51 protein-coding genes, 3 tRNA genes and 1 riboswitch (2 of these 55 cut by a window edge) are annotated in these 56,569 nt (G+C 58.5%); of the genes, 31 read left to right on the top strand and 23 right to left on the bottom strand.

All coding sequences use genetic code 11. The features are described 5' to 3' along the window. Positions 1-608: the 5' portion of a LysR family transcriptional regulator gene (locus LOY55_RS23475; RefSeq protein WP_046031991.1), read on the bottom strand. Its footprint begins 247 nt before the window's first position; 608 of the gene's 855 nt are visible here — the first part of the coding sequence; the start codon lies at positions 606-608; the stop codon falls past the left edge of the window. 90 nt (positions 609-698) lie between these two features. Here LOY55_RS23475 and LOY55_RS23470 point away from each other — a divergent pair, with 90 nt between their 5' ends. Continuing rightward, positions 699-1,145 carry a multidrug/biocide efflux PACE transporter gene (locus tag LOY55_RS23470; RefSeq protein ID WP_223525658.1) on the top strand — a complete coding sequence of 149 codons (447 nt, stop codon included), beginning with the start codon at positions 699-701 and terminating at the stop codon, positions 1,143-1,145. 143 nt (positions 1,146-1,288) lie between these two features. Here the strand turns inward: LOY55_RS23470 and LOY55_RS23465 are convergent, their stop codons facing one another. From LOY55_RS23465 to LOY55_RS23450, 4 genes are all read right to left on the bottom strand, one after another. Further along, on the bottom strand, positions 1,289-2,011 hold the full coding sequence (locus LOY55_RS23465) for a TylF/MycF/NovP-related O-methyltransferase (RefSeq protein ID WP_046031989.1): 723 nt from the start codon (positions 2,009-2,011) through the stop codon (positions 1,289-1,291). Further along, on the bottom strand, positions 2,008-2,874 hold the full coding sequence (locus LOY55_RS23460) for a hypothetical protein (protein ID WP_258666935.1): 867 nt from the start codon (positions 2,872-2,874) through the stop codon (positions 2,008-2,010). The genes LOY55_RS23465 and LOY55_RS23460 overlap by 4 nt, the downstream gene beginning before the upstream one ends. Positions 2,875-3,163: 289 nt before the next feature. Further along, positions 3,164-4,780 (bottom strand): inorganic phosphate transporter, encoded by a 1,617-nt coding sequence (locus tag LOY55_RS23455; protein WP_046031987.1) that lies wholly within the window; start codon positions 4,778-4,780, stop codon positions 3,164-3,166. A 270-nt stretch (positions 4,781-5,050) separates the two neighbouring features. Then, positions 5,051-6,073 carry a transporter gene (locus tag LOY55_RS23450; RefSeq protein WP_077431402.1) on the bottom strand — a complete coding sequence of 341 codons (1,023 nt, stop codon included), beginning with the start codon at positions 6,071-6,073 and terminating at the stop codon, positions 5,051-5,053. A 422-nt stretch (positions 6,074-6,495) separates the two neighbouring features. Here LOY55_RS23450 and LOY55_RS23445 point away from each other — a divergent pair, with 422 nt between their 5' ends. Together LOY55_RS23445 and LOY55_RS23440 are read left to right on the top strand one after the other, a co-directional pair. Next, the gene (locus LOY55_RS23445; protein ID WP_046031985.1) at positions 6,496-8,121 is read left to right on the top strand and encodes a methyl-accepting chemotaxis protein; all 1,626 of its coding nucleotides are present in this window, start codon (positions 6,496-6,498) and stop codon (positions 8,119-8,121) included. Positions 8,122-8,232: 111 nt separating this feature from the next. Next, the gene (locus LOY55_RS23440; protein WP_258666933.1) at positions 8,233-8,661 is read left to right on the top strand and encodes a hypothetical protein; all 429 of its coding nucleotides are present in this window, start codon (positions 8,233-8,235) and stop codon (positions 8,659-8,661) included. Here LOY55_RS23440 and LOY55_RS23435 read toward each other — a convergent pair. The 3 genes from LOY55_RS23435 to LOY55_RS23425 form a co-directional block, all read right to left on the bottom strand. After that, on the bottom strand, positions 8,658-9,830 hold the full coding sequence (locus LOY55_RS23435; RefSeq protein WP_223525656.1) for a GAF domain-containing sensor histidine kinase: 1,173 nt from the start codon (positions 9,828-9,830) through the stop codon (positions 8,658-8,660). The two genes, LOY55_RS23440 and LOY55_RS23435, sit on opposite strands and share 4 nt — an antisense overlap. Positions 9,831-9,956: 126 nt before the next feature. After that, positions 9,957-10,262, bottom strand: coding sequence for a PepSY domain-containing protein (locus tag LOY55_RS23430; RefSeq protein WP_258666931.1), 306 nt, complete (start codon positions 10,260-10,262; stop codon positions 9,957-9,959). A gap of 213 nt (positions 10,263-10,475) precedes the next feature. Further along, positions 10,476-11,603 (bottom strand): glycerophosphodiester phosphodiesterase, encoded by a 1,128-nt coding sequence (locus LOY55_RS23425; protein WP_223525655.1) that lies wholly within the window; start codon positions 11,601-11,603, stop codon positions 10,476-10,478. Positions 11,604-11,841: 238 nt separating this feature from the next. On the opposite strand from LOY55_RS23425, the gene LOY55_RS23420 reads away from it, so the two are divergent. Further along, the gene (locus LOY55_RS23420) at positions 11,842-12,168 is read left to right on the top strand and encodes a DUF2025 family protein (protein WP_258666928.1); all 327 of its coding nucleotides are present in this window, start codon (positions 11,842-11,844) and stop codon (positions 12,166-12,168) included. Positions 12,169-12,227: 59 nt separating this feature from the next. Here the strand turns inward: LOY55_RS23420 and LOY55_RS23415 are convergent, their stop codons facing one another. Next, a complete protein-coding gene (locus tag LOY55_RS23415; RefSeq protein WP_223525654.1) occupies positions 12,228-12,539 on the bottom strand; it encodes an antibiotic biosynthesis monooxygenase in 312 nt (103 codons plus the stop codon). Between the two features lie 5 nt (positions 12,540-12,544). Next, entirely contained in the window at positions 12,545-13,243 is a 699-nt protein-coding gene (locus LOY55_RS23410) for a CTP synthase (RefSeq protein ID WP_258666926.1), read from the bottom strand. A gap of 15 nt (positions 13,244-13,258) precedes the next feature. On the opposite strand from LOY55_RS23410, the gene LOY55_RS23405 reads away from it, so the two are divergent. Beyond that, a complete protein-coding gene (locus LOY55_RS23405; protein ID WP_258666925.1) occupies positions 13,259-14,200 on the top strand; it encodes a LysR family transcriptional regulator in 942 nt (313 codons plus the stop codon). Positions 14,201-14,207: 7 nt separating this feature from the next. On the opposite strand, the gene LOY55_RS23400 is transcribed toward LOY55_RS23405, so the two are convergent. Both LOY55_RS23400 and LOY55_RS23395 read right to left on the bottom strand, forming a co-directional pair. Then, the gene (locus LOY55_RS23400; protein WP_046031977.1) at positions 14,208-14,741 is read right to left on the bottom strand and encodes a DUF1003 domain-containing protein; all 534 of its coding nucleotides are present in this window, start codon (positions 14,739-14,741) and stop codon (positions 14,208-14,210) included. 139 nt (positions 14,742-14,880) lie between these two features. Then, the gene (locus LOY55_RS23395; protein ID WP_109785117.1) at positions 14,881-15,489 is read right to left on the bottom strand and encodes a TetR/AcrR family transcriptional regulator; all 609 of its coding nucleotides are present in this window, start codon (positions 15,487-15,489) and stop codon (positions 14,881-14,883) included. Positions 15,490-15,704: 215 nt separating this feature from the next. Here LOY55_RS23395 and LOY55_RS23390 point away from each other — a divergent pair, with 215 nt between their 5' ends. Then, entirely contained in the window at positions 15,705-16,763 is a 1,059-nt protein-coding gene (locus LOY55_RS23390) for an MBL fold metallo-hydrolase (RefSeq protein ID WP_258666924.1), read from the top strand. A gap of 49 nt (positions 16,764-16,812) precedes the next feature. On the opposite strand, the gene LOY55_RS23385 is transcribed toward LOY55_RS23390, so the two are convergent. Together LOY55_RS23385 and LOY55_RS23380 are read right to left on the bottom strand one after the other, a co-directional pair. Then, positions 16,813-17,130, bottom strand: a complete 318-nt coding sequence (locus LOY55_RS23385; RefSeq protein WP_258666922.1) for an XRE family transcriptional regulator — start codon at positions 17,128-17,130, stop codon at positions 16,813-16,815. Between the two features lie 93 nt (positions 17,131-17,223). Further along, positions 17,224-17,991, bottom strand: coding sequence for a helix-turn-helix domain-containing protein (locus LOY55_RS23380; protein ID WP_258666920.1), 768 nt, complete (start codon positions 17,989-17,991; stop codon positions 17,224-17,226). A 112-nt stretch (positions 17,992-18,103) separates the two neighbouring features. On the opposite strand from LOY55_RS23380, the gene LOY55_RS23375 reads away from it, so the two are divergent. Then, entirely contained in the window at positions 18,104-18,919 is an 816-nt protein-coding gene (locus LOY55_RS23375; RefSeq protein ID WP_258666918.1) for a sulfite exporter TauE/SafE family protein, read from the top strand. 6 nt (positions 18,920-18,925) lie between these two features. Here LOY55_RS23375 and LOY55_RS23370 read toward each other — a convergent pair whose 3' ends face one another. Further along, positions 18,926-19,915: a hypothetical protein gene (locus tag LOY55_RS23370; RefSeq protein ID WP_258666916.1), complete on the bottom strand. Its 990-nt coding sequence runs from the start codon at positions 19,913-19,915 to the stop codon at positions 18,926-18,928. Between the two features lie 186 nt (positions 19,916-20,101). Here LOY55_RS23370 and LOY55_RS23365 point away from each other — a divergent pair, with 186 nt between their 5' ends. Further along, a complete protein-coding gene (locus tag LOY55_RS23365) occupies positions 20,102-20,407 on the top strand; it encodes an IS3 family transposase (protein ID WP_046033372.1) in 306 nt (101 codons plus the stop codon). After that, on the top strand, positions 20,404-21,240 hold the full coding sequence (locus tag LOY55_RS23360) for an IS3 family transposase (protein ID WP_223525384.1): 837 nt from the start codon (positions 20,404-20,406) through the stop codon (positions 21,238-21,240). The genes LOY55_RS23365 and LOY55_RS23360 overlap by 4 nt, the downstream gene beginning before the upstream one ends. 257 nt (positions 21,241-21,497) lie before the next feature. On the opposite strand, the gene LOY55_RS23355 is transcribed toward LOY55_RS23360, so the two are convergent. The 5 genes from LOY55_RS23355 to LOY55_RS23335 all read right to left on the bottom strand — a co-directional run bounded on the left by LOY55_RS23355 (position 21,498) and on the right by LOY55_RS23335 (position 25,763). Next, positions 21,498-22,214, bottom strand: coding sequence for an HNH endonuclease (locus LOY55_RS23355; protein ID WP_258666914.1), 717 nt, complete (start codon positions 22,212-22,214; stop codon positions 21,498-21,500). Positions 22,215-22,327: 113 nt separating this feature from the next. After that, on the bottom strand, positions 22,328-22,861 hold the full coding sequence (locus LOY55_RS23350) for a Bro-N domain-containing protein (protein ID WP_258668367.1): 534 nt from the start codon (positions 22,859-22,861) through the stop codon (positions 22,328-22,330). Between the two features lie 365 nt (positions 22,862-23,226). Beyond that, positions 23,227-24,477, bottom strand: coding sequence for a ribonucleotide-diphosphate reductase subunit beta (locus LOY55_RS23345; RefSeq protein WP_007943877.1), 1,251 nt, complete (start codon positions 24,475-24,477; stop codon positions 23,227-23,229). A 516-nt stretch (positions 24,478-24,993) separates the two neighbouring features. Further along, a complete protein-coding gene (locus tag LOY55_RS23340; protein WP_223525645.1) occupies positions 24,994-25,308 on the bottom strand; it encodes a hypothetical protein in 315 nt (104 codons plus the stop codon). A 191-nt stretch (positions 25,309-25,499) separates the two neighbouring features. Then, complete coding sequence (locus LOY55_RS23335) at positions 25,500-25,763, bottom strand: DUF2790 domain-containing protein (RefSeq protein ID WP_046031965.1); 264 nt, start codon at positions 25,761-25,763, stop codon at positions 25,500-25,502. 562 nt (positions 25,764-26,325) lie between these two features. On the opposite strand from LOY55_RS23335, the gene acs reads away from it, so the two are divergent. The 7 genes from acs (at position 26,326) to argR (ending at position 34,347) form a co-directional block, all read left to right on the top strand. Further along, on the top strand, positions 26,326-28,281 hold the full coding sequence (gene acs, locus LOY55_RS23330) for an acetate--CoA ligase (protein ID WP_109785133.1): 1,956 nt from the start codon (positions 26,326-26,328) through the stop codon (positions 28,279-28,281). A gap of 680 nt (positions 28,282-28,961) precedes the next feature. Continuing rightward, a complete protein-coding gene (locus LOY55_RS23325; RefSeq protein ID WP_077431435.1) occupies positions 28,962-29,738 on the top strand; it encodes an ABC transporter substrate-binding protein in 777 nt (258 codons plus the stop codon). Between the two features lie 91 nt (positions 29,739-29,829). Beyond that, the gene (locus LOY55_RS23320) at positions 29,830-30,519 is read left to right on the top strand and encodes an ABC transporter permease (RefSeq protein ID WP_077431437.1); all 690 of its coding nucleotides are present in this window, start codon (positions 29,830-29,832) and stop codon (positions 30,517-30,519) included. Continuing rightward, positions 30,516-31,214 (top strand): ABC transporter permease, encoded by a 699-nt coding sequence (locus LOY55_RS23315; RefSeq protein ID WP_258666910.1) that lies wholly within the window; start codon positions 30,516-30,518, stop codon positions 31,212-31,214. Before LOY55_RS23320 ends, LOY55_RS23315 begins: the two co-directional genes overlap by 4 nt. Position 31,215: 1 nt before the next feature. Further along, a complete protein-coding gene (locus LOY55_RS23310; RefSeq protein WP_258666908.1) occupies positions 31,216-32,328 on the top strand; it encodes a succinylglutamate desuccinylase/aspartoacylase family protein in 1,113 nt (370 codons plus the stop codon). Between the two features lie 27 nt (positions 32,329-32,355). Next, a complete protein-coding gene (locus LOY55_RS23305; protein WP_046031526.1) occupies positions 32,356-33,120 on the top strand; it encodes an ABC transporter ATP-binding protein in 765 nt (254 codons plus the stop codon). A 246-nt stretch (positions 33,121-33,366) separates the two neighbouring features. Continuing rightward, on the top strand, positions 33,367-34,347 hold the full coding sequence (gene argR / locus LOY55_RS23300; protein WP_109785135.1) for a transcriptional regulator ArgR: 981 nt from the start codon (positions 33,367-33,369) through the stop codon (positions 34,345-34,347). A 33-nt stretch (positions 34,348-34,380) separates the two neighbouring features. On the opposite strand, the gene LOY55_RS23295 is transcribed toward argR, so the two are convergent. Next, positions 34,381-39,084: a dermonecrotic toxin domain-containing protein gene (locus tag LOY55_RS23295; protein WP_258666906.1), complete on the bottom strand. Its 4,704-nt coding sequence runs from the start codon at positions 39,082-39,084 to the stop codon at positions 34,381-34,383. Between the two features lie 286 nt (positions 39,085-39,370). Between LOY55_RS23295 and LOY55_RS23290 the strand changes: the two genes are divergently transcribed. The 7 genes from LOY55_RS23290 to astE all read left to right on the top strand — a co-directional run bounded on the left by LOY55_RS23290 (position 39,371) and on the right by astE (position 47,272). Continuing rightward, a complete protein-coding gene (locus tag LOY55_RS23290; protein ID WP_046031529.1) occupies positions 39,371-40,591 on the top strand; it encodes an aspartate aminotransferase family protein in 1,221 nt (406 codons plus the stop codon). Positions 40,592-40,792: 201 nt separating this feature from the next. Next, the gene (gene aruF / locus LOY55_RS23285) at positions 40,793-41,812 is read left to right on the top strand and encodes an arginine/ornithine succinyltransferase subunit alpha (RefSeq protein WP_046031530.1); all 1,020 of its coding nucleotides are present in this window, start codon (positions 40,793-40,795) and stop codon (positions 41,810-41,812) included. An 84-nt stretch (positions 41,813-41,896) separates the two neighbouring features. Beyond that, the gene (gene astA, locus LOY55_RS23280; RefSeq protein ID WP_258666904.1) at positions 41,897-42,922 is read left to right on the top strand and encodes an arginine N-succinyltransferase; all 1,026 of its coding nucleotides are present in this window, start codon (positions 41,897-41,899) and stop codon (positions 42,920-42,922) included. After that, positions 42,922-44,388, top strand: a complete 1,467-nt coding sequence (gene astD, locus LOY55_RS23275) for a succinylglutamate-semialdehyde dehydrogenase (RefSeq protein WP_258666902.1) — start codon at positions 42,922-42,924, stop codon at positions 44,386-44,388. Before astA ends, astD begins: the two co-directional genes overlap by 1 nt. Positions 44,389-44,589: 201 nt before the next feature. After that, positions 44,590-45,936 (top strand): N-succinylarginine dihydrolase, encoded by a 1,347-nt coding sequence (gene astB, locus LOY55_RS23270; protein WP_077431445.1) that lies wholly within the window; start codon positions 44,590-44,592, stop codon positions 45,934-45,936. Between the two features lie 26 nt (positions 45,937-45,962). Further along, positions 45,963-46,250 (top strand): hypothetical protein, encoded by a 288-nt coding sequence (locus tag LOY55_RS23265; protein ID WP_046031534.1) that lies wholly within the window; start codon positions 45,963-45,965, stop codon positions 46,248-46,250. A gap of 11 nt (positions 46,251-46,261) precedes the next feature. Beyond that, positions 46,262-47,272 (top strand): succinylglutamate desuccinylase, encoded by a 1,011-nt coding sequence (gene astE / locus LOY55_RS23260; RefSeq protein WP_046031535.1) that lies wholly within the window; start codon positions 46,262-46,264, stop codon positions 47,270-47,272. 104 nt (positions 47,273-47,376) lie between these two features. On the opposite strand, the gene LOY55_RS23255 is transcribed toward astE, so the two are convergent. Continuing rightward, entirely contained in the window at positions 47,377-47,886 is a 510-nt protein-coding gene (locus tag LOY55_RS23255; RefSeq protein WP_109785138.1) for a 6,7-dimethyl-8-ribityllumazine synthase, read from the bottom strand. A gap of 102 nt (positions 47,887-47,988) precedes the next feature. Continuing rightward, a riboswitch (FMN riboswitch) is annotated at positions 47,989-48,160 on the bottom strand. Positions 48,161-48,356: 196 nt separating this feature from the next. Here LOY55_RS23255 and ltaE point away from each other — a divergent pair. The 7 genes from ltaE to LOY55_RS23220 all read left to right on the top strand — a co-directional run bounded on the left by ltaE (position 48,357) and on the right by LOY55_RS23220 (position 54,322). Then, a complete protein-coding gene (ltaE, locus tag LOY55_RS23250) occupies positions 48,357-49,361 on the top strand; it encodes a low-specificity L-threonine aldolase (protein ID WP_109785139.1) in 1,005 nt (334 codons plus the stop codon). 146 nt (positions 49,362-49,507) lie between these two features. Then, a complete protein-coding gene (alaS, locus tag LOY55_RS23245) occupies positions 49,508-52,126 on the top strand; it encodes an alanine--tRNA ligase (RefSeq protein WP_046031538.1) in 2,619 nt (872 codons plus the stop codon). A 91-nt stretch (positions 52,127-52,217) separates the two neighbouring features. Then, on the top strand, positions 52,218-53,459 hold the full coding sequence (locus LOY55_RS23240; RefSeq protein WP_046031539.1) for an aspartate kinase: 1,242 nt from the start codon (positions 52,218-52,220) through the stop codon (positions 53,457-53,459). Between the two features lie 188 nt (positions 53,460-53,647). Beyond that, positions 53,648-53,836, top strand: coding sequence for a carbon storage regulator CsrA (gene csrA, locus LOY55_RS23235; RefSeq protein WP_002554426.1), 189 nt, complete (start codon positions 53,648-53,650; stop codon positions 53,834-53,836). Positions 53,837-53,898: 62 nt separating this feature from the next. Further along, positions 53,899-53,989 (top strand) — tRNA-Ser (locus LOY55_RS23230). A gap of 108 nt (positions 53,990-54,097) precedes the next feature. Then, positions 54,098-54,174 (top strand) — tRNA-Arg (locus LOY55_RS23225). 71 nt (positions 54,175-54,245) lie between these two features. Further along, a tRNA-Arg gene (locus LOY55_RS23220) sits at positions 54,246-54,322 on the top strand. A 19-nt stretch (positions 54,323-54,341) separates the two neighbouring features. On the opposite strand, the gene LOY55_RS23215 is transcribed toward LOY55_RS23220, so the two are convergent. Then, positions 54,342-54,860, bottom strand: coding sequence for a cell envelope protein SmpA (locus tag LOY55_RS23215; protein ID WP_223522225.1), 519 nt, complete (start codon positions 54,858-54,860; stop codon positions 54,342-54,344). A gap of 319 nt (positions 54,861-55,179) precedes the next feature. On the opposite strand from LOY55_RS23215, the gene mgtE reads away from it, so the two are divergent. Next, positions 55,180-56,569 carry the 5' portion of a magnesium transporter gene (gene mgtE, locus LOY55_RS23210; RefSeq protein WP_109785140.1) on the top strand. It continues 53 nt past the right edge of the window, so the window shows 1,390 of its 1,443 coding nt (coding positions 1-1,390); its start codon is at positions 55,180-55,182; the stop codon falls past the right edge of the window.

Here is a 56,569-nt window from a genome sequence, read left to right as displayed (position 1 = left end):
GGATTGACGATGGTGGCCAGGCGCAGCTCCCGGTGCTGTTGCAATACATGCTGGTCGATATGATCGAGCGCCGCCAAGGGATGCGCAGGGGAGACGAACAGTGCGATTTCCGTGCGCTCTTCGACGGTAGAGCTGACCAGGCTCGGAGGGTAGCTGTCCTTCATTTCCGCGAACGCCACGTGCGCCCGTCCCCGTTGCACCAGCGCTATCAGGTCATCGCATTCGGCAATCAGGCATTCGAGCTCCAGGTCCGGATAGCGTTGCTCGAACGCACTGAGCACCGCTTCGAACCGGTCGGATTGATAAGTGTCGGAAATCGCCACGGTCAGTTTTGCCTCAATGCCTTCAGACAATTGGCTGGCCGTCATTTCCAGCCGGCTGGTAGCAGCCAGGATCTCCTCGGCGCGTTGCAGCATCACGTGCCCGGCCGGGGTCAGGCTGGGTTTGCGGCTGCTGCGGTCGAAGAGAACCAGGTTCAAATCGATTTCCAGGCTGGCCACTGCTGCGCTGATGGTCGACTGGCTGCGCCCCAGTTTGCGCGCCGCTGCGGAAAACGAGCCTTGGGTCGCCGCCTGGACAAAGGCGAGCAACACTTCATGAGAGGCCATGAACTATCGCCTTGATCGATGGTTATTGGTTATGAAGTATCGGCTTGATGCCGGATCATGGCAACCACAGTCACTCAGAGGAGTCAGGCCATGAGCCCCAACAAATCCATCACAGAGCGTGTTTTCCAGGCCATTGGTTTCGAACTGCTGGCCATCCTGATCTGTACCCCGTTGCTGGCCTGGATCATGAACAAACCGTTGCTCGACATGGGCATGGTCACCATGCTCATCGCGGCGCTGGCCCTGGCCTGGAACGTGGTGTTCAACGGGATGTTTGACCGTGTTCTCAACCACTACAACGTGGTACGCACGACATGGGTCCGGGTGGTCCATGCGCTGCTGTTTGAAGGCGGACTGGTCGCCTTCGGTGTGCCGCTGATTGCCTGGTGGCTGAAGACCAGCCTGTGGGAGGCGTTCTTGCTCGATATCGGCGTGCTGCTGTTTTTCCTGCCGTACACCTACATTTACCACTGGGTGTATGACGTGGTGCGGGAGCGGGTGATGGTGGGTCGGGCGACGTTGCAAAAAGCCAGCTGAGACAGGGGCTGCAACACATAACAAATGTGGGAGCGGGCTTGCCCGCGATGGCGACCTGACAGTCAACGATGATGTTGAATGTGCCGGCCTCATCGCGAGCAAGCTCGCTCCCACAGGTTTTGTATCAGCTGTACGGTTATGCGTTAGACGTGGAAGTAACCCACGCACGAATCAAACGGCAGACGCTTGAGTTCGATTTTGTTCAGGTCCAGCACTTCGCGCAGGGCCTTGGTTTCGCCCGGGAAGTTGCGGTAAGCGACTTCGTCCAGAACCACGATGGCGCCTTTAGGCATGTACGGCAGGAAGGTTTCCAGCGCGACTTTGGTCGATTCGTACAGGTCGGTGTCGAGGATCAGCATGGCCACGACCAGGTCCGGACGGGTCTTGACCCACTCAGGCACGGTCTTGACGATGTCGCCCTTGACCAGCTCGCAACGCGGGATGCGGTTGACCGGGCGCAGCAGGTCGTTGGCGTCGATCATGTCCTGGATCAGCGACTGGTCGGTGTCGGAGAACATGGTCTCGTTGACGTCGGCCGGGTCTTCTTTCTTGTCGATGCTCTGGAAGCCTTCGAAGGTGTCGAAGCCTACGATCGAACGGTTGATCGCGTACGGTTCCAGAATCATCGACAAGTGCATGTACAGCATCAGCGAGTTGCCCTTGTACACGCCGCACTCGATGATCGCGCCCGGTACTTCAGCCACTTTCTTGAACAGTTCCATGCGCGACAGTGCAGCGGTTACGCCGATGCGGTTGGCGAACACGAACGGCGCGTCGGCCACGTACTCGGCATCAACGCGCTTCAGAACGTTGGCACGGGTTTCGTTGTACTGGGCCTCTGCAGGCGTGATGCGACGCTTGGTCATTGCTGGATTCCTTGGAAATTCGAGAAGTCGTGGGCGTGGAAATAGTCTTTGAAACCGGCGCCGACGTCAGGGCAGGCGCTGTCGACGTTGATCGCGCCGCGCTTGTGCTTGAGGTCATCGAGGTGCATCAGGCGGAAATCCACGCTGAAGCGGGTTTGTTCGGTGTGGTTGGCGACTGTGCCGTGCAGGTGCGAGCCGGAGAAAATCAGCATCTCACCGGTGTTGCCGGCAATGCGCACTTCAGAGGACGTGTTGATTGCCTCCAGTGGTACCGGGTGCACGCGGACTTCCTCCTTGAGGTTGTCCTTGGCCTTGTGCCGCTGGTTGTTGATCCAGTCGTTGAGGCTCCATTCGCTGGAGGTGTTCTTCACCGGCACATCGAAGTAACCGGCGTTGATCATCATGGTCTGGTCGGGGCGAATGGTGTGCACCGGCATCCAGGTGTTGATCTGGCAATCGACGCTGCCGTACCACGTGTCGCGATGCGGCTTGTAGGCGTAGCTGACACCGGCGTGCAGGTAGTCATAGTTCGGGACCACGCGAATGCGCGGCACGTCGAAAATGTACTCGCGCGGGTAGACGCCGATCTCGTCGATGAACGACAGGATCAAATCCTTGGCGCGCTGGCTGTTGGTGAACTGGCCCTTGAGGCGAGTCACCAGCACTACGAATTCTTCCACCGGCATCAGCGTGTGCAGGGCCTGGTGGTTGGTCTCGCCGTCGAACGCGGCGGTGATGCTTTCCTGAGCAAACGCACACAGCTCTTTGGCAGCGCGCAGCTGAGTGTTCAGGAAGATGTCGCCAGCGTAGATGGCTTCTTTGAAGTCAGCTTTTTGCTGAAGCTGATTGATATACAGATTCACGATTCCACTCCTGAATACATCGAGTCTCTTATGAGTCGGCCACACGTTAGCAAACTGAAGTGCAAACCGGCGGGTGGTGGATCAATAAAAGCGTAATCGCCTGAATTTGCGACGAAATGCTTTCGCCCAGACAAAAAAATCCCCTGTAGCAGCTGGCGCAGCCTGCGTCCGATTGCGCAGCAGTCGTAAAACCATAACGCGCGGTCCATCAGACATACCGCATGCACAGGACTTACGACTGCTGCGCAGCCGGACGCAGGCTGCGCCAGCTGCTACAGGGGTTTGTCGATCAGAACAGTTGGGTGAACAACCAGTACAGGCTGCCCGACAACAGGATCGCTGCCGGCAAGGTCAGTACCCAGGCCATCAGCAGGTTGCGGATGGTCTTCATCTGCAAGCCTCCGCCGTTGGCGACCATGGTCCCGGCGACGCCAGAAGACAACACATGGGTGGTCGACACCGGCAGACCGAACATATCCGCCGCGCCAATCGTCAACATAGCCACGGTTTCCGCCGAGGCGCCCTGGGCGTAAGTCAGGTGGGTTTTGCCGATCTTCTCGCCGACCGTCACCACAATGCGTTTCCAGCCGACCATGGTGCCCAGCCCGAGTGCAATCGCCACGGCGATCTTGACCCATAGCGGAATAAACCGCGTGGAGTTGTCGATCTGCTGCTTGAACAGCTGCAGCTTGCTGCTGGTGTCGGCGTCGAAGTTGCCGACCTTGTTCTTGTCCATCAGGCGAATGGTTTCGCTGGTCAGGTACATGTCGTTCCGCACGTTGCCCACAGCCTCGGCCGGCACTTTGGACAGCGCGCCATACCCCTTGACCTCGGCGCCGATGCGGCCGGTGAGGGCGGCGAGCGCCGGCACCAGTTGCGGCGTGGCTTCCTTGCTGCGCACGTAGTCGGACAGCACCAGGCGCGGATCGGCCGGGGCCGGTTGCGGCGCGGCCTTGGCCAGCGCTTGCTGCGTCACCTCGGCCACTGCCGCGAACTGCAACGCCTGGTCGGCCGGCATGGCGCGGTTCAGCGCGTAGGCCATTGGCAAGGTGCCGACCAGAATCAACATGATCAGGCCCATGCCTTTCTGGCCATCGTTGGAGCCGTGGGCAAACGAGACGCCGGTGCAGGTCACGATCAACATGCCGCGAATCCACCACGGTGGCGGGGTGTTGCCTTTGGGGGCCTTGTACAGCGAGCGATTCTTGACGAACGCGCGCAGGGCCAGCAACAGCAACGCGGCGAAACCAAAACCGACCAGTGGTGAAAGCAGCAACGCGTAACCGATCTTGGTCGCCTGGGCCCAGTCCACGCCGCTGGTGCCGTCACGGCCGTGCATCAGGGCATTGGCCACGCCCACGCCGATGATCGAACCGATCAGCGTGTGCGAGGACGAAGCCGGTAAACCCAGCCACCACGTGCCGAGGTTCCACAGGATGGCGGCGATCAACAGGGCGAAGATCATGGCGAAACCGGCGGAAGAGCCGACTTGCAGAATCAACTCCACCGGCAGCAAGGCAATGATGCCGAACGCCACCGCGCCGCTGGACAGCAGCACACCGAGGAAGTTGAAGAACCCGGACCACGCCACTGCGAAGTTGGGCGGCATCGAGTTGGTGTAAATCACCGTCGCCACCGCGTTGGCGGTGTCGTGGAAACCGTTGACGAATTCAAAGCCGAGGGCAATCAGTAGCGCCACACCCAACAGCAGAAACGGGGTCCAGGTGGTCACCACGGTGCCGAGTTCGTTCATGTCGCGCATCAGGCTGTAGGCAGTAAACAGCAGCCCGATGGCCAACACGCCGAAAAAAATCACCAGCGTGAACGCACTGGGCTTTTTGTCGAGTTGGGGTTTACCGCTGCTGGCGGAAGCCTGGGCATCGGTGGGGTAGGAAGGAGTAGCCATGACTGACAATCCTGAGGAGGGAGGTGTGTCAGTGATAGTCGTTGCTAATTGTTACAGGGAGACTGCTTCAGGTCAGGGTTTGGGGTTTTTGCGTATCCGTTAATCAGAATTCACCGCGCTACCCTGTAGCAGCTGGCGAAGCCTGCGTCCGGCTGCGCAGCAGTCGTAAATCCTGAGCACACGTTTTACCTGAAAGACCGCAGTGACTGATTTTACGACTGCTGCGCAGCCGGACGCCGGCTTCGCCAGCTGCTACAGGGTAGCGGGGGCTCAGTAATCCTGGCGCTTGCGAAAGGCCCAACGCCCGGCGATCACGGTAAATGTCGCCACCAGCGCCACCAGAATCCAGAACCCTTCGGGGTCACCCGACAGCGGCACTCCGCCGACGTTCATGCCAAAGAAACCGGCAATGATGTTGATCGGCAACGCGAGCACCGTGACCACGGTCAGGGTAAACAGGGTGCGGTTGCTCTGTTCGTTGAGGTTGGCGGCGATTTCTTCCTGCAACAGCTTGATCCGCTCACCCAGCGCCGTGAGGTCGTTGATGATCAGGGCGAACTCTTCGGTGGACTTGCGCAGCTCCTTGACGTCCTCCTTCTGCAACCATTGCGGCGGCCGATTGAGCAGGCGCAACAGCGAACCCGGTTCCAGCGCCAGCAGACGTTGCAAACGCACCAGCACCCGGCGGTTGGCACCCAGTTCAGCGCGGTTGGTCGACAGGCGTGAAGAGAGCAACTCATCTTCGATCTGATCGACACTCTGGCTGGTCTTGCGCACGATTTGCGTCAGCACTTCGCCTTGATCGCGCAGCAAATGCACGAGCAGTTCCAGCGGCGAGCGAAAACATTCACCGGCCTTCACCGAGGACCGCAACTTATCCACCGAGTGCAGCGGTTGCAGGCGCGCGCTGATGATCAGCCGGCTGCGGGCACACACCCACAGCGTCGAGACATCCGAGGAAACCATGCTGCTGAGGTTGAACACCACATCGTTGACCACCGCCAGCAAGGCCGAGTCCACATGCTCGATGCGGGTCGACCGGGAGCCTTCATGCAAGGCTTCGAAAAACTCCTCCGGCAGCTCCAGATGGCTTTTCATCCAGCGCTCGCACGCGGCGTGGGCCAGGTTCAAGTGCAACCAGAGAAACTGCTCGTCGTCTTCGGGGTGTTGCAGGTAGTGCAGCGCCTTGGCCGAATCAATCTCCCGACCTCGTTCACCGGGACGAAAGCTGAAACCGTAGAGCAGGCCGAACAGATCGGTGTCGCGATGGCTGTGGTCGATGCTGTGGTTCATGAGTGCTCGCAAGGGGTATGCCGCTCCATGTAGCAGCTGGCGAAGCCTGCGTTCGGCTGCGAAGCAGTCGTCAAACCTGAGCACTCGGGCTTGCTGACACAACGCATTGCCTGATTACACGACTGCTTCGCAGCCGAACGCAGGCTTCGCCAGCGGCTACAGGATCGCGTTACGGCTGGTTTTACAGGTTCACTTGAGCCGCATCATCGCAAGGATTTTTGACGGTTTTGTGACAGGGCGGTGAAGGCGAAATAGTGGCTCTGCCAACGGTCGGATTTGATTAAAGAACCGCTCTGGCACGCCGATTACGCTTGGGTTAAGTTGCGCGCCTTCGGCCGTCAGCCGACGTCGCAGACAAGGAAGTCCGGACGCCTTTCACGCCTTACCGGGGCGTGCCTAATTCCTGTCATGAGTACCCTTCGATGCTTTTGCAAAAGTCCTTGAGAGCGCAAATTCTCGCCCTGTTGAGCGGCAGCCTCTTTGCGATGCTGTTGATCGCCCTGGCGTGCTTTCATTTCCTTTCCAGCGGCGTTCAGCGCTACGCGAACCTGATCGACGGCCCGTTGCACACTTCCCAGTTGATCGATGAAGCCAACCTGCAATTCAAGGTGCAGGTCCAGGAATGGAAAAACGTCTTGCTGCGTGGCAAGCAACCGGCGGACCTGGACAAATACTGGAAGCAATTCGAAGACCGTCAGCGCGATGTGCAAAGCATCCTCGGCGAACTGGCCGGGCAGAAGGGCATCGAACCGCAGCTCAAGACTCGCATCGAACGCCTGCGTGACGAACACCGCCTGCTCGGGGCCGCCTATCAAAAGGGTCGTGATGCCTATGTGGCCGCCGGTGCCGACCCCACCGCTGGCGACACCGCGGTGAAAGGTGTGGACCGCGCGGCCAGTGACCAGATGAGCGAACTGGTCGCCGAGTTGCGCAAGCAGGGCAGCGAACAGTCGAAGCAGATCAGTGCCGAGGCTGAGCGCACCGTGTTGCTGGGGATCATCGTGATGCTCGTCTCGGGCCTGTTGATCGGTCTGTTGAGCCTGTGGCTGGTCAACCGCAACCTGGTCGAACCGATTCGCAAACTGATCGAATACGTGGCGCAACTCAGCCGGGGAAAAATTGCCGAGCGTGTGGCCAGCACCCGCCAGGACGAGTTGGGCAAACTGGCGGTCGCGGCCAACACCCTGCGCGATTTCCTCGCCGAAACCTTCAGCCATTTGCAGCGCAGCGCCAAGGATCTGGACAGTGCCAGCGGTGAACTGAATTCGATTGCCGGCCTCATGGCGGGCGGCACCAACGAGCAGTTCAACCGCACCGATCAGGTGGCCACGGCAATGAACGAAATGTCCGCCACCGCGCAAGAAGTCGCCCGTCACGCCGCCGATGCCGCACGGGCTGCCGACGACGCTGACCAGTCCGCGCAGCAGGGCGAAAAAGTCATGCAGGGCACCATCCGCACCATCACTCAAATGCGTGGCGAAATCGCCAATACCGCTACGGTCATTCGTCAGCTGGAAACCGACAGCGGCCGCATCGGCAAGGTGCTGGAAGTGATTCGCGGCATCGCCGAACAGACCAACCTGCTGGCGCTCAACGCCGCCATTGAAGCGGCCCGTGCCGGTGAAGCCGGGCGTGGTTTTGCGGTGGTCGCCGATGAGGTGCGCAGCCTGGCCCAGCGCACGGCAGCGTCGATCATCGAGATCAACCAAATCATTCAGACCGTGCAAACCGGCGCGGTGGACGCGGCGCAGGCGATTGAAAGCGGCCAGTCACGCAGTGAGGAAAGCGTGCAGCAAGTGACCGAAGCCGGCGCGATGCTGGAGCGGATCACCCAAGCCGTCGAAGCGATTCGCGACATGAACCGCCAGATCGCCACCGCCGCCGAAGAACAGACGTCGGTTGCCGAGGACATCTCGCGCAACCTCACGGAAATCACCAGCATCGCCAGTACCAATCTGGACAACGTGCAACGCACCGAGGCGGCCAGCCACAACCTGAACAGCGTGTCGTCGCAGTTGAATGAAGTGACGGCGCGGTTGAGCGCGTAGCGGCACTGACGGTGTACCGGCTCGCTTACCGAGTCGGTACACAGTCGATCTCAAATCCGGCCTGAACTTGTCGATGAGGGAGATACCCAGCACCCACATTGGATAATTCCCATGGTCAGCATCACCTCTGTATCCATCAACCCGACCCTCTCCACCTCCACCAGCAAAACCTCGATCAGCGCTCCCGCCGCAGACACCTCCGTCACCGCCACGCCTTCCGACGACACTAAACTGGCCGCCGGCGGCGCTCCCGCGTCGAGCGACAGCAGTTCCAGCAGCAGCGAAGAATCCGATGCGGTGAAAACCTTGCGCAAGCAAATCGCCGAGCTGCAAAAGCAGATGCAGGAACAACAGCAACAGCTGCAAGCGGCCCAGGCGAAACAGGAGGATGCAGACGCCAAAGCCGCTGATGTCGCGGCGGCTCAGTCGCAGGTGGCGACCACGGCGGGTTCATTGCAGGCGGCGACGGCGGCGTTATTGCAGGCGTTACAGGATGCCGATTCCAGCACGTCGGGTTCGCTGGTCAGTACCAGCGCCTAAACAGGCAGGCTGAAGGTAAACGTCGTGCCCTGTATCGCGGTCGAGACCACGTCCAGTTTTCCACCGTGGGACTGCGCAATCTGACTGGCAATGTATAAGCCCAACCCGAGGCCGGTCTGCGGAGTATCGCTGGCCGGTCGCGAGTAGGGGCGGAACAGATACGCCAATGCGTCCTCGGCAATCAGTCCCTGATTTTTTACGCTCAGTACGAAGTGTCCATCGTTGGTCTGCGCATTGACCTCGACCGGACCTTGGGGATCGCCGTGGACTACTGCGTTCGCCACCAGATTGGACAGCAACTGGGCGACCCGCTCGCGATCGCACGGGACGTTGTGTAAATCGCCGATGGAAGAATTTATGACGCGGTTCGGGTGAACACTCTGAACCTCGGAAATCACATGCCGTAAAGCCGCATCCAGATCCGCGCACGGTGCGATGTTCACCGGAATGCCCAGGCCAAAGGAACCGCGAGCGAAATCCAGCACGTCATCGACCAGTCGGGTTGCGCGTTGGGCACTGGTCAGGATGTGCTGGACCCGTTGCTGGTTCGCCGGGTCAGGCAGTTTGCGCAGGAGCATTTCGGCACCGACACTGATGGCGAACAGCGGGTTGCGCAAGTCATGGCCGAGCACGGCGATAAACCGATCGCGCTGTTGCGAGTTTTCACGCTCCTGCTTCAGCGCCAACTCGGTGTGTTGCTGGTTTTCTTCGACCTCGATTTGCAGTGCCAGCATGCGCGCGAAGGATTCCATGGTGCTTTGGCTCGTGCTGGATTTGAGCTGGGCGGGCAGAGGATCAAGTGCGCAGAGGGTGCCGAAAAAGCGTCCGTCGGTACGGAAGATCGGCACGGAGATGTAGCTTTCGAACTGATAAATACGCGGCGTGTGGTGATCGCGGTAGCGCGGGTCTTCGCTGGCCTTGTCGATCACCACCGACTGGCGGGCCTGACGAATTTCGTGGCACAGGGTCGTGGTGACCTCCAGTTCACCGCCGACCTGCAAACCGAAGTTCAGTTGGTCGAGCACGGCGCACGCCGTCCAGGAGTCCTCCGTCACGCGCGCCACCGCGGCGAAGCGCAGGCCGGTCAACTCGCGGACCACTTGAAGGATGGCCGGTACGGCGCTGATCCTGCCGATCAAGGCGATGTCTGCTGCCGCTGTTTGACCCATTTCAGTCAATCTCTGTTTGAACACCGTGGACAGATTCTAGCGGGCCGACGATGTGTTGGCGTAGTCTGAATTGCAGACGCAAAAAAGCCGCACGATTGGTAAATCGTGCGGCTTTTCATGTGCGCATCAGGTGTCTTGTTTGTTGCTCAGAACTTTGCCTGTGGTGGCATCGAAATCTACGTCAAATTCTTTGCCGTCAGCGGTTTTCAGTTCAACTTCGTATTCGTAGCCGTTGAAGTGGTTGTCCAGATCCGTGTCGGTGATGGTCGCGCCCGGGTGCAGTTTCAGCGCTGCCTGGTTCATTTCTTCCAGTGGCTTGATCTTGCCGCTCTTGACCAGTTCAGGGATCTGGTCGACGCGGACATCGGCCTGGGCCAGGCCAGCGTTGAGGGTCAGGGCAGCGGCGGTGAACAGGGCAGTCAGGGTTTTCATGAAGTTCTTTCCTTGGGTTGAGCTGTTTAAGTGGCGCCAGATTAACGGTGGCAACTTAACTCATCCTTAATTCCCGAGACGTTGAGGGATCGTTGAGGGATCGTTCCCACGCTCTGCGTGGGAACGCCTCAGGGGACGCTCCGCGTTCCAAGTGGGACGCAGAGCGTCCAGGGCTGCATTCCCACGCGGAGCGTGGGAACGATCTTTTTGGGTTTAATAGCCGTTGTTCTGCAGCAACTGCGCAACAGTCCCCGCAGCCGGCCGTTTGTAGAAGTTCAGCAACTCGCTGGCGCGGTTGGTGAAAATCCCGTCAACCCCGGCATCCATCACCTTCTGGTAATCCAGCGCATCATCAATGGTGTACACGTGCACCAGCATGCCCTGATCGTGGGTGTATTGGTTCATCCACGGTTTCACCAGGTCCGAGTAGCTCTGGTCGCCCCCTTGGGTCAGCGCGGCGGAAGGGCCGGTGCCGATAGCGCCCTGAGCCTTGGCGTACTCGACCCATTGCTGGAATTCGGCTTTATCCTTCGGCTCTTGTCTGGCGTAGTAAGTGGCTTTGTCCTTGTCGCCGGATTCGGCGAACGTCACCTTGGATTTGGGCTCGATACTGCCTTCGCCGACCCACAACAGCAGAATTTTCGGCACCTTCGGCATTTCCTTTTGCAGCAGTTCGAGGCTGCTCTTCTCGAAGGTCTGCAGCACGACTTTGCCTTTGCCCTGGCCGACGGCCAGATCACTTTTCGCCAGTTTCGAACCGGCCGGGCTCAGCCAGCCACGGTCCTGCAATTTGTCCTTGAGGTCGCGCTCAATACCGGGGAATTGCTTTGGCTCTTTGGTCTCGATATACAGGCCGGGTTTGTGCAGCGGGTTGCCCTGGGCAATATCGATGATTTCGTCCAGCGTCAGAATTTTCAGACCCGCGTAGGAAGGACGCGCGCGATCCGGGTAAGCGCTGTTGAACCAGCTGCCGGCGTCGAGGGTTTTCAACTCGGCCATGGTGAACGCGTTGGCGGGGCTGTCCTTGCGATCCGGGAACTTGCTGGCAACGTCGGTGGTGCGTTGCAGATTGTTGTCGTGCAGCACAAACAGCACGCCGTCCTTGCTGCGTTGCAGGTCCATCTCCAGATAATCGGCCCCCAGGTCGCGCGCCAGTTTGTAGGCGGCGGCGGTGGATTCCGGCGCATCGAAAGACGCGCCGCGGTGGGCGATCACCGCCGGGTGCGGAATGCCCAAACGGCTTGCCAGCGCTGTCGGGGTTGGCTCGCTGGCGGCTTGTGCCTGGCCGAGACCGAGCATCAGGCTCAGCAGCAGGGCGCTTTTGGTGAAGGTAACCGGCATGGTCGAGATCCTTTCGCAATGAGTATTCAAAGACGTCCCTTTTAACAACTGAGCGTTGCCGGCGCTATCGCCAGACCGACATAAACGTGTTCAAAGCAGAATTTTTCAGCGCAACTGTGCACTTCTTTGCAGTACTCTTGGCCGCGGCAATTTCCCCGGCAGAGGGAAAACCGTGTCGTTTCCCTTGCGTGTAAACCATTGATCACCGGTCGTTGAAACGACTTTTTGTGAGGTTTATATGCGCATCACTTCCGAGCTTATCTGCCAGGCCGCCGACCAACTCAAAGGCTTTGTCGGCCTCAACCGCAAGACCGGCCACTACATTGTGCGATTCAGCGAAGACTCGTTCGGCATGGACGTGGCCGATGACGGCATTATTCCCACCAGTGAGTTTGTCTGGGCACCGGGCCCGGAGCAGGCCATGACGCTCAAGCGTGAGTTGATTCAGTTGCTGCTGGATCAGAACATTGATGACCGGATCAACATCACCGAGCCGTTGCGGGTGTACATGAATCGGCAGGAAGTGCCGGAGATAGCGGCGGTCAGGAGTCTTGTACAGGGCTGATGTTTTGCGGTGTCTTGGCTGGCCCCTTCGCGAGCAGGCTTGATGGGCACCGCAAATCATTACGGCTGAAACTGATAATCGCGCTCAATCCGGCACACCCGCGTATGACACGACGAGTACCAGGTCGAGCGCCCACGTTCACGAATCGCGCTGTGCTCGGGATGATGTTTCCACGCCAGGATCGCCGCTTCACTGGCCCAATACGAAACCGTAATCCCGAGCCCATCTTCGCCCCGGGCCGATTCCACGCCCAGAAAACCGGGCTGCTCACGGGCCAGCTCCACCATGCGTTCGGCAGCCTCGGCGTAGCCGTGATCACCTTCAGTGCGCCGGGATGTGAAAATCACCGCGTAGTAAGGCGTCGTCGTCATGATTTCTACCTCACACAAGCCTTGATGAAAGCGCGGACCAGCGGCGGCAGAATGCCCTTGAGCGCTGCACGTTCCGGCTGGAACAGCGTGGCGACAAAGAACGGATGCCCGGTGAGCTCAACGGCCCGCAAATCCCCCTGCGAATCATGGCCAACGGCGTGTAGCTGCTGGATCATTAGTTCACGTTCGAACTCAGGATTCACACCGAAGCGGCAGTGATATCCCTCGCGTATTTCAGTCGTTTCGTACGCGTTGGCGATCAACGAACCTTCAACCAGATGAATGCTGTCCACCGCTTCCACCAGCGAACAGGTCAGCGGCGTCAGAAGCGCCCGCGCGGCGTCAGGATGCGTCTCGCCGTGTTCGGCATCTTCCCAACCCAACACATCGCGGGCGTACTCCAACACCGCATGTTGAAACCCGCCACAGGTGCCGAGGAACGGTCGCTGCTGCTCCCGGGCAAACCGGATCGCCCGCAACGCCCCGTCCATGTTTCGATAAGGACTTCCGGGCACGCACCAGAAACCATCGAAATCTTGCAGCGGTGTGTTGGTGCGGATCTGGTCGGTGGCCAACCACCGGAATTGCACGTCCAGCTGCAACGCTTCGGCGGCCATGCCAAGGGCAATGGGAATGGCTTGGTGGGCAGTGACTTGAGGGGCGTAGTCACCGATCAGGGCGATGCGGATTGCAGTGGTTTCCATGAGTGCTCTCTCGGCTTGTTGATTCCTGGTACCCACTATAGATTGGCGTTCACGCATTCAATATTGGCGTTATCCCAAGTGATCAATGCAGCGACGCACTATCGACTGGACTATCCCGACCTGGCCCTGATCCTCGCTCTGGTGCGCGGCGGTTCTCTGGCCCGGGCTTCGGGCCTGCTGAAAGTCGACGTTTCAACGGTGTTTCGCGCCGTCCGCCGACTGGAAACGGCATTGGGTCAGCAACTGTTCGAAAAGAGCCGCGCCGGGTATTTGCCAACCACGCTCGCGCAAACTCTGGCCGAGCAGGCCGAGCGCGCAGAACAAGCGCTGGAGGCGGCGCGAATCGGGGTGGAGCAGGGCGGCGAAGTCATCAGCGGCACGGTGCGGCTGACGTGTACGGACTCGGTCCTGCAAGGCTTGCTGCTACCCGCACTGGCGCAGTTCATGCCGTCCTACCCGGCACTGACCATCGAGTTGAGCACCTCCAACGACTTCGCTAACCTCAGCCGCCGCGATGCCGACATCGCCTTGCGCCTGACGCGTACACCACCCGAGCATTTGGTTGGTCGACGTCTGGCGGATATTTCCTACCGGGTCTGCGCCAGTGCGCAGTATCTGAAGTCCGTCGATCCTGAAGACCTGGCTTCGCTGACCTGGATCGCGCCCGACGATTTTCTACCCGACCATCCCACTGTTGCCTGGCGGTGCCAGCATTTGCCGGGTGTCACCCCGAGCTATCGCTGCAACAGCATGCTGTCGGTGACCGAACTGGTGCGGGCCGGGTTGGGCGTTGCGGCATTGCCGGATTTTTTGATCGGCGACACGCTGCAGCCGTTGACCGGCCCATTGCACGGCTACGACACCGCACTCTGGCTGCTGACCCGTCCGGATTGCCGTGCATTGCGTTCGGTGGTGACACTGTTTGATGAATTGGGGCGGGCACTGCGATTGCCTTGAGCGAGCGCTAAACCGTTGGCGGCACCTTGCGCACGAAGTGCTGATGCATTTCCGAGGTCAGGTTTTCGATGCGTTCGGTCAGGGTCTTGGTCATCTCTGTGAGCCGGGTGTTTTGCTCGAGCAATGCCAGCAGTTGCGCGGTGTTGTGCGCGGCCTGGGCCTGACGTTCGCTGTTGGCCACGGCGAGGGCTTCACGGTGCTGTGCATCAGCGTCGGACTGCGCTTTATCACGCGCCGCCTGACGGGTCTGGGCCAGCAGAATCAGTGGGGCGGCGTACGCCGATTGCAGGCTGAAGGCCAGGTTGAGCAGGATGAACGGGTACAGGTCGAAGTGGGCCACGCCGAACAAGTTGAGGCACACCCACAGCACGACGATCAGCGTCTGCGCCCCGAGAAAGGTCGGCGTGCCAAAGAACCGCGCAAAGGCTTCGGCACGCAGGGCAAACTTGTCGTTGCCGAAAGTTGGCGCCAGATGGGCGTGAGGGCGGTGAAAGCGTAAATGATCAACGACAGGTTTTGTGTCAGTGGTCGGGGTGGTCATGATGCTCTCCGCCTGGGGCTGGGACTGAGGGTCACTATAGCCCCAGCTTCATTTTCATTCTGAAACACATTGCGCTGTTTGGTTTTGCGCAGCTCCATCAGCAACATCGTGCCGAACATGTCATTTTTCGCAGCTCGTTTCAGACCTGATAGCAGGCCAGGAACATATCCAGCGCTGACTCCACCACGGTGGTCTGCATTTCGGCTGACAGGCCCGGCAGCCCCATGGAAATCTGCGGCCAGAACGCAAAGGATTTGAGCATTCCCTGGATCTGTTGCGCCGCAAACGCGGGGTCGACGGGTTTCAACCGACCATCCGCCTGCGCAGAGCGAATCCAGATAGTCAGGTCTTCTTCGCGCTCACCCATTCTGGCGACCATGTTCTGCGCACGTTCAGGGGAGTGGATGGTGGCGGCGATGGCTACCCGCGCCAGATCAAGAAAATTGTCATCGCCCAGCATCTGCAATTTTTCCTGCAACAGCAGGCGCATCTGGTCGCGCAAAGGCAGGTCAGGGCGGTAGGGCGTTTCTTGTTCTGCGGTCAGCCGCGCCCATAATTGATTGAGGATTTCGGCAAACAACTCCTCCTTGCTTGGGAAGTGGTTGTACACCGTGCGCTTCGACACGCCGGCCGTGGCGGCAATCTTGTCCATGCTGGTGATATCGAAACCATTGGCGCGGAATTCGGCAATCGCCGCCTGAATAATAGCTTCGCGTTTTCGGTCGGTGAGGCGCTGTGGAGCTGTCATAAGTACGCTTCGGCAAGAGACAGAGAAAAATTACACTCGGTAGTTTACTTGTGATCGGCTTTGATGCAATCTTGAAACTACACTGTGCAGTGTAATGTTTTGTTAATGCTGTGCAGCGAAAAATAGAATGTCCGGCTGATGCGTGCGTGCTTTGGCCATTTATCGTCCCACCGTGAAGAACTGCAATCGTGCGGTTTTTCTGGAGTCACTCAGTCATGGCCACTTCAATTTCACCTGCGGACAATTCCGTAACACCTGAAGCTTCCCGTCAGGCGCAAGGGCTTTTCCGAAACCATGCACCCGTGCAACGCGAAGGCGTTCGCAAAATGCTGCGCATCATGTGGAACATGATCTTCCACAAACCGCGCAACACTCGCCCAACGGCTCCGGTGCCGGTACAAGCGCTGACCCAGGCAGCGTTGATGGCGGCACCCAACCACAGCGTTTACCGCCTCGGCCATTCAACGGTTCTGCTGAAACTGCGGGACAAATTCTGGATCACCGACCCGGTCTTCGCCGAGCGCGCCTCGCCGGTGCAATGGGCTGGCCCCAAGCGCTTCCATCAACCGCCGATCAGTCTGGACGAATTGCCGCCCATTGAAGCGGTGATCCTGTCCCACGATCATTACGACCACCTCGATTATCAGGCGGTGCTGAAACTGGCGGACAAGGCCAAGTATTTCCTCACACCGTTGGGCGTCGGCGACACCCTGATCAAATGGGGCATCGACGCCAGCAAAGTCCGCCAACTCGATTGGTGGCAGGGCACCGAAGTGGACGGAATCCAGTTTATCGCCACCCCGTCGCAACACTTTTCTGGCCGCGGACTGTTCGATGGCAACAGCACGCTCTGGGCGTCCTGGGTCATGATCGACGGCGACACGCGGATCTTCTTCAGCGGCGACAGCGGCTACTTCGACGGCTTCAAACGCATCGGCGAACAGCACGGCCCGTTCGACCTGACACTGATGGAAACCGGCGCCTACAACGTTGAATGGCCGCATGTGCACATGCAGCCAGAGCAAACCCTGCAAGCGCACATCGACCTCAAAGGACGCTGGTTATTGCCGATTCACAACGGCACTTTCGATCTGTCGATGCATGCCTGGTTCGAGCCCTTTGACCGGATTTTGGCGTTGGCCTGGGAGCGCAATGTGTCGATCACCACGCCGCAAATGGGCGAGGCGTTCAACGTGAAGTATCCGCAACGCGGGAGTGCGTGGTGGTTCGGGACGGAAAGTGAACGCGATCAGGTCACAGCGCAGAACGCTTGATCCTCTGCAGTCGGGCCGCTCGCTAATGAGCGGCCGGCTCACTGACACCTCACTCAACCATCGCATAATCCGCCCGCCCGACCGGGTTCGGCGTAGACCCTTTCACATTCATCCCTCGACCCGGCGCAAACCCTGGGAAAAACACCAACCCCTGCGCCTCAAAGCAATACGCCAACGCCAGCCGGGTAACGTCCAGCACATCGCGCCGGGCCTCAAACCGCTCGATGGCCTCAACCGAAACTGCGGATTCCCGAGCCAGCTCATCAAAACTCCACCCCAGCATTGCTCGGGCCTGGGCGCAGTGGGCCGGGGTGAATTGGAAGAGGGCGATACGTTCCAGGGTGATTTTCATCGCATGAGAGGCCATGGTGTTCTCCGGGCTCGAGAGTGCTGATTCAAAATGTACTGTGTTTTTGTACAGTTGTTTTGCGCCCGGATCAAACTCATTTTTCGATTTTTGCTATTTCGTGGCTTCCATCCAGACGGACGGTAGCTGCCCCAGCACACGACGAAACATGGTCGAGAACGCCGCCGGGCTGTCATAACCGAAATCCACAGCAATGCGCGTTACCGCCGTGCCCGATGCCAGCCGCGACAGGGCTAGCACCACGCAGGCACGCTGCCGCCATTGGCTGAAACTTAGATCGGTCTGTTGTCGAAACAATCGATTGAACGTCCGCAGGCTGATGTGCAATTGATCGGCCCATTGCTGCGGCGATTGGTGAGCATTCGGGTGTTGGAGAAACGCCTGGCACAACCCCAGCAACCGCGCATCGACGGGCAGCGGAATGTGCAACGGCAGGTGAGTGCTGCGCGCCAGTTCGTGCAGCAGCAAGTCGATCAGCGCACCGTCGCGCCCGGCCTCGTCATACGTCAGCGGGATCTCCACCGCTTCCATCAACAAATGCCGCATCAACGGCGACACGCTGATCACTTGGCAGCGATCGCCCAGATCAACCGCCGCCGGTTCGATATACGCACTGCGCGTACTCACCCCGAGCATCAGCACCTCATGCGCCATCCCCGGCGGAATCCACACCGCCCGCTGTGGCGGCACCACCCAATTGCCGTCATGCGTGCTGACCTGCATCACCCCGGTGGCGCCATACAACAACTGCGCCCGCCGGTGTGTATGACGAGGCAACACATGGCCGTGGGAATAATCCGTCCCGATCGCCACCACCGGGCGAGGCGTGTCATCCAGCAGATCAATCGAAACATTGCGCATCTAGCGATTTCCAGCAGTTGGCGTAAACGCGAACATTATTGGCTGACTTGCTGAAGCAGGCCAAGGCTCATCGCTCTATCGTCGACCGCTCCCCATCAACGGACGACGCGCAATGTTCTATCTCCTGCTGACACTCTTCGGCTGCATGACCGGCATCACGGCAGTGCTGTTCGGCTTCGGCGGCGGCTTCGTCGTTGTGCCATTGCTCTACCGCATACTCACCGCTAGCCACGGCGCCGACGACCCCGTCGGCCAATCGGCGATGCACATTGCCGTGGCGACTTCGACCTGCGTGATGATCGTCAACGCACTGATCGCCACCGGCAAACATCGGCGCGCCGGGAACCTCATTCGCCATTACCTGTGGCCATTGGGCGGGTTCATTGGTTTGGGCGCGGTAGTTGGAGCGGTTGCCGCGATGTGGGTCAGTGGCGAGGTGATTCGTTATGCGTTCATCGCGTATTTGGGCGTGACCATTGTGGATTGCCTGGTTAGACGCGGATTTCTTACACGCACCGATAACGCAATCCCACGACGATTGGGCAGGCCGGAAGTGTCTGGCGGTGGCGTAGGCATTGGCGCTATCGCGACGTTTCTCGGCGTGGGCGGCAGCGTCATGACCGTGCCGTTGTTGCGGCGTTGCGGGTTGAGCATGAGTCAGGCGACGTCCATGGCCAGTCCGTTGAGCCTGCCGGTCGCTATGGCCGGGACGGTGACTTACATGGCCATGGCGGGGTTCAGCGAGTTTGACCTGGGATCGTGGTTTATCGGCTATGTGGATCTGCTGGCGTTTGCGGTTTTGACGATGGGATCGTTGCTGGGGATTCGATTGGCCACACCCTGGATCGGGCGGATTCCGGATCGAATACATGCGCGGGTGTATGTGGGTTTGCTGGTGTTGGTGATGATCAGCATGTCTGTGAACTGAGCGCTGTTACTTATCCGCCAACCCCGGCTCTTCCCGAATAATGAAGTGATCCAGGTTCTCAATATCCGCACTGAACACCCCGAACGTCTGCTCGGGGTTTTTCTTGCTCGGCACCTGCTTCAACTCCGGCGTCACGCCATAAAAGAAGCAATACAAATCCTTCCCGCTCTCGATGGCGTGCTTGATCTCTTCCAGAAACGCTTTGCGCTTGCGGTAGTTGTCGATCAGCTTCTTGCTCAAGTACACATTGACCGAATAAGGCTTCTTCTTCGCCTCATCCGCCTGCTTGAACCAGACCTTCTGTTCGAAATCGATGCGAAAGCTCTGGGTGTAATCCTTGATCTCCTTGATCTTGCCCCAGTAAATCAGCCCCTTGTTGTCCTGCAAATACTCGATCTTCTTGAAGAACGACCCGTACGGCGCCGTGTGCTCGCCAATCTTCAGCGGCATGCGCTTGAGCAGCTCCTTGTCCTCGAAGTTCGACACAAAACACTCCACCGGGTGGGCGAAGACACTGGTCTTGTCCGGCGCCGTTTCGCGGGTCGGGTGCTCTGAGTGATTGTCCGCCGAAACGGTTTTCGGGATGTCTCGAACCTCATCCGCCGCCCCCGCCGGGTTCGACGGCTGACGCACATACTGACGTCGGGTCAGCAACAACTCCGACGGGAAATGCTCCTCGCGGCTGTCATCCGTTTCCGCACCGTCTGCGTCCACACCGGATGCTGAGGCTTTGAGACTGACATAAGGACAATCCGCCACATGCCGGGTGCTGGGGGTGTTTTTGAAGTGCGGGGTGCGGACGTAATTCACGTTTTTGGCGTTGAACGTGGTCAGCACGTTGGCCGGATCGAACGCCAAACGACAGGCATCGTTGGGGCATTGGAAGTGTTCTTTGGCGGAATCGAACTGCATGGTTTCGTCGAAATTCAGATCGCGCACGTCATAGATCGACAGCTTGTCGTCGAGGCTGAGGCAGTAGGCGAGGTCGAATTTCATGGTGGGCTTGGGTCCTTGAGAGGGAAGGGTATTAATAGCGGGAGGCGAGGCGCGTTGCACTGAGTGTTTTCAGCACACCGCAAACTCTACGGCAGCACACCAAACCTTGTAGGAGTGAGCCTGAACTGGCCTAATAATTTCGGACACCTCTTAAGGGCGATATGATTTCGCCAACTTGGAGGCTCCATGAACGAAAGAAAGGTCTATACGCGCGAGTTCAAGCTTCATGCTGCCAGCATGGTGCTTGATGATAACTGCCCGGTTTCAGATGTTTGTGCATCGCTGGATATCGGGCCCACCGCTTTACGGCGCTGGGTCGATCAGGTTCGTAAGGAACGTGAAGGGCAGCCAGTCAAAGGCACCAAGGCAATCACCGAAGATCAGCGCCAGATCCAGGAACTAAAAGCCAAGATCAAGCGCATGGAGATGGAAGCCGATATCCTAAAAAAGGCTACCGCTCTCTTGATGTCGGATCCCGATCGTTTTCGATGATCGCAGAGCTAAGAGAGTCATTCCCGACGGCTGTGGTGTGTCGTGTTTTCGGTGTGAAGCGCAGCAGCTTTTATGAGTGGATTCAGCGACGCGCCAAACCGAGGCGCAAACGCGAAGAGCTCAAGCTGAAAGTAGTTGAGCTGCACAGCGAAAGCCGCGAAGCCATGGGCTCCAGAATGATCAGTAAAGGCCTGAAATCCCAAAGCATTACAGCTGGAAGGAGTCTTGTCAGAGCGCTGATGAGAGAGGCCAATATCGTCAGTAAACAACGCCAGCCTCACCCTTTCAGATCCAAAGGAGTGGAAGCATTTGTCGCGCCCAATCGGCTCAAGCGCAACTTCAAACCGACTGCAATCGATCAGGTTTGGTGTGGCGACGTCACCAGTTTGATGGTGGGCAAACGTTGGGTTCATCTGGCCATCGTGATCGATCTGTATGCCCGAAGGGTTATTGGCTGGGCATTTTCTCTGGTCAATGACGCCAACTTGGTCAGCAAAGCGCTGCGTATGGCGACAGAGGTACGAACGTGTCCTCCTGGGCTGATGTTTCACTCAGATCAGGGATGTCAGTACACCAGTCGCAAGTTTCAAGAAGAGCTGCTGCAACACGACATTTTGCAAAGCATGAGTCATCGCGGGCAGTGCTGGGATAATGCGCCGACAGAACGCTTTTTCGGCACGCTCAAGTCAGAGTGGGTGCCTCGTGGCGGTTACAGCCTGATCGAGGAAGCCAAAACCGATATCGTGCGCTTCTTCATGTACTACAACCGCACCAGACTCCATAGCTATAACGACTACCTGTCGCCAATAGCCATGGAGCAAAAAGCGGCATAAACACCGTAATCGGTGTCCGAGATTACTTGACCAGTTCAGCCTGCTCGCGATTCTCGACACCAACTCGGTCTAAATGCCTCGCGCTGACTGAGTGGCAACACAACTTACTGTGGCGAGGGCGCTTGCTCCCGCTGGGCTGCGCAGCGGCCCCAATACCGGCAAGCGCGGTGCATAAGCCAGATCAAGTTATTCGCCTGACGACTGCTTCGCAATCGAACGAGAACAAACTCCCTCGCCACGGTTAACATTTGGCACAGCTACTCATCCTCTAGCCGATCCACCCTCTCATAAAGCGAAGCAGTGAACTCATCCCTATCGCTGGAATAGTGACAGCGACGATGACAGTTCGGGCACAGAGCGACAGCGTTGGTCACCAAATCCGCGCCCTCGTTGACCAGGTGTTTAACGTGGTGGACTTCGAGAAAGTGCAATCCATTTGGCAGCTTGAAAGGTGCGTCTTGACCGCAGCCTTCGCAAACCCCGTTGGCATTCTTAAGTACCCAGGCCTTGACCAACGGATCTCGTAAAAATGAAGAGGTCGTTCCGCTGACCCGTTGCGGCCTCTCGATACCACGAGGGATGCCTACCATCTCGCGCTGCTCAAGCTTCAGAACCTTGGCGTTTAACGCTTGATCATCCGCAGTAGGTACATAGTCGTCAGGGTCGAAAGCACCTTTTGCAATCATTGCTGCGCGTACGCGCTGCGCTACTCCCGCACCAAGATGTTTGGCTGGCAGGTATCCGATGATATACGGCAGGCACAAATCACTAAGCTCGGTGGAGATGTTACGCATTCGGAACTCGATTGAGCCTCTGCTGCGATTACTCAGCACACCCTCGCGTAATAGCCGATTCTCATGGGCCTTATTGAGCTTCTGGCCACCTTTCTCAATCGCCAACATCTTCAGGTAGCCATCGACCGCAGCTTCTAGCTCCTCATCGCTCCAGTCGTTTTTCTCTTTTTCAATGTCCATACAATCGCCGAGGGTTGAAAACCCTCGGACGATACTGAGTGGCCATCACAGCTGTCTACGAAAATTCCTACAGAAAATAGCGACTGATCCTGCGTGATCCTACAAACACATCTCTAACCCATTGAGTGTTTCGAAGGCTGGAACACCTGCGCAACCTTCCGCCACCAAGGCTTGGCCACCGTAGCCCGCTGTTGGGTCTGATCGTTTAACAGGTGGGGCATATCCCGAAGCCGAATCCAACCTTCATCCTGCCAGTGCAGCAAACTCAATGACATTTCCGGCCAATCCAACAAACTCAGCATCGGGCGATCTGAATGTCCCGAATGTTCTGCGTCGCGCAAGGCTGGCACCACCTGATGAGTCAACCACTCACGCAACAATCGATTCCCCGGAACGTAGTGATACACCAGCAGTGCATACACGCCGGATTCGCTGAGCATCAGTTGTTTGTCAGGTTGCCGGAAATACTCAATCCACAAAACGTGACGCTGATCCTTGTCGAGTTTGTTGACCATGCGTTCGCTCAGATGGATACCCATCAAGCGACCGATATCGCGAGCGCAAAACCAAGCCTGGTTTTCGAGTAGAAGGGCATGTAGGGCGAGGTTGTGACGAGAGAAGACTGTTATAGAAAAAGGATGGGACATATCCATGACCTCTACGTTTAGATTCTGGAGGGCCTGACCCCAACGTAGAGTGGATTTAAGAAATCCCAACGAACAAAGCCATCACATTCGAGCAACAAATCACCCAAAGGTGGATTGTGCGTCTGTGTGATTGGCCTGGCTTCTACGTTGGGCGTTTCTTAGGCACCTGCAATGGAGCTTAGAGATGCTTTGAGCAGGCATCAATACGGATACGGCTGTGAGTGCTGTAGGAGATTTAGCGTTGTCGCGTAGGGATGGAAAAGGACTAACCATCGCTCATAAAAAAGCCCCGATCAGATCGGGGCTTTTGCTTTTTCGATTTGTCGATTCAGACGGCAATCGTCAAATCGTGGCGAGCTCGGAAATCAATCCCAGCTAAGCGCCCCACCAGTCTGATACTCAATAACTCTCGTCTCAAAGAAATTCTTCTCTTTCTTCAAGTCCATAATCTCGCTCATCCAAGGGAACGGGTTAGTCGTCCCTGGATACTCTTCCTTCAACCCAATCTGCGACAGACGACGGTTAGCGATGAACTTCAGGTAGTCCTCCATCATCGCCGCATTCATGCCCAACACGCCACGAGGCATGGTATCCCGAGCGTATTCGATCTCCAGCTGAGTCCCCTGCAGAATCATCTGCGAAGCCTCTTCCTTCATCTCGGCATCCCACAGGTGCGGGTTTTCGATTTTGATCTGGTTGATCACGTCGATGCCGAAGTTCAGGTGCATGGATTCGTCGCGCAGGATGTACTGGAACTGCTCGGCGACGCCGGTCATTTTGTTGCGGCGGCCCATGGAGAGGATTTGGGTGAAGCCGCAGTAGAAGAAGATGCCTTCCAGAACGCAGTAGTAGGCGATCAGGTTGCGCAGCAGCTCTTTGTCGGTTTCGACGGTGCCGGTTTCGAACTTCGGATCGGAGATCGAGCGGGTGTATTTGAGGCCCCAGGTGGCTTTTTTCGCGACCGACGGGATCTCGTGGTACATGTTGAAGATCTCGCCTTCATCCATGGCCAGCGATTCGATGCAGTACTGGTAGGCGTGGGTGTGGATCGCCTCTTCGAAGGCCTGGCGCAGGATGTACTGGCGGCATTCCGGGTTGGTGATCAGGCGGTACACGGCCAGGACCAGGTTGTTGGCAACCAGGGAGTCGGCGGTGGAGAAGAAGCCGAGGTTGCGCATGACGATGCGGCGCTCGTCGTCGGTCAGGCCTTCCGGGTCTTTCCAGAGGGCGATGTCGGCGGTCATGTTGACTTCTTGCGGCATCCAGTGGTTTGCGCAACCGTCCAGGTACTTCTGCCAGGCCCAGTCGTACTTGAACGGTACGAGTTGGTTGAGGTCGGCGCGGCAGTTGATCATGCGCTTTTCGTCGACAGCGACGCGGGCGGAGGCGCCTTCGAGTTCGGCGAGGCCTTCGGCGACGTCGAGGGTGTCCAGGGCAGCTTTGGCACGGGCGATGGCGGCAGAGTCGTTCGCGGTAACGGCGCGAGCTTCTTGAGCGGCGACACCACCAGCGGTGTCGAGTCGGTCCATGTTGGCTTCGGTCGCGTGGCCGGCGTTAGCGCCTTTTACCACGGCTTCGCCGCTGTCTTCTTTGTCGAATTCGTCCCAGCTCAGCATGACGTGTCGTCTCCTGCGTGAGGGCCAGATGCCCGTGTGAAAACTGATAGGTTGGTTTTTCACACGGCCGTACTGGCCGCGTTGGATAGCGTTTTTTGCAGCGGTACACGCAGGCAAATAAACATAATTTTGTACGGGGTTCCGAGAGCCGCTGATGGCGCTGCAGTCGTTGGCGACGTCGCTTTGGGCTTCGGACTGGCTTTCATCCCTGTAAGGGAATATTACAGGCCCGTTTAAGGCGGCATTATAGGGAAATTTTTGCGGCCGTGGTGGGGCGAATCCGCGCATGGAGCGGTCGAGAAGGAGGGTTTTTCGGTCGGAGCGAGGGTTTATAGGGCTTTGGCTGGAGATCGCGGGTGCAGATTTTTTTTCATAAATTTTGATGAATTGATTTCTTGTTCAAAAAACAGCCAGAAAATCAGGTTTTTCACTACATGTTGTGTTTTGAGCCGGTTTCCGGTGGCTCCAGACACAACTATGCCCGACCGAAGTCGGGCTGTAAGTCACGCTCGATGATCAGCTCAGGCGAGCGGCACCGACGTGGTCTGCGCCATCAGCAGCAACCTTGGCAGCACCAGTGTGATCGAAGCCATCGGCGGCGAGTTTGGCAGCGCCAGTGTGATCAAAGCCGTCCGAAGCAAGTTTGCCGGCGCCAATGTGGTCTGCGCCATCAGCGGCGAAGGAGGCCGAGCCGGTGTGATCGTAACCATCAGCAGCGACAGCCGCTTCAGTGGTGTAAGAAGCCGAGCCGGTGCGGTCGTAGCCGTCGGCGGCAAAAGTGTTGGCGGCCAGGACGGACAGGGTCAGGGCGAAGATCAATTTGGTTTTCATGGTGGTGGCTCCAGGTTTGTGGACGTTTTGTGCCTTGGGTGTGGAATTCATACTACGCCAGCTATTTCGATTAAAAAGCGCAAATAAACGCTTAAAGCAATCGAACAAATCGATATTCAAGGTTCGGCGCTGCATTGGCCTGGAAGGGCGGGCGAATGGGTCGAACCTTGGGGGGAAGTGAGAGCCGGGAATTAGCCGTTAGAGCAGCCGTTGCCCATGATGCTGTAGCGCAAAATATGGCGTTGGCCCTTGGAGTCGTCGTATTCCATTTTCATCGGGACAACTTCACACACGTTTGGTACTTCGCTCATGGAGACAACTTTGGCGATGTCCAGGTGGGTGGAGTAAGTGTATTCCTCAACTACCGGTTGTTGCTGTGCGACATCAGTCGGGGCCTCGTCTGCCATGGCGGTTGCGCACAGGCTGCTGAGGACCAGAACTAATAAAGCTTTCATTTCGGATTTACCTTTTAGAGGTCGAATGGGGTCACGCAACCTTTGTGGGGTTGCGTGTGGAGCTTGGTTACCGGAGTGCTTGATTAACGGCCTTCGTGGGGGCTGCAACTTGGTTAATCAGATTGCCTTGTTGGCGTGGCAGATTTTAGGCGTGGGGGTTTCAATCATATAGCCGTGGTTTTGATAAACACTTTTGACAGATTTCGTAACAATCCACGTAAACAGCCCCGTCTATCCAGGACAACGCACGACGTGTAGCAGCTGGCGAAGCCTGCGTCCGGCTGCGCAGCAGTCGTATATCCGGCTAAACGCGGTCTGCCTGATACACCGCAATTGCTGATTTTACGACTGCTGCGCAGCCGGACGCAGGCTTCGCCAGCTGCTACAGACACGCATTGTGGCGGGGGGTTGAAACACCCTGAAAGAGGCGTGGTAGTTGGGGTTGCGGGCTATTCACGACATTTTGTAGGGGCTTGTTACTACCATCGTCGAATGGTTCTATAGGCCCGGCACGGCTAAAACGGTGCCATACAAAAACAACTATTCCACCGAGGTAAGAAAGATGAGTGCGGCTTCCCTGTATCCCGTTCGTCCCGAGGTTCTGGCTAATACGCTGACTGACGAGGCGACCTACAAGGCCATGTACCAGCAATCGGTCGTCAACCCGGACGGTTTCTGGCGTGAACAGGCCAAGCGCCTCGACTGGATCAAGCCTTTCACCACGGTGAAGCAGACCTCCTTCGACGATCACCATGTCGACATCAAATGGTTCGCCGACGGCACGCTGAACGTTTCCTACAACTGCCTCGACCGTCACCTGGCCGAGCGCGGTGATCAGATCGCGATCATTTGGGAAGGGGATGACCCTGCCGAAAGCCGCAACATCACTTACCGCGAACTGCACGAACAAGTCTGCAAGTTCGCCAACGCCCTGCGTGGTCAGGACGTACACCGCGGCGACGTGGTGACTATCTATATGCCGATGATCCCTGAAGCCGTGGTTGCCATGCTGGCCTGTACCCGGATCGGCGCGATTCACTCGGTGGTGTTCGGTGGTTTCTCACCGGAAGCCCTGGCCGGTCGCATCATCGACTGCAAATCCAAAGTGGTGATCACCGCTGACGAAGGCGTTCGTGCCGGCAAGAAAATCCCGCTCAAGGCCAACGTCGACGACGCGCTGACCAACCCGGAAACCAGCAGCATCCAGAAGGTCATCGTGTGCCAGCGCACCGGTGGCGAGATCAAGTGGAACCAGCATCGCGACATCTGGTACGAAGACCTGATGAAAGTGGCGGGCACCGTGTGCGCGCCTAAAGAGATGGGTGCCGAAGAAGCGCTGTTCATCCTTTACACCTCTGGCTCCACCGGCAAGCCGAAGGGCGTGCAGCACACCACCGGCGGTTATCTGCTGTATGCGGCCATGACCCATGAGCGTGTGTTCGACTATCGTCCGGGCGAAATCTTCTGGTGCACCGCCGACGTCGGCTGGGTCACGGGCCACAGTTACATCGTCTACGGCCCGCTGGCCAACGGCGCGACCACGTTGCTGTTCGAAGGCGTGCCGAACTACCCGGACATCACCCGTGTGGCGAAGATCGTCGACAAGCACAAGGTCAACATCCTCTACACCGCACCAACGGCGATCCGCGCGATGATGGCCTCGGGCACCGCCGCTGTTGAAGGCGCCGATGGCAGCAGCCTGCGTCTGCTGGGTTCGGTCGGCGAGCCGATCAACCCGGAAGCCTGGGACTGGTACTACAAGAACGTCGGCAAGTCCCGTTGCCCGATCGTCGATACCTGGTGGCAGACCGAAACCGGCGGCAACATGATGAGCCCGCTGCCGGGCGCTCACGGCCTCAAGCCGGGTTCGGCGGCACGTCCGTTCTTCGGTGTGGTGCCGGCCCTGGTGGATAACCTGGGCAACATCATCGACGGCGTTGCCGAGGGCAACCTGGTGATTCTCGATTCGTGGCCAGGCCAGGCACGTACGCTGTTTGGCGATCATGACCGTTTCGTCGACACTTACTTCAAGACCTTCCGCGGCATGTATTTCACCGGTGACGGTGCCCGTCGCGATGCCGATGGTTACTACTGGATCACCGGTCGCGTGGACGATGTGCTCAACGTGTCCGGGCACCGCATGGGCACCGCCGAAATCGAAAGTGCGATGGTTGCTCACCCGAAAGTCGCCGAAGCGGCGGTGGTCGGGGTGCCGCACGACATCAAGGGGCAGGGCATTTATGTCTACGTCACCCTGAACGGTGGCGAAGAGCCGAGCGAGCAACTGCGCCTGGAGCTGAAAAATTGGGTGCGTAAGGAGATTGGTCCGATCGCTTCGCCGGATGTGATTCAGTGGGCACCGGGGCTGCCGAAGACTCGTTCGGGCAAGATCATGCGCCGGATTCTGCGCAAGATTGCCACGGCCGAGTACGACGGGTTGGGGGATATCTCCACCCTGGCGGATCCGGGTGTGGTGCAGCATTTGATTGATACGCACAAGACCATGCACGTCGCGTAAGCGCCGGCGGTAGCGTCATCGAAGCCCCGCCAGGTGTTGAGCCTGGCGGGGCTTTTTTGTGCCGATCGTTCCCATGCTCCGCGTGGGAATGCCGCCCGGGACGCTCCGCGTTCCTTGAGGTGCGTGACGCAGAGCGTCACTGGATGCATTCCCACGCAGAGCGTAGGAACGATCAGCGCCACATAAACACCAGCCAATAATTATCGGCCTACCACGTCAGTCATTTCCCACTGTTACCCATCCCCCTTCAAGTAACTGAATGTGTAACCGCTCGCGCCAATTCGAGGCATAGGGAAACGCCAAGCCCCATTCCTGGACCTCTTTAGCCCCCCTGGAAAATAAGAACTAACGCCAAGCTTGCCGGATTAGAAGGGTTTGCCAATAATAGGCCCGCAATTTGCTACATAGATCGGTTCACTGTCTTTTGTTCTTGCATGATTTTGCAGGGCTGTCAACGCGCTCAGGCGGCTTTCTCGGTGCTTCTGTAATTAGTTGTCGCATTGAAGAAATATCGGCTTCGGGCCTGTCGTTAGAATGCCGGTCACTCGCTCGTCAGTGTCCGTGTTGAAAATCAACACGCGATTCCCAGGGCGCAGCAATCGCTTTTGTGGTTCTACTCACTCGCATATTGGGCTGTCGCTCACTCTGCCGTTTTTGCCCTTTACCGATGGAGTCCCAAGATGAAGAAACTCGTGCTGCTTGGCGCCCTGGCACTGTCCGTGCTGTCCCTGCCAACCTTCGCCGATGAAAAGCCTCTGAAAATTGGTATCGAAGCGGCTTACCCTCCGTTCGCTTCCAAAGCACCGGACGGCAGCATCGTTGGTTTCGACTACGACATCGGCAACGCCCTGTGCGAAGAGATGAAGGTCAAGTGCGTGTGGGTCGAGCAAGAGTTCGACGGTCTGATCCCGGCCCTCAAAGTGCGCAAGATCGACGCGATCCTGTCGTCCATGTCGATCACTGAAGACCGCAAGAAGTCTGTCGACTTCACCAACAAGTACTACAACACCCCGGCTCGCCTGGTCATGAAGGCCGGCACTCAAGTCAGCGACGGCCTGACTGAATTGAAGGGCAAGAACATTGGCGTGCAGCGTGGTTCGATCCACGAGCGTTTCGCCCGCGAAGTCCTGGCCCCGTTGGGTGCCGAGGTCAAGCCTTACGGTTCGCAGAACGAAATCTACCTCGACGTGGCCGCCGGTCGCCTCGACGGCACCGTGGCAGACGCTACGCTGCTGGATGACGGTTTCCTGAAAACCGACGCTGGCAAAGGCTTCGCCTTCGTTGGCCCGGCCTTCACCGACGTCAAATACTTCGGCGACGGCGTAGGTATCGCTGTTCGCAAGGACGACAAGGCTGATCTGGACAAGCTCAACGCTGCCATCGCTGCCATTCGTGAGAACGGCAAGTACAAGCAAATCCAGGACAAGTACTTCGCCTTCGATATCTACGGCAAGTAATACGTCCAAGCGACAAGTCCGAAATGGCGCAAGCAACAGGATCTCTGAGGTTTGCGCCATTTTTTCATCCCAACTTTCGAGGACCTGAATCATGTTGAAAGGCTACGGGGCTGTCATCCTCGATGGCGCATGGCTGACGCTTCAGCTCGCCTTGTCGTCCATGGCCCTGGCCATCGTTCTGGGTCTGATCGGCGTTGCGCTGCGTCTGTCGCCGGTTCGCTGGCTGGCCTGGCTGGGCGATCTGTACTCCACGGTGATCCGCGGTATTCCCGATCTGGTGTTGATCCTGCTGATTTTCTACGGCGGTCAGGACCTGCTCAACCGCGTCGCACCGCTGCTGGGCTTTAACGACTACATCGACCTGAACCCGTTGGCCGCCGGTATCGGCACCCTGGGTTTCATCTTCGGTGCGTACCTGTCGGAAACCTTCCGTGGCGCCTTCATGGCGATCCCGAAGGGGCAGGCAGAGGCTGGCATGGCGTACGGCATGAGCAGTTTTCAGGTGTTCTTCCGGGTATTGGTGCCACAGATGATTCGCCTGGCGATTCCGGGCTTTACCAATAACTGGCTGGTCTTGACCAAGGCCACCGCGCTGATTTCGGTGGTGGGCCTGCAAGACATGATGTTCAAGGCCAAGCAGGCGGCAGATGCCACCCGCGAGCCTTTCACCTTCTTCCTCGCAGTGGCGGCGATGTACCTGGTGATCACCAGCGTCTCGTTGCTGGCATTGCGTCACCTTGAGAAGCGCTACTCGGTAGGCGTAAGGGCGGCTGATCTATGATCTTCGACTACAACGTCATTTGGGAGGCCTTGCCGCTGTACCTCGGCGGCTTGGTGACTACCCTCAAATTGCTCGCGCTGTCGCTGTTTTTCGGCCTGCTGTGCGCCTTGCCGCTGGGCTTGATGCGCGTCTCGAAAAACGCCACCGTCAACATGAGCGCCTGGCTCTACACCTACGTGATCCGCGGCACGCCGATGCTGGTGCAGCTGTTTTTGATCTACTACGGGTTGGCGCAATTCGAAGCAGTCCGTGAGAGCTTCCTCTGGCCGTGGCTGTCCAGCGCAACGTTCTGTGCGTGCCTGGCCTTTGCCATCAACACCAGCGCCTACACCGCTGAAATCATCGCCGGCAGCCTGCGTGCTACGCCGAACGGCGAGATCGAAGCGGCCAAGGCCATGGGCATGTCGCGCTACAAAATGTACAAGCGAATCCTGTTGCCATCGGCCCTGCGCCGGGCGTTGCCGCAGTACAGCAACGAAGTGATCATGATGCTGCAGACCACCAGTCTGGCGTCCATCGTGACCCTGATCGACATCACCGGTGCCGCGCGCACGGTCAACGCCCAGTTCTACCTGCCGTTCGAAGCCTACATCACCGCCGGCGTGTTCTACCTGTGCCTGACCTTCATTCTGGTGAAGCTGTTCAAACTGGCCGAGCGCCGCTGGCTGGGCTACCTGGCCCCGCGGAAGCACTGATATGGAACGCATCGATCATGCATTGCCGTGGAGCCACCTGGGCAGCGAACGCCAGATTTCGGTGTTCCGCTTCGGCTGCGGCGAGCGCAAGGCCTACATTCAGGCCAGCCTGCACGCCGATGAACTGCCGGGGATGCGCACGGCCTGGGAGCTGAAAAAGCGCCTGACCGAACTCGAAGCCCAGGGCTTGCTCAACGGCGTGATCGAACTGGTGCCAGTGGCTAATCCGATGGGCCTCGGCCAATTGGTTCAAGGCAATCATCAAGGGCGTTTCGAAGCGGGCAGCGGCAAGAACTTCAACCGTGATTTCGTCGAGTTGAGTGCGCCGGTTGCGGCTGCGTTGGCTGGAAGTCTTGGTGATGATGCGCATGCCAACATTCGCTTGATCCGTCAGGCGATGGCTGATCATCTGGCCGTATTGCCAGAGGCGAGCAGCCAGTTGCAAGGCATGCAACGCATCTTGCTCAGCCACGCCTGCACGGCTGACGTGGTGCTGGATTTGCATTGCGATTCGGAAGCGGCGCTGCATATGTACGCGCTGCCACAACACTGGCCGCATTGGCGTTCGTTGGCCGCGCACCTGAATGTGCGGGTCGGCCTGCTGGCGGAAGATTCCGGTGGCAGTTCGTTCGACGAAGCCTGCTCGCTGCCATGGTTGCGTTTGTCGCGCCTGTTCCCGGAGGCGCAGATTCCACTGGCGTGTCTGGCGACTACCATTGAATTAGGTGGTCAGGCTGATACCGGTCGCGCTGAGTCTGAGGCTCACGCTGAAGGCATTCTGGCGTTCCTCGCCGAACAGGGCTTGATCAGCGGTGAATGGCCGAAACCTGCGCAAGAGCCTTGCGAAGGCATGCCGTTCGAAGGCACTGAATTGTTGTTTGCACCGCACCCTGGTGTGGTGAGTTTTCTGCGTAAACCCGGTGAGTGGATCGAAACCGGTGACGAGATTTTTGAAGTGATCGATCCGTTGTCGGATCGGGTCAGCACGGTGTGTGCTGGTACGTCCGGGGTGCTGTTTGCCATTGAACGGCTGCGTTATGCCCAACCCGGTTTCTGGCTGGCCAAGGTGGCGGGGCGCGAAGCGCTGCGTCACGGGCGCTTGCTCAACGACTGACTGACTGTTTTTGTGAGAACCGACCGCATGTACAAACTTGAAGTCCAAGACCTGCATAAACGCTATGGCAGTCACGAAGTGCTCAAGGGCGTGTCCCTGAAAGCGGCGGCTGGCGATGTGATCAGCATCATCGGCTCCAGTGGCTCCGGCAAAAGTACCTTCCTGCGCTGCATCAACCTGCTGGAGCAGCCGCACGCGGGCAGGATTCTGCTCAACAACGAAGAGCTGAAACTGGTCGCCAACAAGGACGGCGCGCTGAAAGCGGCCGACCCGAAACAGCTGCAACGCATGCGTTCGCGCCTGTCGATGGTGTTCCAGCATTTCAACTTGTGGTCGCACATGACCGCGCTGGAAAACATCATGGAAGCGCCAGTTCACGTGCTGGGCATGTCCAAGGCCGAAGCCCGCGAAAAAGCCGAGCACTACCTGAACAAGGTGGGCGTGGGTCATCGCAAGGACGCTTACCCGGGCCACATGTCCGGCGGCGAACAGCAACGCGTGGCGATTGCCCGTGCGCTGGCGATGGAACCTGAGGTGATGCTGTTTGACGAACCGACCTCGGCACTCGACCCGGAGCTGGTCGGCGACGTGCTGAAAGTCATGCAGGCCCTGGCCCAGGAAGGCCGGACCATGGTGGTGGTGACGCACGAAATGGGCTTTGCCCGTGAAGTGTCGAACCAACTGGTGTTCCTGCACAAAGGTGTCGTTGAAGAAAGTGGCAATCCGCGTGAGGTGCTGGTCAATCCCCAGTCCGAACGTCTGCAACAATTCCTCTCGGGCAGCTTGAAGTAATCAGGGCTGCCGTTGTGCACCGCGATAGTGCATGCTTCGCAGTCTGAAAGCTGGCCCCGATTTACTGTGGGAGCTGGCTTGCCTGCGATGGCGGTGGGCCAGTTGGCATCTTTGGCACTGATACACCGCTATCGCAGGCAAGCCAGCTCCCACATTTGATCTTTGCTGGCTTTGAGATTTGTGTTCATTTCCGGGCTAGCATTGGCCCATGCCTTCATCACCGTTCTTCGTTTCGGATTGCCCGCCATGACTGCCCATCGAATTGGTTTCCTGATTTGGCCCAGCACTAAAGCCCTGACGCTTGCGCTGGCTGAGGAGGCCTTGCGTGTTGCCCAGCGTGTGCACCCGGACGTGGTTTACGAACTGTCGTTTTTGCAGGCTGAACCGCCGACCGAAGGCGCCTGGCAATTGCCGGGTGAGCCCTGGGCCGGCAAGCTCGAAAACTTCCAGAAGCTGTTTCTACTCGCCGATGAGCCGCCGACTGCACTTGCGCCGGCGCTCAGCAGTGCGTTGAAACAGCTGGTGCGGGCCGGTTGCGTGATTGGCGGTTTGTCGGCCGGTGTTTACCCGTTGGCGCAATTGGGTTTGCTCGACGGCTATCGTGCTGCCGTGCATTGGCGCTGGCAGGACGATTTCGCCGAACGTTTTCCGAAAGTCATCGCCACCAGCCACCTGTTCGATTGGGATCGCGATCGTCTGACCGCGTGCGGCGGCCTGTCGGTACTCGACCTGTTGCTGGCCGTGCTGGCCCGTGATCACGGCGCCGAACTGGCGGGTGCCGTGTCGGAAGAACTGGTGGTCGAGCGCATTCGCGAAGGCGGCGAGCGTCAACGCATTCCTTTGCAAAACCGTCTCGGCTCCAGCCATCCGAAGCTCACCCAAGCGGTGTTGCTGATGGAGGCCAACATCGAAGAGCCGTTGACCACCGACGAAATCGCCCAGCACGTGTGCGTGTCCCGTCGACAGTTGGAGCGCATCTTCAAGCAGTACCTCAACCGTGTGCCGAGCCAGTATTACCTGGAGTTGCGCTTGAACAAGGCGCGGCAGATGTTGATGCAAACCAGCAAGTCGATCATCCAGATCGGCCTGTCGTGTGGCTTTTCCTCGGGGCCGCATTTCTCTAGCGCCTACCGCAACTTCTTTGGTGCCACGCCGCGCGAAGATCGCAACCAGCGGCGTAGCAGCAGTCCGTTCGAATTGTCGTCAGTGCCGTCCGAGCGCGGCTGACAGTGCGCGCCGCGCCCGGACATGCAGGCTGCTTTACTCGTCTACTTCGGAACCACCAGACGTCGATATCTCCATCTGGCCTTGGTTGATGACATCTTCCACACCGAAATCCACTCCAGTGCGCTCGAAGTAACTGACCAGCCGTGACAGGCTCTCCACGGAAAACCGGTTGCCTCTGAAATTGATGTTCTCTGCGATTTTCAGTGGCAACTCCAGAATTTCGCTGGGCACTTCGGTGATTGCGTTTGCGCTCAGGTCTGCCCATTCCAGTTCACTCATTTGCATCAGCCCGTGCGGTAGTTCGGTGATGCCGGTGTCATTGAGCAGGATGGTCTCCAGGCTGCTCATTTGGCTCAGGTCGGGTGCTTGCTCCAGCCTGTTGTAGCCCAGGTCCAGATACTCCAATTGTTCCATTGCCGCCAATGCACTGACTGAATCAGTGGTCAAGCGGACGCGGCAATGTGGCAGCGATAACGACCGGAGTTGACCCATCTTGAACACGGCTTCCGGTATTTCTCCGAGATTGCAGTAGCGCAATCTGAGGTTTTTGAGCTTGGGGAAAGACTCCAGGAAGCGCCCGATGCGCGTTACGCCATCGGCACTCTGCAGTTCCACCGACGAAACATGATCAAAGTTGGCGCTCAGGGTTGGCAGTTCTCCATGGACAGGCGATCGGATGACCAGCTCGTAGCCGGGTTCAAGTGACGAATCAAACTCATCCAGTTCCGTTTCCTTGCGCCAGCACTGCTCCAGTAGGTGCTTGAGTTCGTCGCGGCTTGAATGTTCGAAAAACTCTTGCAATGCGGTGAAGGGTTCACCTGTCAGGGGGTGATAGGGTGGCAAGTTGGCGGTCCAGGTGGACAGATCGACTTGGAGCTGACTCAGTTCCTGCTCAAGACGGGTCAATTCGATCCGGCCGTCTTCCAGCGTACCGGGCAAGTCATACACAAATTCGCTCGCCTGCTCGACCTCCATGCCCGGATACAGCGCTCTGACGCGGACAATATCTGCCTCAGGGGCGTAGGCACCCAAATCAAAGGAAGTGCTGAAGTATTGCTGTTTGATCAGCTGTCGCGCGGCGTTGGACAGGGGATTGTGTGTGAGATAAACGCCTTGTTTTTCATACACCGCACTGTCGAACAATTCAGTGGGTAGATCAGTGATTTTATTGTCCAGCAACATCAGCGATTCAAGGTGCGGGCTTCGGAACGCGCCGCGAGGGAATTTGGACAGGCCCGTGTCACTCAGGTCCACCTGGACCAGATCGGGCATCGATTCGAGGCTCGGGACTCCATCAATCGAATTGCGATAGAGGTCCAGTGAAGTCAGTTTGTTCAGCGATTGCAGCTTCGACCAATTGGCGGCGTCAAAGTTGATCCCGCAGTCGCTCAGCACCAACGCGTCGAGGCTGGTCATCCGGGGGATGGCGTCGGGCAGTGTGCTCAGATGGAAGCGGCGCAGTTCGAGACGGCGCAGCCCTTTGAAGTGTTCTAAAAAAGCCGGGATGCCCTGGGGGGCGAAATGACCCTCGAGCGACAGTGTGGACACGTGGTTGAAATCGGCATTCAGGGTCGGCAGATCGCCCGGGACCGGATCCACAAAGGTGAGCACATAGCGCTCGACGCCATCCTCGGAGTCCAATTCCCGATCAGTTTGCCGGCACCACGCTCGCTGGATTTCCCGGGCCAGCAACTTGCGATTACGCTGGGCGATCTGGCGATCCAAATCGTTCAGCGCGAGCCCTGTTTCGGCGTCGGTGGTGGGCGCGTCGAGTACCCAGCCATTCAAATCTTGACGAAGCCGGGCCAATTCGCTGGCCAGGCGCGAAAGTTCGAAGCGAGCGCCATCAGGGTGACGTTGTAACCTCAGAACCATGGACCGGAGCTCTTCCTCGTTGAGCGAGGGATAAACCTCACGAACCCGGTCGTCGAGCGTTGGCGCCATGCCGACGCGGCGGGTGTAACCCTCGGTGCCGCCGGGCAGGCGCATGGTGGTGGGGTCGTAAAAGGGTTTTCGATGAGGGTTTTTCGCAAACAGAGTGCGCAGGCCCGGTTGTTCCAGTGCGTGTTCTGCAAGGCGCTGTTTGAATCTACGGCTGCCCCCCATCGCGGCGCGCTCTGCGTCTGGCAGTGCCTGAAGCAGGGTGTGGTAAAAGTCGCCGGGAGTGGCATCGTTATCGTGAAGTCGATAGCTACCGTCTACGGTGCGCACCAGTGTTTTGAGGTTTGGAGCGTCGACGCGGCCCATGCTGTCGCGCAGGGCGCCCTCCTGTGAAAAATCCCTGACTTCAAGGCGCAGGTCAGTGGGCCAGTCGGGCAGTGTGTTCAGGCTGTGCAGCGCCAATTGATGAGTGTCTGCGGTTTCCAGTGCGTCACGAAAAAGTCCTTCGTAAGCCCGGGTAATACGCACCGCCTCCATGGCTTTCAGTGCGACGTCCTTCAGGCGTTGAGGCACTGTTCCGTTATGCAGTTGCGTCAGCTCGGTGCCCGATGCGTTGCTGGCCAGTTCTTGTGCGATGTCTGTCGGCAGCCCTTGGGTGTTGGCCTGAAGTACTTGAACTGGCCGATCCGTGGTTTTCTCCAGCGCCCGATAGCGTGATTCGAATAGCGATTTGCGTTGGCTGAGCGCCCGATCGTAATCGGGGTGTTCGGTGTGGTTCTGGTCAATCAGGTTTTGAATGTCACGATCGATTTTGAAGCGCTTGATCGTGTCGGTCAGAAGTGAGGGCGGGCGATGGTTCTCGACATGAATCTCCCGTAGCACATTGTCGTGATAGCCACTGATGCGCAGGATCGCTTCGCGTTCGGTGCGGCTGAAGGATTCGACGCTATGCCCGAGGCGATGCATTACGGTATCGCGGTCCCAGCTCAGCGGCTGTTCCAGCTCGGTCGTCCAGGCACCGTGGCCGTTGTGGCGCAAGGTGGGCTGATAGGCGTCGACCCGGTCGGGATGCTCGATCTTGAACGTACCTGTCCTGGCATTCGATTGCACGGCGTACAGCTTTTCCTCGAGGGGCAGCAGCGTCTTGTTCTCGTGTCGGTACAGGCCAAGGTCATCGGGTTGCAAGCCAGCGGGCAAGTCGATGGTTTGTTCGTAGCGGGTGAGGTCCGGATTCCAGTAACGGGTTTTTCCGTCCGGGCCCGGCACCGGCTTGAGCGGCTCGATCAGCGCCACTGATTCAGGGGAAAGCAGGCGCTGGAAGGTGCGGGCGGCAATGGCGCTGCCGATCACAAATGTTCCCGTTTGAACCACGGTTTCGACGACGCTCAACAGTTGCCTGAACGCTTCTGTTTTTTGGTCTTCGGCCCAGTCCACGATACCTTCGAAGGTTTCGTCGAGGACCTGATAGGCCATGTAGGCCAGCATCAATTCGCCGAGGAAGGGCACGAACGGCAAGGCGACGAACGTTGCGACTTCCAGGACCGCCGAGGCCACTTTGCTGAAGGCGTCCCACTGTGCCCAGCGTGCGTTCTGGTCGGCGCGAGCGGTGGAGACGGCAACGGTGCTTGCATCATTGAGGATCTTGTTCAGCTGCCGCTGATAGAGGTGGTTCCACAGTCCCGCCCTGAACGGGGTCATCGAAAACCGTAGATTGGGATGATCGATCGGGGTTTCCCGCCAGCTCGGCAGTGGGTCACCACGGGTATGCCGATGCCAGGTGACGGCCTGCAGGCGACGATTGAGATCAGCAAAGAAATAGCCCCGTTCGTGGTGATCGACGAATCGACTGAAAAACGCTTGATAAGCGGGTGAGCGCAGCTTGTGGGTCAGTTCATTCATGAACGCCACGGTGTCGGGGTATTGCTTGAGCGGATGCTCCGGATCATCGGGGATGTAGGCGATGATCCGGGTGGCCTTGGTTGTGTGGCTCGATTTGGCGCTGAACACGATGATGCCGGTCAGCGATGACGACATCATTCTCAGGTCGTGACAGTGCAGGGGATAACCGTCCAGTGGCATGGGCGCGCGCCCCTCGAGCAATCGCTCGATTGCGTTATAGGCATCGTCCTCGATATCCCGGCGGGCATGAGCCAGCTTCAGCGCAGAGCGAAGTGCTGCCTGGTTTGTTTGGCCGACCTTCGATTTCAAAACAGCCCCGGCTACCCGGTTGGTCAGCCCCAGATTGTCTTTGAGATAGGCGTTGTATTGGCCGCCGATATCCAGTTCGCGGCACAGCTGGGTGAAGGCCTGGATCGTGAGTTTGCGAGAGACCTCGGGCAACGTATCGAACTGCCCTGTGGGCGACGGTGCGCTGATGAAGGTGGAGTCAGCCTCATAAGCGCCGGCCTCGGCCTCTGATGGCTGAAAGTTGTGCAGCGCCGCGTCGAGCATCGACACCGTCCAGGTGCGGGCGGCACCGGTCTTGATCGCAAACCAGGGTGTGGTCAGCGGGATGTACAGACGCAGGAAGGTGGTTTTGACATCCAGCTCCAGGTCGAAGCGGGTTTTCAGCGCTGAGGCCAGAATCGGCTCTGCGTAATCCTGAGCGTTTTGCACCTTCGCCAACATCGATCCCAACCGGTTTCGTTCGGTCCAGTGCGTCTGGCTTGAGCTTTTCAGCACCAGGTGTTGCAGACGCGAAGCGGTGCGATGCCAGGGAGGCGCTACAAGGCTGGCGCTCTTCAGCGCGCCGCGCGTTTCGGTCGATGCCTCTAATAGCCATGCGGGCAGGTTTTGGTAAACGTGATGAAAGTGAGAGTCCGGTTGCGAGGCGGGCTCAAAATCGTCTTGATTCATGCGCTATTCCTTTAGCGTTTGGATTAGCCGCCAGCAAAACAGATGATGATGAGTGGCGTGCGGTACATATTTACCGCACCGTTCATCAGGCCTGCCTATAACCTGCGCCGGCAGTTTAAACTGCGCCTTTGCGACGCTATATGTCGCATTGCCGTAAACCCGGCTGAATCCGGGGTTTGCGCTATAAGAAGTTGTCGCTTGGCGGCAAGGCCGGGCTGAAAACTGTCCTTACAATCCCCTCATCGCTCGCCAGTTTCAGGCGAGTGTTCCTCTTCAGGAGACTCCGATGTCCGTTGAGCACGCTGCGGTACAACGCGCCGATTTCGACCAGGTAATGGTTCCCAACTACGCGCCTGCCGCTTTCATCCCCGTGCGTGGTGCCGGTTCCCGCGTCTGGGACCAGTCTGGCCGCGAGCTGATCGACTTCGCCGGCGGAATTGCCGTTAACGTATTGGGCCACGCACACCCTGCGCTGGTCGGTGCCTTGACCGAGCAGGCGAACAAGCTGTGGCACGTGTCCAACGTGTTCACCAATGAGCCGGCCCTGCGCCTGGCGCATAAGCTGATCGACGCTACCTTTGCTGAGCGCGTGTTCTTCTGTAACTCCGGCGCCGAAGCCAACGAGGCCGCTTTCAAGCTGGCCCGTCGGGTCGCCTTCGATCGCTACGGCAGCGAGAAGTACGAAATCATCGCCGCGCTGAACAGTTTCCACGGCCGTACCCTGTTCACTGTGAACGTCGGTGGCCAGTCGAAGTACTCCGACGGCTTCGGTCCGAAAATCACCGGCATCACCCACGTGCCTTACAACGATCTGGCGGCTTTGAAAGCGGCCATTTCCGACAAGACCTGCGCCGTTGTGCTGGAACCGATCCAGGGTGAGGGCGGCGTATTGCCGGCCGAACTGGCTTACCTGCAAGGCGCCCGCGAACTGTGCACCGAGCACAATGCGCTGCTGGTGTTCGACGAAGTGCAAACCGGTATGGGCCGCAGCGGCAAGCTGTTCGCCTACCAGCACTACGGCGTGACCCCGGACATCCTGACCAGTGCCAAGAGCCTGGGCGGCGGTTTCCCGATCGCAGCCATGCTGACCACCGAAGACCTGGCCAAACACCTGGTCGTCGGCACCCACGGCACCACCTATGGCGGTAACCCGCTGGCGTGTGCGGTTGCTGAAGCGGTGATCGACGTGATCAACACGCCTGAAGTGCTGGCCGGCGTCAACGCCAAGCACGACAAGTTCAAGGCACGCCTGGAGCAGATTGGCGAGAAGTACGGCCTGTTCACTCAGGTCCGTGGCCTGGGTCTGCTGATCGGTTGCGTGCTGAGCGATGCCTGGAAGGGCAAGGCCAAGGACATCTTCAACGCCGCCGAGCGTGAAGGCCTGATGATTCTGCAAGCCGGCCCGGACGTGATTCGTTTCGCCCCGAGCCTGGTGGTTGAAGACGCCGATATCGATGCCGGCCTGGACCGCTTCGAACGTGCTGCTGCGAAGTTGACTCAAGCCTGATAGACCCTTCGACGCCTGACTATTCAGGCGTCGAATCAATTTTTTGTGCCGGGCTTAGTAAGTGTGGGAGCGGGCTTGCCCGCGATGAGGGCCTGACAGCCGACTTCATTGTTATCTGACAGGACGCTATCGCGGGCAAGCCCGCTCCCACATGAGCCGGGCATTTTACTTATGAAAGTTTTTAGAGAAAGGAGTGACACCATGCTGGTGATGCGCCCCGCGCAAATGGCTGATCTGGGCGAGGTACAGCGTCTGGCTGCGGATAGCCCGATTGGTGTCACTTCCTTGCCGGATGACGTTGAACGCCTGAGCGACAAGATCGCGGCAAGCGAAGCCTCGTTTTCTGCCGAAGTCAGCTTCAACGGTGAAGAGAGCTATTTCTTCGTCCTCGAAGACACCGCCACCGGCAAACTGGTCGGTTGTTCGGCCATCGTTGCTTCGGCGGGTTATTCCGAGCCGTTCTACAGCTTCCGTAATGAAACCTTCGTGCACGCTTCCCGCGAGCTGAAGATTCATAACAAGATCCACGTGCTCTCCCAATGCCACGACCTGACCGGCAACAGTTTGCTGACCAGTTTCTACGTACAGCGCGAGCTGGTGGGGTCGCCTTGGGCCGAACTCAATTCCCGTGGCCGCCTGCTGTTCGTGGCCAGCCATCCGGAGCGCTTCGCCGACTCCGTGGTGACCGAGATCGTTGGCTACAGCGATGAAAACGGTGACTCGCCATTCTGGGATGCCATCGGCCGTAACTTCTTCGACCTCAACTACGCTGAAGCCGAGCGCCTGTGTGGCCTCAAGAGCCGTACGTTCCTGGCCGAGCTGATGCCGCATTACCCGATCTATGTGCCGCTGCTGCCGGACTCCGCTCAAGAGGCGATGGGCCAGGTGCACCCACGGGCGCAGATCACTTTCGACATCCTGATGCGCGAAGGTTTCGAGACTGATCACTACATCGATATTTTCGACGGCGGCCCGACCTTGCACGCCCGTGTGACGGGGATCCGTTCGATCGCCCAGAGCCGCGTCGTGCCGGTGAAAATCGGCGAGCCGGTCAAAGGTGCCGGTCGTCAGTATCTGGTGGCCAATGCCCAATTGCAGGATTACCGCGCCGTGTTGCTTGAGCTCGATTACGCGCCCGGCAAACCGGTAACCCTGGACCTGGAAGCGGCCGAAGCCCTGGGAGTCGGCGAAGGTGCCAGCGTGCGCCTGGTGGCGGTTTAACGCCGGCTTTGATTTCCAGAAAGAAATGCCTGGAAAGCAGCGAAATTTCACGGGTGGCGCAAGCGGCCCGTTTGAGGAGATAGCATGATCGTTCGTCCCGTACGCAGCAGCGATTTACCCGCTCTGATCGACCTGGCCCGCAGCACTGGCACCGGCCTGACCACTTTGCCGGCCAACGAAGAGCGGCTGGCCCATCGGGTCGGCTGGGCCGAGAAGACCTTTCGCGGCGAAGCCGGGCGCGCTGATGCGGACTACCTGTTCGTACTCGAAGACGACACGGGGCGCGTGGTGGGCATTTCTGCCATCGCCGGCGCCGTCGGCCTGCGTGAGCCCTGGTACAACTTCCGGGTCGGCCTGACGGTCAGCGCTTCGCAAGAGCTGAACATCTACCGCGAGATCCCGACGCTGTTCCTGGCCAATGACCTGACCGGTAACTCTGAGCTGTGCTCGTTGTTCCTGCACGCCGATTACCGCACCGGGCTCAATGGCCGCATGCTGGCCAAGGCGCGGATGCTGTTCATTGCCGAGTTCCCGCAACTGTTCGGCAACAAGACCATCGCCGAGATGCGCGGTGTGTCCGACGAAGCCGGGCGTTCGCCGTTCTGGGAAAGCCTGGGCCGCCACTTCTTCAAGATGGAATTCAGCCAGGCCGATTACCTGACCGGCGTGGGCAACAAGGCGTTCATCGCCGAACTGATGCCGAAGTTTCCGCTGTACACCTGCTTCCTGTCGCCAGATGCGCGCAATGTTATCGGTCAGGTCCACCCGGACACCGAGCCGGCACTGGCCATGCTCAAGAGTGAAGGGTTCAGCTACCAGGGTTACGTCGACATCTTCGACGCCGGCCCGGCCGTGGAGTGCGAAACCGGCAAGATCCGCGCCGTGCGCGACAGCGAGGCACTGGTGTTGGCCATCGGCACGCCGGGTGACGACGCGACGCCTTTCCTGATTCACAACCGCAAGCGCGAAGACTGCCGGATCACTGCCGCGCCAGCACGCTTCGCCGCCGGCACGCTGGTGGTTGATCCGCTGACCGCCAAACGTCTTCAACTCAACGCCGGCGATCAAGTGCGCGCCGTTCCGTTGTCTGCTGCTCGGGAGTCGAAGTAATGAATTCGCTATACATCGCAGGTGAATGGCTGGCTGGCCAGGGCGAAACCTTCCAGTCGCTGAACCCGGTGACCCAGCACGTGCTGTGGGCCGGCGAAGGCGCCACGGCCGCTCAGGTTGAATCCGCCGTGCAAGCCGCTCGTCAGGCATTCCCCGGTTGGGCCCGTCGTACGCTGGATGAGCGCATTGCCGTGCTTGAGGCCTTTGCCGCTGCGCTGAAAAACAAGGCTGACGAACTGGCGCGCTGCATCGGTGAGGAAACCGGCAAACCGCTGTGGGAATCGGCGACCGAAGTGACCAGCATGGTCAACAAGATTGCGATTTCGGTGCAGAGCTACCGTGAGCGTACCGGCGAGAAGAGCGGCCCGCTGGGCGACGCCACCGCTGTGTTGCGTCACAAACCGCACGGCGTGGTGGCCGTGTTCGGTCCTTACAATTTCCCTGGCCACTTGCCGAACGGTCATATCGTGCCGGCGCTGCTGGCCGGTAACAGCGTGTTGTTCAAACCGAGCGAGTTGACCCCGAAAGTCGCCGAGCTGACGGTCAAGTGCTGGATCGAAGCTGGCCTGCCGGCGGGCGTGCTGAACCTGCTGCAAGGCGCTCGCGAAACCGGTATTGCCCTGGCGGCGAACCCGGGCATCGACGGCTTGTTCTTCACCGGCTCCAGCCGCACGGGCAACCACTTGCATCAGCAATTTGCCGGTCGTCCGGACAAAATCCTTGCGCTGGAAATGGGCGGTAACAACCCGCTGGTGGTCGACGAAGTGGCGGACCTCGATGCCGCCGTTTACACCATCATCCAGTCGGCCTTCATTTCTGCCGGCCAGCGTTGCACCTGCGCACGTCGTTTGCTGGTGCCGCAAGGCGCATGGGGCGACACGCTGCTGGCGCGTCTGGTGGCGGTCAGCTCGACGATTGAAGTCGGCGCGTTTGATCAGCAGCCGGCACCGTTCATGGGTTCGGTGATTTCCCTCGGTGCTGCGAAAGCGCTGATGGATGCGCAGGAACATTTGCTGGCCAATGGTGCGGTAGCCTTGCTGGAGATGACTCAGCCTCAGGCTCAAGCGGCCTTGCTGACCCCGGGTATTCTGGATGTCACTGCCGTTGCCGATCGTCCTGACGAAGAGCTGTTCGGCCCGTTGCTGCAAGTGATCCGCTACGCTGATTTTGAAGCGGCGATCGCTGAAGCCAACGACACCGACTATGGCCTGGCGGCGGGCCTGCTGTCGGACTCCGAGGCACGTTATCAGCAGTTCTGGCTGGAAAGCCGCGCCGGTATCGTCAACTGGAACAAGCAATTGACCGGTGCGGCGAGCAGCGCGCCATTTGGCGGCGTCGGTGCCTCGGGCAACCATCGCGCCAGCGCCTACTACGCCGCCGATTACTGCGCGTATCCGGTGGCCTCGCTGGAAACGCCGAGCCTGGTGTTGCCTGCCGCTCTCACGCCTGGCGTGAAGCTTTCTTAGGGCTTATGTAGCACCTGCCGAAGGCTGCGTTCGGCTGCGAAGCAGTCGCGATTGCGGTATCCATGATTCTGATCTGGAAACACGGTGTACCGATTAACGACTGCTACGCAGCCGAACGCAGCCTTCGGCAGCTGCTACAGGATTCGCATCCAGTCATATTTATTGAAGCCTATAACAACAGATTCTCGTGGAGCCTCGCTGATGAAATCCTATGAAGTCAATTTTGACGGTCTAGTGGGGCCGACCCATAACTACGGCGGCCTGTCCTACGGCAACGTCGCGTCCCAGAGCAACAGCCAGCAATCTTCGAACCCGAAGGAAGCCGCGCTGCAAGGCCTGGCGAAAATGAAATCGCTGATGGAGATGGGCTTCCAGCAGGGCGTGCTGGCGCCGCAAGAACGCCCGGACATCGCCGCGCTGCGTCGTCTTGGCTTCAGCGGCACCGATGCTCAAGTGATCGAGCGCGCCGCCAAAGAAGCGATGCCGTTGCTGGTCGCCAGTTGCTCGGCGTCGAGCATGTGGGTGGCCAACGCCGCCACGGTCAGCCCAAGTGCCGACACGGCCGATGGCCGCGTGCATTTCACTGCCGCCAACCTCAACTGCAAATATCACCGCAGCATCGAACACCCGACCACCAGTCGCGTTCTGGGGGCAATGTTCGCCGATCAGAAGCACTTTGCTCACCACGCCGCGTTGCCGGCCGTGGCGCAGTTCGGTGACGAAGGCGCCGCCAACCACACCCGTTTCTGCCGTGAATACGGTGAAGCAGGCGTCGAGTTCTTCGTGTTCGGTCGCAGCGCTTTCGATACCCGTTACCCGGCGCCGCAGAAATACCCGGCGCGCCAGACACTGGAAGCGTCCCAGGCCGTTGCCCGCCTGCACGGCTTGAGTGAAGACGGCGTGGTCTACGCGCAGCAGAACCCGTCGGTGATCGATCAGGGCGTGTTTCACAACGACGTGATCGCCGTGGGTAACGGTGAGGTGTTGTTCTATCACGAGGACGCGTTCCTCGACACCGAGCAGATGCTGGCGGAACTGCAAAGCAAACTCGCCAAGGTCGGTGGGAAATTCCAGTCAGTCTGCGTACCGCGTTCGGCAGTTACCGTCGAAGACGCCGTTCGTTCCTACTTGTTCAACAGCCAACTGCTGTCGCGTCCTGACGGTTCGATGCTGTTGATCGTGCCGGAAGAGTGCCGTGGCAACGAGCGTGTCTGGCAATACCTGCAAGGTTTGACCGGCTCCGGCGGCCTGATCCGTGAAGTGAAGGTATTCGATCTCAAGCAAAGCATGCAGAACGGCGGTGGCCCGGCTTGCCTGCGGCTGCGCGTCGCACTGAATGAAACCGAGCTGGCGGCCGTCAATCCAGGGGTTATCATGACGGCCCCGTTGTACGGCACGCTGACCGAATGGGTCGACAAGCACTACCGCGACCGCATGACCGAAACCGATCTCGCGGACCCGCAATTGTTGCTTGAGTGCCGGACGGCACTGGATGAACTGACGCAAATCCTTAAACTGGGCGCGGTTTATCCATTCCAGATCAATTGAAAGTCTCAACCGAGAGCGTAAAAAACATGAGCGATACCCTGCAGCTGATCCTTGAAGACACCGACGGCACGCAACTGGAAACTTCCTGCACCCGCGTCGCGGTCATGTGGCAAGGCAAAGAGCTGTGGATCCAGCACGATGGCCGCGGCCAACTGCTGATCGGTGTGGACGTTGAAGAAGGCGACGCTGAATACGCCAACCTGCTGCTGCGCCCATTGGCGACTAATCTGGTAAGTCTGCAACTGGAAATGGAACCGGCTGAAGTCGGCGACGAAGACCACGTGCATGGCCCGGATTGCGCACACGACCACTAAGGAAACGCTCTATGCTCGCCCTCGGCAAACTGCTTGAACTAACCCTCGCCGGCCGCGAACCGGCGGAGAAGACTCAACTGACAGTCGAAGGCGTGCGGATGCGCTGGTTGAGCGAAGGTGCGCTGGAAGTCCGGCCACCTGAGGCTCGCGACAACGGCCTGGACCTGCTGCTGTCGGCCGGTATCCATGGCAACGAAACAGCGCCGATCGAATTGCTCGATCGCCTGTTGCATGACATCGCCCGTGGCGACCTCAAGCCACGCGCACGTATTCTGTTCCTGTTCGGTAACCCCGACGCGATCCGTAAAGGCGAGCGTTTTATCGAGCAGGACGTCAATCGGCTGTTCAATGGCCGTCACGAACAAAGCAGCGGCTCAGAAGCCTTGCGCGCTTGTGAGCTGGAGCGGCTGGCGGCGAGTTTCTTCAGCCTGCCGGATCGCCAGCGCCTGCACTACGATCTGCACACTGCGATTCGCGGCTCGAAAATCGAACAGTTCGCCTTGTACCCCTGGAAGGAAGGCCGCCAGCATTCGCGTCTGGAACTGGCGCGCCTGCGTGCTGCCGGGATGGAGGCCGTGTTGTTGCAGAACAAGCCGTCCATCGTCTTCAGTTCCTACACCTACGACAAGCTGGGCGCCGAGTCCTTCACCCTTGAACTGGGCAAGGCACGGCCGTTCGGGCAGAACGACGGGGTCAACGTTTCCCTGCTGGAAAACCGCCTGAAACAGATCATCGAAGGCACCGAGCCGGAACTGACCGACGCAGCGCTGGACGGTTTGCAGCTGTACAGCGTGGCGCGGGAAATCATCAAGCACAGCGATAGCTTCCGCTTGAACCTTCCAGTGGACATCGAGAATTTTTCGCAGCTGGAGGTGGGTTATCTGTTGGCGGAAGACATCGCCAATACCCGCTGGATCATCGAAGAAGAGGGCGCCCGGATCATCTTTCCGAACCCCAAGGTGAAGAATGGCTTGCGTGCCGGCATTCTGGTCGTGCCGACGACTGACGAAAACCTGGCCTGACCACAACTTAAGCGATACGCAACCCCCCTGTGGGAGCGAGCAAGCTCGCTCCCACAGTTGGTTTGGGTGAAGGCAGAGACTTCACCCGGACCAAAGATTTTGGATTAGACAGCCATTGCACGCGGCTCGGTGCGGCGCAGCGCACGCATCTTCTGCAGCGTATCCGCGCACGTTTTCGCCGCTTCCTGGCCTTTATGCAGGAAATGCTCGAAGAAGAATTTCTGGTGCTCTTCACCGGCATGGAAGTGGTGCGGGGTCAGGGATACCGAGAACACTGGCACTTCGGTTTCCAGTTGCACCTGCATCAGGCCGCTGACCACCGACTGGGCGACGAACTCGTGACGGTAGATCCCGCCATCAACCACCAGGGCTGCGGCGACGATGCCGGCATAACGACCGGTCTTGGCCAGCAACTTGGCGTGCAGGGGCATTTCAAAGGCGCCGCCGACTTCGAAGAAATCGATTTCTGACTCCTGATAACCCTGGGCAATCATTTCGGTCACGAAGCCTTTACGGCTCTGATCGACGATTTCCTTGTGCCAGCAGGCCTGGATGAACGCAACGCGCTCGCCATGAGAGTGTTTGCTTTTGCTGTCAATTGCGGTGGGTTGCATGTTCTGACTCCTGTTTATGGTTAAAACAGGGCATATGAATCGAATGGGATTTGAGGGTGCGCACGCTCGCACGAATGCCTGCGGACGGCCCTATGGTGTCAATCCCGTTCTCTCTTCATCCGGACTATGACCGTCGGCCCCGGGATCACACCGGGTCTGCTGACCTTGTCGTCATACACAGCCAATGCCGTGCCTGTCGCCAAGCGCTCGCGGGCTATGCGCATTGCGCGCAATTACCGCCGGTGGGGAGTTGCACCCCGCCCTGAGAACGTTTTTGCCGCCGGAATGTTTGGCGGCGCAGCGTTTTTATCACATATTTGCGGTATGCGCATGGCCCCTTTTGGATGATTGTCATCGACTTTTCCGTTGGTTTAATCGACCTTTTCCTGCGCAAGGGTTGATTAATCGTCGCCATGCCCGCAGTAATTCTTTCCTGAAAGGGATTTCCCCTGCTTACCGAGGCCAGATTCATGAGTGTTATCGATCTTCGCAGCGACACCGTCACCCAACCTTGCGCCAGCATGCTCGACGCGATGGCCACAGCCACCACCGGTGACGATGTTTATGGTGAAGATCCGACGGTCAATCGTCTGGAAACCGAATTGGCCAAGCGCCTGGGTTTCGCGGCGGCGCTGTTCGTTCCGACAGGCACCATGAGCAACTTGCTGGGCCTGATGGCACATTGCGAGCGTGGCGAGGAGTACATCGTTGGCCAGCAGGCGCACACCTATAAGTACGAAGGTGGCGGTGCGGCGGTGCTCGGTTCGATTCAGCCGCAGCCGCTGGAAGTGCAGGCCGATGGCTCGCTGGACCTGGCCCACGTGGCGGCCGCGATCAAACCGGACGATTTCCATTTCGCCCGCACCCGTTTGCTGGCGCTGGAAAACACCATGCAAGGCAAGGTGCTGCCGCTTGAGTATCTGGCGCGGGCCCGTGGTTTTACCCGTGAGCACGGGTTGCAGCTGCACCTGGACGGCGCGCGGTTATACAACGCGGCAGTCAAACTGGGGGTTGATGCCCGGGAAATCACTCAGCACTTCGATTCCGTTTCGGTCTGCTTGTCCAAAGGCCTGGGAGCGCCAGTCGGTTCGGTGCTGTGCGGTTCGGTCGAGTTGATCGGCAAGGCACGCCGGTTACGCAAAATGGTCGGCGGTGGCATGCGTCAGGCCGGGATTCTGGCCGCGGCGGGCCTGTACGCGCTGGACAACAACGTCCAGCGTCTGGCCGACGACCATGCCAACGCACAGTTGCTGGCCGAAGGCCTGCGTGCGGCGGGCTATGAGGTTGAACCGGTGCAGACCAACATGGTTTACGTGGCCATGGGTGACAACGCCGAGGCGATCAAGCGCTTCGCCACTGATCGTGGCATCAAGCTCAGCGCTGCCGGTCGGCTGAGAATGGTCACGCACATGGATGTCAGCCGTGCTCAAATCGAACAAGTCGTCGCGGCATTCGTCGACTTTTCGCGCAAGTGATAGCGTTAGCGTTCCATTTGACCGTTTCTATCGTATAAACACGCTGTACCCCGCGCGCAGGGCCGATATAATGCGGCCCTTTGCCGTCGCTTCGTCTGTTGACGTTTCGAACAGGCCTTTGGCCGCAGCCTCCGTGGAAGAACCTAATGAAAAGCGCAGAAATCCGTGAAGCCTTCCTTCGCTTCTTCGAAGAGCAAGGCCACACCCGTGTAGCCTCCAGCTCTTTGATTCCGGGCAACGACCCAACCCTGCTGTTCACTAACGCGGGGATGAACCAGTTCAAGGACTGCTTCCTGGGCCAGGAAAAACGCGCGTACACCCGCGCCACCAGCAGCCAGAAATGCGTACGCGCCGGCGGCAAGAACAGCGACCTGGAAAACGTCGGTTATACCGCTCGTCACCACACATTCTTCGAAATGCTCGGTAACTTCAGCTTCGGTGACTATTTCAAGCACGACGCGATTACCTTCGCCTGGACTTTCCTGACCGGCGTTTTGAAGCTGCCGAAGGAAAAACTCTGGGTCACCGTCTATGCCTCGGACGACGAAGCGTATGACATCTGGACCAAAGAAATCGGTGTGCCGGTCGAGCGCATGATTCGCATCGGCGACAACAAGGGCGCGCCTTACGCCTCCGACAACTTCTGGACCATGGGCGATACTGGCCCGTGTGGCCCATGCACCGAGATTTTCTACGATCACGGCGACCACATCTGGGGCGGCCCACCGGGCTCGCCGGAAGAAGACGGTGACCGCTACATCGAGATCTGGAACAACGTATTCATGCAGTTCAACCGCACCGCCGATGGCGTATTGCATCCGCTGCCAGCGCCGTCGGTCGACACCGGCATGGGCCTGGAGCGGATCAGTGCGGTAATGCAGCACGTAAACTCCAACTACGAAATCGACCTGTTCAAGAACCTGCTGAGCGCGTCGGCCGATGCGATCGGCTGCGAAAATGGCGATCAGTCTTCGCTGAAAGTGGTTTCCGACCACATCCGTTCGTGCGGCTTCCTGATCGCCGACGGCGTTCTGCCGTCCAACGAAGGTCGCGGTTATGTACTGCGCCGGATCATTCGTCGCGCCTGCCGTCACGGTAACAAGCTGGGCGCAACCGGTAGCTTCTTCTACAAGATCGTCGCGGCGCTGGTGGCCGAGATGGGCGAAGCCTTCCCGGAACTCAAGCAGCAACAGACCAACATTGAGCGCGTGCTCAAGGCCGAGGAAGAGCAGTTCTCCAAGACCCTGGAACACGGCTTGAAGATTCTCGAGCAGGATCTGGCCGAACTCAAAGGCACTGTGGTGCCGGGCGACGTGGTGTTCAAGCTGTATGACACCTACGGTTTCCCAATGGACCTGACCGCCGACATTGCCCGTGAGCGAGAGCTGACCATCGACGAAGCCGGATTCGAGCGCGAGATGGAAGCCCAGCGCGTGCGTGCGCGTTCGGCCAGCTCGTTCGGCCTGGACTACAACACCCTGGTCAAGGTTGACGTGGCCACCGAATTCACTGGCTACACCGATACCAGCGGTTCGGCAAAAATCGTTGCCCTGTACAAGGACGGCCAGTCGGTCGACGTATTGAGCGAAGGCGACGAGGGCGTGATCGTTCTCGACAAGACGCCGTTCTACGCCGAATCCGGTGGCCAGATCGGCGATTGTGGTTATCTGCAAGCCGGCGCTTCGCGTTTCGACGTGCGTGACACCACCAAGACCGGCGGAGCGTTCCTGCACCACGGCGTGCTGGCAAGCGGCAGCCTGATCATCGGCGCTCCCGTGGAAGCCCACGTTGAGGCTGACGTGCGTCACGCCACTTCGCTGAACCACTCGGCGACCCACTTGCTGCACGCGGCATTGCGTCAGGTGCTGGGCGATCACGTTCAGCAAAAAGGCTCGTTGGTCGACAGTCAGCGCCTGCGCTTTGACTTCAGTCACTTCGAGGCGATCAAGCCTGAGCAGTTGAAAGCGCTGGAAGACATCGTCAACGCCGAGATTCGCAAGAACTCCGCCGTTGAAACCGAAGAAACCGACATCGAAACCGCCAAGAAGAAGGGCGCCATGGCGCTGTTCGGCGAGAAGTACGGCGACAACGTGCGCGTACTGAGCATGGGCGGTGATTTCTCCGTCGAGCTGTGCGGCGGTATCCACGCCAACCGTACTGGCGATATCGGCCTGCTGAAAATCATCAGCGAAGGCGGTGTGGCATCGGGCGTACGTCGTATCGAGGCAGTCACTGGTGCTGCGGCACTGGCCTACTTGAACGCGGCTGAAGAACAACTCAAGGAAGCGGCGAACCTGGTCAAGGGTAGCCGCGACAACCTGATCGACAAGCTGTCGGCTGTGCTGGAGCGCAACCGTCTGCTGGAGAAGCAACTCGAGCAGTTGCAGGCCAAGGCTGCCAGCGCGGCGGGCGACGATCTGTCGGCCTCTGCACTGGACGTCAAAGGCGTGAAGGTGTTGGCCGTGCGTCTGGACGGTCAGGACGGCAAAGCGCTGCTGGCGCTGGTCGATCAACTGAAAAACAAACTCGGCCGCGCAGTGATCCTGCTCGGCAGTGTCCATGAGGAAAAGGTCGTTCTGGTTGCAGGCGTAACCAAAGACCTGACTGGCCAACTCAAAGCCGGTGATTTGATGAAGCAAGCCGCTGCGGCAGTGGGCGGGAAGGGCGGTGGTCGTCCGGACATGGCGCAGGGCGGCGGTACAGACGCTGGCGCACTGGATGCAGCATTGGCCCTGACCGTTCCATTTGTAGAGCAGGGTTTATAAGGCAGTGTGTCTGGCCCGCGGTCTAGTGGCGGGCCAGAACGCTGTTTGAGTGATTATTTGGGCGCCCTTCATGGGCAGAGGCGGCTTTGAAATGGCTTTGATCGTACAGAAATTTGGAGGCACCTCAGTCGGCACTGTCGAGAGAATCGAGCAGGTCGCCGACAAGGTTAAGAAATTCCGCGATGCCGGCGATGACCTGGTGGTTGTGCTGTCTGCAATGAGCGGCGAAACCAACCGTCTGATCGATCTGGCCAAGCAAATCAGTGGTGATGACCAACCGGTTCCGCGTGAACTGGATGTGATCGTCTCCACCGGTGAGCAGGTGACGATTGCGCTGTTGGCCATGGCGCTGATGAAGCGTGGCGTGCCAGCGGTGTCGTACACCGGCAATCAGGTACGGATTCTGACCGATAGCGCGCACAATAAAGCGCGTATCTTGCAGATTGATGACCAGAAGATTCGCGGCGACCTGAAGGCCGGTCGCGTGGTGGTTGTCGCCGGTTTCCAGGGCGTCGACGAGCACGGCAACATCACCACCCTCGGTCGTGGCGGTTCCGATACCACCGGCGTGGCGCTGGCAGCAGCCTTGAAGGCTGATGAATGCCAGATCTACACCGATGTCGATGGTGTCTACACCACTGACCCGCGCGTGGTGTCCGTGGCCCAGCGCCTGGAAAAGATTACCTTCGAAGAGATGCTGGAAATGGCCAGCCTCGGTTCCAAGGTTTTGCAGATCCGTGCGGTCGAGTTCGCCGGCAAGTACAACGTTCCGCTGCGCGTTCTGCACAGCTTCAAGGAGGGTCCGGGCACCCTCATTACTATTGATGAAGAGGAAACCATGGAACAGCCGATCATTTCCGGTATCGCTTTCAACCGCGATGAAGCCAAGCTGACCATCCGTGGCGTGCCAGACATCCCGGGCGTTGCATTCAAGATTCTCGGCCCGATCAGTGCCGCGAACATTGAAGTCGACATGATCGTGCAGAACGTTGCGCACGATAACACCACCGACTTCACCTTCACTGTGCACCGCAACGACTACCAGGCGGCGCAAACCGTGCTGGAAAAAACTGCTAGCGAACTGGGTGCCCGTGAAGTCGTGGGTGACACCAAGATCGCCAAGGTGTCGATCGTGGGCGTTGGCATGCGTTCGCACGCAGGCGTGGCTAGCCGCATGTTCGAATCGCTGGCGAAAGAAAGCATCAATATCCAGATGATCTCGACCTCGGAAATCAAAGTCTCCGTTGTGATCGAAGAGAAGTACCTGGAACTGGCTGTGCGCGCTCTGCACACAGCTTTCGAACTGGACGCGCCAGCCCGTCAGGGCGAGTGATGCGTTTGACGAAGGGCGCGGTCTGACCGCGCCCTTCGTTTTTTTTTGAGTGGCGCGACCTGGAACTGTTCTTTTGCTCGCGCTGGTCAATACTCAGGCATGTAGGGCTGCGATCATTCTGGTTGTGGGTCGAGTGCCTTTTTTTTGCAGACTGTTGTCCCTGAAATGAAATGCGTTAGGAGAAAGGTATGCTGATTCTGACCCGTCGGTGCGCAGAAAGCCTGATTATTGGTGATGGCGAAATCACCGTGACCGTGCTCGGCGTCAAAGGAAATCAAGTGCGTATCGGTGTCAACGCCCCGAAAGAGGTTGCTGTGCATCGTGAGGAAATTTACCTGCGTATAAAGAAAGAGAAGGACGAAGAACCAAGCCATTAATTTTTATCGTTTTTTATGTTTGCAAACGGGGAAAAGGTTGGTTAAGATACGCCCCGTGTTGCGGAGAGCTGGCCGAGTGGCCGAAGGCGCTCCCCTGCTAAGGGAGTACACCTCAAAAGGGTGTCGGGGGTTCGAATCCCCCGTTCTCCGCCATTATTTGCGTAGTACGTTGTAATCTGGCTTCTTCGGTAAGTTGTTGAAATTACTAGAAAAAAGCGCTTTACAAAAAGATTCAACGGCCTATAATGCGCGGCAACAAATGCACTCGTAGCTCAGCTGGATAGAGTACTCGGCTACGAACCGAGCGGTCACAGGTTCGAATCCTGTCGAGTGCACCATTTAAGAGTCATCTGCAGCAATGTGAATGACTTGGCTTCAACCAGTTGTGATCTGGTCTAAAAACACAAATGCACTCGTAGCTCAGCTGGATAGAGTACTCGGCTACGAACCGAGCGGTCACAGGTTCGAATCCTGTCGAGTGCACCATACAACAGAAAGCCCGCATTTAATGCGGGCTTTTTGCCGTCTGGGATTTGGCTTTTCCTTTCGTACATCCTTTCTCGTCGAACTCGACATGTGCGCTGCGACCTCGCTGGGTGTCGTAACGGTAACTCGTTGATGAATTCCTGATACTGATCTTGTCTGGCTTGCCGAGAGCGCTCTCGACATCCTGTTGGCTCATGCCGGCAACGACTCGTTGATTGATGATCGCTTCGCGCCGTTTTCTGGCGTCGATCAGATTTCCACATTTGTCCTCGGCTTGACCCACAATGGTCGGCGCTCTGCTTTTGCTATTCCTGCCTGATTTTTCAGTGCTGTCGGCGTTCGGCATGAGCGCCATCACGCTGCCGGGGGTGAAGGGGCGCACCTCCTGCACTGACAGGCTCTCTGCGTCCGTGCAGCTCATAGTGGTGAAGGTCAGGTGCCCGTTGGGTGCCTCGCACCGGTGGACAGCCGCCGCATGCAACCAAGGCGACAGGCAAAGCAGCGCGCTCAGCAAAAAATAGTAGGAATAAGGTGACATTTGGCGTCCTCCATGACGGTCGATATCAAGGGTAGCTGCTACATTTTTTGAGAGCGGTGTGTTTTCTTTTCAGAATGAGTCGTCGCAGTTTGATAGATAAGGTGGCGCTCAGGTTTGGCTTGCAAGCGCTTGTTTCAGCCACGATTTTTTAACGTTTAAAACCGTTGGGCGGTGTATCATTGCGCCCGTCAGCCCCGCCGGGGCTTGTGGAATACATCCATGGACTTACCCAGTAGTTACTCAATACCCCGTTTTACCAATCATGAATTGACTGATTGATCCTTCCGGCGTGCCCCGCTGCTGGGAGTGGAGTTCGCCTATGTCCGAAGTTGAAGTAAAGAAAACGCAAGAAAGCCTGCAGGACCGCCTCGCTCAAGTTGTTGAGCTGTTGCAGCGTCAGCGGGTTGTCGAAGACCTGACTCATCGCCAGGAAGGTCCGCACCACGACCGGGTCGAGAACCTGGTTCACCGGCAGAATCTCGTCGAGCTGCAACGCAAGCTCGATGATCTGCACTCCGCCGACGTCGCCTACATCCTTGAAGCACTGCCGCTGGGCGATCGTCTGACGCTTTGGCAGCTGGTCAAGGCGGATCGTGACGGCGACATCCTGCTCGAAGTATCCGACTCGGTCCGTGAAACCCTGATCGCCGACATGGACGATCACGAGCTCCTGGCGGCGGCCAAGGACATGGACGCCGACGAACTTGCTGACCTGGCTTCCGAGCTGCCGCGAGACGTCGTCCACGAGCTGATGGAAACCCTCGACGGCCAGCAGCGTGAGCGCGTTCGCTCCGCGTTGTCCTATGACGAGGAGCAGGTCGGTGCACTGATGGACTTCGAGATGGTGACCATCCGTGAGGATGTCAGTCTCGAAGTGGTCCTGCGTTACCTGCGCCGTCTCAAGGAGCTGCCGGGTCATACCGACAAATTGTTTGTGGTCGACTATGACGGCGTGCTCAAGGGCGTGCTGCCGATCAAGCGTTTGCTGGTCAACGATCCGGAAAAACAGGTTTCGGAAGTCATGGCCAGCGATCCGGTGAGTTTTCACCCGGACGAAGACGCCTACGACGCTGCTCAGGCGTTTGAACGTTATGACTTGATCTCTGCCCCCGTGGTCGACAAGAACGGCAAGCTGATCGGCCGTCTGACCATCGACGAAATGGTCGACCTGATTCGTGAAGAGAGCGAAAACGAAGTTCTCAACATGGCGGGTCTGCGCGAAGAAGAAGACATTTTTGCGTCAGTCTGGAAATCCCTGCGTAACCGTTGGGCCTGGCTGGCGGTGAACCTGATTACTGCGTTTATTGCTTCCCGGGTAATTGGCCTGTTTGAAGGCTCCATCGAAAAACTGGTCGCGCTGGCGGCACTGATGCCGATCGTCGCCGGTATCGGTGGCAACTCCGGTAACCAGACCATCACCATGATCGTGCGGGCCATGGCTCTGGATCAGGTCAGTACCGGCAATACCTCGCGACTGATGCGCAAGGAGCTGGCGGTCGGTTTGATCAATGGCCTGGTCTGGGGCGGGGTGATTGGGGTAGTGGCCTATATGCTTTACGGCAGTTGGTCCCTTGGCGTGGTCATGACTGCCGCCATGACGCTCAATCTGTTGCTGGCAGCATTGATGGGGGTTTTGATTCCAATGACCCTGGCGCGACTTGGGCGCGACCCGGCGATGGGCGCGAGTGTAATGATTACTGCCATGACCG

Source organism: Pseudomonas sp. B21-040 (assembly GCF_024748695.1).
Classification (GTDB): Bacteria; Pseudomonadota; Gammaproteobacteria; order Pseudomonadales; family Pseudomonadaceae; genus Aquipseudomonas.
Note: the sequence above shows the minus strand (reverse complement) of the source record. Positions and strands in the feature narration are given on the sequence as shown.

What these genes read in the sequence shown, in the direction of transcription:
- LOY55_RS23470 (WP_223525658.1), top strand. Translation starts at nt 699, where the DNA reads ATGAGCCCCAACAAATCCATCACAGAGCGTGTTTTCCAGGCCATTGGT.
- LOY55_RS23465 (WP_046031989.1), bottom strand. Translation starts at nt 2,011, where the DNA reads ATGACCAAGCGTCGCATCACGCCTGCAGAGGCCCAGTACAACGAAACC.
- LOY55_RS23455 (WP_046031987.1), bottom strand. Translation starts at nt 4,780, where the DNA reads ATGGCTACTCCTTCCTACCCCACCGATGCCCAGGCTTCCGCCAGCAGC.
- LOY55_RS23450 (WP_077431402.1), bottom strand. Translation starts at nt 6,073, where the DNA reads ATGAACCACAGCATCGACCACAGCCATCGCGACACCGATCTGTTCGGC.
- LOY55_RS23445 (WP_046031985.1), top strand. Translation starts at nt 6,496, where the DNA reads ATGCTTTTGCAAAAGTCCTTGAGAGCGCAAATTCTCGCCCTGTTGAGC.
- LOY55_RS23440 (WP_258666933.1), top strand. Translation starts at nt 8,233, where the DNA reads ATGGTCAGCATCACCTCTGTATCCATCAACCCGACCCTCTCCACCTCC.
- LOY55_RS23435 (WP_223525656.1), bottom strand. Translation starts at nt 9,830, where the DNA reads ATGGGTCAAACAGCGGCAGCAGACATCGCCTTGATCGGCAGGATCAGC.
- LOY55_RS23430 (WP_258666931.1), bottom strand. Translation starts at nt 10,262, where the DNA reads ATGAAAACCCTGACTGCCCTGTTCACCGCCGCTGCCCTGACCCTCAAC.
- LOY55_RS23425 (WP_223525655.1), bottom strand. Translation starts at nt 11,603, where the DNA reads ATGCCGGTTACCTTCACCAAAAGCGCCCTGCTGCTGAGCCTGATGCTC.
- LOY55_RS23420 (WP_258666928.1), top strand. Translation starts at nt 11,842, where the DNA reads ATGCGCATCACTTCCGAGCTTATCTGCCAGGCCGCCGACCAACTCAAA.
- LOY55_RS23415 (WP_223525654.1), bottom strand. Translation starts at nt 12,539, where the DNA reads ATGACGACGACGCCTTACTACGCGGTGATTTTCACATCCCGGCGCACT.
- LOY55_RS23410 (WP_258666926.1), bottom strand. Translation starts at nt 13,243, where the DNA reads ATGGAAACCACTGCAATCCGCATCGCCCTGATCGGTGACTACGCCCCT.
- LOY55_RS23400 (WP_046031977.1), bottom strand. Translation starts at nt 14,741, where the DNA reads ATGACCACCCCGACCACTGACACAAAACCTGTCGTTGATCATTTACGC.
- LOY55_RS23395 (WP_109785117.1), bottom strand. Translation starts at nt 15,489, where the DNA reads ATGACAGCTCCACAGCGCCTCACCGACCGAAAACGCGAAGCTATTATT.
- LOY55_RS23390 (WP_258666924.1), top strand. Translation starts at nt 15,705, where the DNA reads ATGGCCACTTCAATTTCACCTGCGGACAATTCCGTAACACCTGAAGCT.
- LOY55_RS23385 (WP_258666922.1), bottom strand. Translation starts at nt 17,130, where the DNA reads ATGGCCTCTCATGCGATGAAAATCACCCTGGAACGTATCGCCCTCTTC.
- LOY55_RS23380 (WP_258666920.1), bottom strand. Translation starts at nt 17,991, where the DNA reads ATGCGCAATGTTTCGATTGATCTGCTGGATGACACGCCTCGCCCGGTG.
- LOY55_RS23375 (WP_258666918.1), top strand. Translation starts at nt 18,104, where the DNA reads ATGTTCTATCTCCTGCTGACACTCTTCGGCTGCATGACCGGCATCACG.
- LOY55_RS23370 (WP_258666916.1), bottom strand. Translation starts at nt 19,915, where the DNA reads ATGAAATTCGACCTCGCCTACTGCCTCAGCCTCGACGACAAGCTGTCG.
- LOY55_RS23365 (WP_046033372.1), top strand. Translation starts at nt 20,102, where the DNA reads ATGAACGAAAGAAAGGTCTATACGCGCGAGTTCAAGCTTCATGCTGCC.
- LOY55_RS23360 (WP_223525384.1), top strand. Translation starts at nt 20,404, where the DNA reads ATGATCGCAGAGCTAAGAGAGTCATTCCCGACGGCTGTGGTGTGTCGT.
- LOY55_RS23355 (WP_258666914.1), bottom strand. Translation starts at nt 22,214, where the DNA reads ATGGACATTGAAAAAGAGAAAAACGACTGGAGCGATGAGGAGCTAGAA.
- LOY55_RS23350 (WP_258668367.1), bottom strand. Translation starts at nt 22,861, where the DNA reads ATGTCCCATCCTTTTTCTATAACAGTCTTCTCTCGTCACAACCTCGCC.
- LOY55_RS23345 (WP_007943877.1), bottom strand. Translation starts at nt 24,477, where the DNA reads ATGCTGAGCTGGGACGAATTCGACAAAGAAGACAGCGGCGAAGCCGTG.
- LOY55_RS23340 (WP_223525645.1), bottom strand. Translation starts at nt 25,308, where the DNA reads ATGAAAACCAAATTGATCTTCGCCCTGACCCTGTCCGTCCTGGCCGCC.
- LOY55_RS23335 (WP_046031965.1), bottom strand. Translation starts at nt 25,763, where the DNA reads ATGAAAGCTTTATTAGTTCTGGTCCTCAGCAGCCTGTGCGCAACCGCC.
- acs (WP_109785133.1), top strand. Translation starts at nt 26,326, where the DNA reads ATGAGTGCGGCTTCCCTGTATCCCGTTCGTCCCGAGGTTCTGGCTAAT.
- LOY55_RS23325 (WP_077431435.1), top strand. Translation starts at nt 28,962, where the DNA reads ATGAAGAAACTCGTGCTGCTTGGCGCCCTGGCACTGTCCGTGCTGTCC.
- LOY55_RS23320 (WP_077431437.1), top strand. Translation starts at nt 29,830, where the DNA reads ATGTTGAAAGGCTACGGGGCTGTCATCCTCGATGGCGCATGGCTGACG.
- LOY55_RS23315 (WP_258666910.1), top strand. Translation starts at nt 30,516, where the DNA reads ATGATCTTCGACTACAACGTCATTTGGGAGGCCTTGCCGCTGTACCTC.
- LOY55_RS23310 (WP_258666908.1), top strand. Translation starts at nt 31,216, where the DNA reads ATGGAACGCATCGATCATGCATTGCCGTGGAGCCACCTGGGCAGCGAA.
- LOY55_RS23305 (WP_046031526.1), top strand. Translation starts at nt 32,356, where the DNA reads ATGTACAAACTTGAAGTCCAAGACCTGCATAAACGCTATGGCAGTCAC.
- argR (WP_109785135.1), top strand. Translation starts at nt 33,367, where the DNA reads ATGACTGCCCATCGAATTGGTTTCCTGATTTGGCCCAGCACTAAAGCC.
- LOY55_RS23295 (WP_258666906.1), bottom strand. Translation starts at nt 39,084, where the DNA reads ATGAATCAAGACGATTTTGAGCCCGCCTCGCAACCGGACTCTCACTTT.
- LOY55_RS23290 (WP_046031529.1), top strand. Translation starts at nt 39,371, where the DNA reads ATGTCCGTTGAGCACGCTGCGGTACAACGCGCCGATTTCGACCAGGTA.
- aruF (WP_046031530.1), top strand. Translation starts at nt 40,793, where the DNA reads ATGCTGGTGATGCGCCCCGCGCAAATGGCTGATCTGGGCGAGGTACAG.
- astA (WP_258666904.1), top strand. Translation starts at nt 41,897, where the DNA reads ATGATCGTTCGTCCCGTACGCAGCAGCGATTTACCCGCTCTGATCGAC.
- astD (WP_258666902.1), top strand. Translation starts at nt 42,922, where the DNA reads ATGAATTCGCTATACATCGCAGGTGAATGGCTGGCTGGCCAGGGCGAA.
- astB (WP_077431445.1), top strand. Translation starts at nt 44,590, where the DNA reads ATGAAATCCTATGAAGTCAATTTTGACGGTCTAGTGGGGCCGACCCAT.
- LOY55_RS23265 (WP_046031534.1), top strand. Translation starts at nt 45,963, where the DNA reads ATGAGCGATACCCTGCAGCTGATCCTTGAAGACACCGACGGCACGCAA.
- astE (WP_046031535.1), top strand. Translation starts at nt 46,262, where the DNA reads ATGCTCGCCCTCGGCAAACTGCTTGAACTAACCCTCGCCGGCCGCGAA.
- LOY55_RS23255 (WP_109785138.1), bottom strand. Translation starts at nt 47,886, where the DNA reads ATGCAACCCACCGCAATTGACAGCAAAAGCAAACACTCTCATGGCGAG.
- ltaE (WP_109785139.1), top strand. Translation starts at nt 48,357, where the DNA reads ATGAGTGTTATCGATCTTCGCAGCGACACCGTCACCCAACCTTGCGCC.
- alaS (WP_046031538.1), top strand. Translation starts at nt 49,508, where the DNA reads ATGAAAAGCGCAGAAATCCGTGAAGCCTTCCTTCGCTTCTTCGAAGAG.
- LOY55_RS23240 (WP_046031539.1), top strand. Translation starts at nt 52,218, where the DNA reads ATGGCTTTGATCGTACAGAAATTTGGAGGCACCTCAGTCGGCACTGTC.
- csrA (WP_002554426.1), top strand. Translation starts at nt 53,648, where the DNA reads ATGCTGATTCTGACCCGTCGGTGCGCAGAAAGCCTGATTATTGGTGAT.
- LOY55_RS23215 (WP_223522225.1), bottom strand. Translation starts at nt 54,860, where the DNA reads ATGTCACCTTATTCCTACTATTTTTTGCTGAGCGCGCTGCTTTGCCTG.